At 70.2% G+C, this 56,515-nt stretch carries 56 protein-coding genes and 2 pseudogenes (1 of these 58 cut by a window edge); 37 read left to right on the top strand and 21 right to left on the bottom strand.

Features of this window, described 5'->3' with window-relative positions:
• Positions 1–81 carry the 3' end of an aldo/keto reductase family protein gene (locus B8W67_RS07275; protein ID WP_234806692.1) on the top strand. Its footprint begins 954 nt before the window's first position, so the window shows 81 of its 1,035 coding nt (coding positions 955–1,035); the start codon falls outside the window, past its left edge; it ends in the stop codon at positions 79–81.
• A gap of 3 nt (positions 82–84) precedes the next feature.
• Here B8W67_RS07275 and B8W67_RS07270 read toward each other — a convergent pair whose 3' ends face one another.
• Positions 85–930 (bottom strand): class I SAM-dependent methyltransferase, encoded by an 846-nt coding sequence (locus tag B8W67_RS07270; RefSeq protein ID WP_085303211.1) that lies wholly within the window; start codon positions 928–930, stop codon positions 85–87.
• Between the two features lie 153 nt (positions 931–1,083).
• Here B8W67_RS07270 and B8W67_RS07265 point away from each other — a divergent pair, with 153 nt between their 5' ends.
• Positions 1,084–1,956, top strand: a complete 873-nt coding sequence (locus tag B8W67_RS07265; RefSeq protein WP_085303209.1) for a type IV toxin-antitoxin system AbiEi family antitoxin — start codon at positions 1,084–1,086, stop codon at positions 1,954–1,956.
• A gap of 174 nt (positions 1,957–2,130) precedes the next feature.
• On the opposite strand, the gene B8W67_RS07260 is transcribed toward B8W67_RS07265, so the two are convergent.
• A complete protein-coding gene (locus tag B8W67_RS07260; RefSeq protein WP_234806690.1) occupies positions 2,131–3,093 on the bottom strand; it encodes a DUF8017 domain-containing protein in 963 nt (320 codons plus the stop codon).
• A 38-nt stretch (positions 3,094–3,131) separates the two neighbouring features.
• On the bottom strand, positions 3,132–4,844 hold the full coding sequence (locus tag B8W67_RS07255; RefSeq protein ID WP_069390534.1) for an N-acyl-D-amino-acid deacylase family protein: 1,713 nt from the start codon (positions 4,842–4,844) through the stop codon (positions 3,132–3,134).
• A 43-nt stretch (positions 4,845–4,887) separates the two neighbouring features.
• Here B8W67_RS07255 and B8W67_RS07250 point away from each other — a divergent pair, with 43 nt between their 5' ends.
• Complete coding sequence (locus tag B8W67_RS07250) at positions 4,888–6,027, top strand: site-2 protease family protein (protein WP_085303208.1); 1,140 nt, start codon at positions 4,888–4,890, stop codon at positions 6,025–6,027.
• A 136-nt stretch (positions 6,028–6,163) separates the two neighbouring features.
• Entirely contained in the window at positions 6,164–6,865 is a 702-nt protein-coding gene (locus B8W67_RS07245) for a GAF and ANTAR domain-containing protein (protein ID WP_085303206.1), read from the top strand.
• Positions 6,866–6,871: 6 nt separating this feature from the next.
• Here the strand turns inward: B8W67_RS07245 and B8W67_RS07240 are convergent, their stop codons facing one another.
• Together B8W67_RS07240 and B8W67_RS07235 are read right to left on the bottom strand one after the other, a co-directional pair.
• Complete coding sequence (locus tag B8W67_RS07240) at positions 6,872–7,246, bottom strand: nitroreductase/quinone reductase family protein (protein ID WP_085303204.1); 375 nt, start codon at positions 7,244–7,246, stop codon at positions 6,872–6,874.
• Between the two features lie 37 nt (positions 7,247–7,283).
• Complete coding sequence (locus tag B8W67_RS07235) at positions 7,284–7,757, bottom strand: DUF1772 domain-containing protein (RefSeq protein ID WP_085303202.1); 474 nt, start codon at positions 7,755–7,757, stop codon at positions 7,284–7,286.
• A 102-nt stretch (positions 7,758–7,859) separates the two neighbouring features.
• On the opposite strand from B8W67_RS07235, the gene B8W67_RS07230 reads away from it, so the two are divergent.
• From B8W67_RS07230 to nirD, 7 genes are all read left to right on the top strand, one after another.
• Entirely contained in the window at positions 7,860–8,438 is a 579-nt protein-coding gene (locus B8W67_RS07230) for a TetR/AcrR family transcriptional regulator (RefSeq protein WP_085303200.1), read from the top strand.
• A gap of 36 nt (positions 8,439–8,474) precedes the next feature.
• Entirely contained in the window at positions 8,475–8,870 is a 396-nt protein-coding gene (locus B8W67_RS07225; protein WP_085303267.1) for a tautomerase family protein, read from the top strand.
• 29 nt (positions 8,871–8,899) lie between these two features.
• Positions 8,900–9,430, top strand: coding sequence for a mycothiol transferase (locus B8W67_RS07220; protein ID WP_085303198.1), 531 nt, complete (start codon positions 8,900–8,902; stop codon positions 9,428–9,430).
• Positions 9,431–9,492: 62 nt separating this feature from the next.
• Complete coding sequence (locus B8W67_RS07215) at positions 9,493–11,010, top strand: aldehyde dehydrogenase family protein (RefSeq protein WP_085303196.1); 1,518 nt, start codon at positions 9,493–9,495, stop codon at positions 11,008–11,010.
• Positions 11,010–11,852 carry a hypothetical protein gene (locus B8W67_RS07210; protein ID WP_085303195.1) on the top strand — a complete coding sequence of 281 codons (843 nt, stop codon included), beginning with the start codon at positions 11,010–11,012 and terminating at the stop codon, positions 11,850–11,852. Before B8W67_RS07215 ends, B8W67_RS07210 begins: the two co-directional genes overlap by 1 nt.
• A gap of 179 nt (positions 11,853–12,031) precedes the next feature.
• Entirely contained in the window at positions 12,032–14,626 is a 2,595-nt protein-coding gene (gene nirB, locus B8W67_RS07205) for a nitrite reductase large subunit NirB (RefSeq protein ID WP_085303193.1), read from the top strand.
• Positions 14,626–15,000 carry a nitrite reductase small subunit NirD gene (nirD, locus tag B8W67_RS07200; RefSeq protein ID WP_085303192.1) on the top strand — a complete coding sequence of 125 codons (375 nt, stop codon included), beginning with the start codon at positions 14,626–14,628 and terminating at the stop codon, positions 14,998–15,000. The genes nirB and nirD overlap by 1 nt, the downstream gene beginning before the upstream one ends.
• 24 nt (positions 15,001–15,024) lie before the next feature.
• Here the strand turns inward: nirD and B8W67_RS07195 are convergent.
• Positions 15,025–17,058, bottom strand: a pseudogene (locus B8W67_RS07195) (prolyl oligopeptidase family serine peptidase).
• A gap of 57 nt (positions 17,059–17,115) precedes the next feature.
• On the opposite strand from B8W67_RS07195, the gene exaC reads away from it, so the two are divergent.
• From exaC to B8W67_RS07180, 3 genes are all read left to right on the top strand, one after another.
• Positions 17,116–18,639, top strand: coding sequence for an acetaldehyde dehydrogenase ExaC (gene exaC / locus B8W67_RS07190; RefSeq protein ID WP_085303190.1), 1,524 nt, complete (start codon positions 17,116–17,118; stop codon positions 18,637–18,639).
• A gap of 72 nt (positions 18,640–18,711) precedes the next feature.
• Entirely contained in the window at positions 18,712–18,990 is a 279-nt protein-coding gene (locus tag B8W67_RS07185) for a putative holin (RefSeq protein ID WP_085303265.1), read from the top strand.
• Positions 18,983–19,642, top strand: coding sequence for a hypothetical protein (locus B8W67_RS07180; RefSeq protein WP_234806689.1), 660 nt, complete (start codon positions 18,983–18,985; stop codon positions 19,640–19,642). The genes B8W67_RS07185 and B8W67_RS07180 overlap by 8 nt, the downstream gene beginning before the upstream one ends.
• Positions 19,643–19,660: 18 nt before the next feature.
• Here the strand turns inward: B8W67_RS07180 and B8W67_RS07175 are convergent, their stop codons facing one another.
• A complete protein-coding gene (locus tag B8W67_RS07175; RefSeq protein WP_085303188.1) occupies positions 19,661–20,575 on the bottom strand; it encodes a cyclopropane mycolic acid synthase family methyltransferase in 915 nt (304 codons plus the stop codon).
• 410 nt (positions 20,576–20,985) lie between these two features.
• Between B8W67_RS07175 and lpdA the strand changes: the two genes are divergently transcribed.
• The 3 genes from lpdA to B8W67_RS07160 all read left to right on the top strand — a co-directional run bounded on the left by lpdA (position 20,986) and on the right by B8W67_RS07160 (position 25,174).
• On the top strand, positions 20,986–22,383 hold the full coding sequence (gene lpdA, locus B8W67_RS07170; RefSeq protein ID WP_085303186.1) for a dihydrolipoyl dehydrogenase: 1,398 nt from the start codon (positions 20,986–20,988) through the stop codon (positions 22,381–22,383).
• Between the two features lie 4 nt (positions 22,384–22,387).
• A complete protein-coding gene (locus B8W67_RS07165; RefSeq protein WP_085303184.1) occupies positions 22,388–23,605 on the top strand; it encodes a cupin domain-containing protein in 1,218 nt (405 codons plus the stop codon).
• Between the two features lie 120 nt (positions 23,606–23,725).
• The gene (locus tag B8W67_RS07160; protein ID WP_234806688.1) at positions 23,726–25,174 is read left to right on the top strand and encodes a PPE family protein; all 1,449 of its coding nucleotides are present in this window, start codon (positions 23,726–23,728) and stop codon (positions 25,172–25,174) included.
• Here B8W67_RS07160 and B8W67_RS07155 read toward each other — a convergent pair.
• On the bottom strand, positions 25,159–25,614 hold the full coding sequence (locus B8W67_RS07155; RefSeq protein WP_085303182.1) for a DUF6636 domain-containing protein: 456 nt from the start codon (positions 25,612–25,614) through the stop codon (positions 25,159–25,161). The genes B8W67_RS07160 and B8W67_RS07155 overlap by 16 nt on opposite strands.
• Before the next feature lie 43 nt (positions 25,615–25,657).
• Here B8W67_RS07155 and B8W67_RS07150 point away from each other — a divergent pair, with 43 nt between their 5' ends.
• Complete coding sequence (locus tag B8W67_RS07150; protein WP_085303180.1) at positions 25,658–27,013, top strand: TIGR01777 family oxidoreductase; 1,356 nt, start codon at positions 25,658–25,660, stop codon at positions 27,011–27,013.
• On the opposite strand, the gene B8W67_RS07145 is transcribed toward B8W67_RS07150, so the two are convergent.
• Genes B8W67_RS07145 through ramB form a run of 4 tightly spaced genes read right to left on the bottom strand, consistent with a single transcriptional unit; the run spans position 27,010 to position 31,630 of the window.
• Positions 27,010–27,504 (bottom strand): TspO/MBR family protein, encoded by a 495-nt coding sequence (locus B8W67_RS07145; protein WP_085303179.1) that lies wholly within the window; start codon positions 27,502–27,504, stop codon positions 27,010–27,012. The two genes, B8W67_RS07150 and B8W67_RS07145, sit on opposite strands and share 4 nt — an antisense overlap.
• Complete coding sequence (locus B8W67_RS07140; protein WP_085303177.1) at positions 27,504–29,600, bottom strand: MMPL family transporter; 2,097 nt, start codon at positions 29,598–29,600, stop codon at positions 27,504–27,506. Before B8W67_RS07140 ends, B8W67_RS07145 begins: the two co-directional genes overlap by 1 nt.
• A 3-nt stretch (positions 29,601–29,603) precedes the next feature.
• Positions 29,604–30,152 (bottom strand): carboxymuconolactone decarboxylase family protein, encoded by a 549-nt coding sequence (locus B8W67_RS07135; RefSeq protein WP_085303175.1) that lies wholly within the window; start codon positions 30,150–30,152, stop codon positions 29,604–29,606.
• 50 nt (positions 30,153–30,202) lie between these two features.
• Entirely contained in the window at positions 30,203–31,630 is a 1,428-nt protein-coding gene (gene ramB / locus B8W67_RS07130) for an acetate metabolism transcriptional regulator RamB (RefSeq protein ID WP_085303173.1), read from the bottom strand.
• Between the two features lie 164 nt (positions 31,631–31,794).
• On the opposite strand from ramB, the gene B8W67_RS07125 reads away from it, so the two are divergent.
• From B8W67_RS07125 to B8W67_RS07115, 3 genes are all read left to right on the top strand, one after another.
• Entirely contained in the window at positions 31,795–32,616 is an 822-nt protein-coding gene (locus tag B8W67_RS07125; RefSeq protein WP_085303171.1) for an acyl-[acyl-carrier-protein] thioesterase, read from the top strand.
• Between the two features lie 258 nt (positions 32,617–32,874).
• Entirely contained in the window at positions 32,875–34,161 is a 1,287-nt protein-coding gene (gene aceA, locus B8W67_RS07120; protein ID WP_085303170.1) for an isocitrate lyase, read from the top strand.
• A 94-nt stretch (positions 34,162–34,255) separates the two neighbouring features.
• Positions 34,256–35,110 (top strand): 3-hydroxybutyryl-CoA dehydrogenase, encoded by an 855-nt coding sequence (locus B8W67_RS07115; RefSeq protein ID WP_085303168.1) that lies wholly within the window; start codon positions 34,256–34,258, stop codon positions 35,108–35,110.
• 61 nt (positions 35,111–35,171) lie between these two features.
• Here the strand turns inward: B8W67_RS07115 and B8W67_RS07110 are convergent, their stop codons facing one another.
• On the bottom strand, positions 35,172–35,897 hold the full coding sequence (locus B8W67_RS07110) for a TetR/AcrR family transcriptional regulator (RefSeq protein ID WP_085303260.1): 726 nt from the start codon (positions 35,895–35,897) through the stop codon (positions 35,172–35,174).
• A 128-nt stretch (positions 35,898–36,025) separates the two neighbouring features.
• Here B8W67_RS07110 and B8W67_RS07105 point away from each other — a divergent pair, with 128 nt between their 5' ends.
• From B8W67_RS07105 to deoC, 6 genes are all read left to right on the top strand, one after another.
• Positions 36,026–37,354 (top strand): DUF445 domain-containing protein, encoded by a 1,329-nt coding sequence (locus B8W67_RS07105; protein ID WP_085303162.1) that lies wholly within the window; start codon positions 36,026–36,028, stop codon positions 37,352–37,354.
• A gap of 96 nt (positions 37,355–37,450) precedes the next feature.
• Positions 37,451–37,843 (top strand): helix-turn-helix domain-containing protein, encoded by a 393-nt coding sequence (locus B8W67_RS07100; protein ID WP_085303161.1) that lies wholly within the window; start codon positions 37,451–37,453, stop codon positions 37,841–37,843.
• Between the two features lie 56 nt (positions 37,844–37,899).
• Positions 37,900–38,502 carry a heparin-binding hemagglutinin gene (locus B8W67_RS07095; protein WP_085303160.1) on the top strand — a complete coding sequence of 201 codons (603 nt, stop codon included), beginning with the start codon at positions 37,900–37,902 and terminating at the stop codon, positions 38,500–38,502.
• A gap of 89 nt (positions 38,503–38,591) precedes the next feature.
• Positions 38,592–38,876, top strand: coding sequence for a DUF2516 family protein (locus tag B8W67_RS07090; RefSeq protein ID WP_372507450.1), 285 nt, complete (start codon positions 38,592–38,594; stop codon positions 38,874–38,876).
• Between the two features lie 10 nt (positions 38,877–38,886).
• Positions 38,887–39,285 carry a DUF2599 domain-containing protein gene (locus B8W67_RS07085; RefSeq protein ID WP_085303159.1) on the top strand — a complete coding sequence of 133 codons (399 nt, stop codon included), beginning with the start codon at positions 38,887–38,889 and terminating at the stop codon, positions 39,283–39,285.
• Complete coding sequence (deoC, locus tag B8W67_RS07080) at positions 39,282–39,968, top strand: deoxyribose-phosphate aldolase (RefSeq protein WP_372507449.1); 687 nt, start codon at positions 39,282–39,284, stop codon at positions 39,966–39,968. The genes B8W67_RS07085 and deoC overlap by 4 nt, the downstream gene beginning before the upstream one ends.
• A gap of 9 nt (positions 39,969–39,977) precedes the next feature.
• On the opposite strand, the gene B8W67_RS07075 is transcribed toward deoC, so the two are convergent.
• The 3 genes from B8W67_RS07075 to B8W67_RS07065 are packed head-to-tail and all read right to left on the bottom strand — an operon-like array spanning position 39,978 to position 42,434.
• Positions 39,978–41,081 carry an LmeA family phospholipid-binding protein gene (locus B8W67_RS07075; protein ID WP_085303157.1) on the bottom strand — a complete coding sequence of 368 codons (1,104 nt, stop codon included), beginning with the start codon at positions 41,079–41,081 and terminating at the stop codon, positions 39,978–39,980.
• Positions 41,078–41,896, bottom strand: a complete 819-nt coding sequence (locus tag B8W67_RS07070; RefSeq protein ID WP_085303155.1) for a carbon-nitrogen hydrolase family protein — start codon at positions 41,894–41,896, stop codon at positions 41,078–41,080. Before B8W67_RS07070 ends, B8W67_RS07075 begins: the two co-directional genes overlap by 4 nt.
• Positions 41,897–41,921: 25 nt before the next feature.
• Positions 41,922–42,434: a DUF2505 domain-containing protein gene (locus B8W67_RS07065; protein ID WP_085303154.1), complete on the bottom strand. Its 513-nt coding sequence runs from the start codon at positions 42,432–42,434 to the stop codon at positions 41,922–41,924.
• 25 nt (positions 42,435–42,459) lie between these two features.
• On the opposite strand from B8W67_RS07065, the gene B8W67_RS07060 reads away from it, so the two are divergent.
• Both B8W67_RS07060 and B8W67_RS07055 read left to right on the top strand, forming a co-directional pair.
• Positions 42,460–43,518, top strand: a complete 1,059-nt coding sequence (locus B8W67_RS07060; protein WP_085303153.1) for a UDP-N-acetylmuramate dehydrogenase — start codon at positions 42,460–42,462, stop codon at positions 43,516–43,518.
• A gap of 64 nt (positions 43,519–43,582) precedes the next feature.
• Entirely contained in the window at positions 43,583–44,941 is a 1,359-nt protein-coding gene (locus B8W67_RS07055) for a L,D-transpeptidase (RefSeq protein ID WP_085303152.1), read from the top strand.
• Here B8W67_RS07055 and B8W67_RS07050 read toward each other — a convergent pair.
• Positions 44,919–45,683, bottom strand: coding sequence for an SDR family NAD(P)-dependent oxidoreductase (locus tag B8W67_RS07050; RefSeq protein ID WP_109561730.1), 765 nt, complete (start codon positions 45,681–45,683; stop codon positions 44,919–44,921). The two genes, B8W67_RS07055 and B8W67_RS07050, sit on opposite strands and share 23 nt — an antisense overlap.
• Before the next feature lie 266 nt (positions 45,684–45,949).
• Between B8W67_RS07050 and B8W67_RS07045 the strand changes: the two genes are divergently transcribed.
• The 8 genes from B8W67_RS07045 (at position 45,950) to B8W67_RS07010 (ending at position 54,232) form a co-directional block, all read left to right on the top strand.
• Positions 45,950–47,215, top strand: a complete 1,266-nt coding sequence (locus B8W67_RS07045) for an ROK family protein (RefSeq protein WP_234806687.1) — start codon at positions 45,950–45,952, stop codon at positions 47,213–47,215.
• Between the two features lie 51 nt (positions 47,216–47,266).
• Entirely contained in the window at positions 47,267–48,601 is a 1,335-nt protein-coding gene (mshA, locus tag B8W67_RS07040) for a D-inositol-3-phosphate glycosyltransferase (RefSeq protein ID WP_234806686.1), read from the top strand.
• Complete coding sequence (locus B8W67_RS07035; protein WP_085303149.1) at positions 48,598–49,149, top strand: type III secretion system chaperone family protein; 552 nt, start codon at positions 48,598–48,600, stop codon at positions 49,147–49,149. The genes mshA and B8W67_RS07035 overlap by 4 nt, the downstream gene beginning before the upstream one ends.
• Before the next feature lie 13 nt (positions 49,150–49,162).
• Positions 49,163–49,912 carry a phosphoglyceromutase gene (locus B8W67_RS07030; RefSeq protein ID WP_085303148.1) on the top strand — a complete coding sequence of 250 codons (750 nt, stop codon included), beginning with the start codon at positions 49,163–49,165 and terminating at the stop codon, positions 49,910–49,912.
• 308 nt (positions 49,913–50,220) lie between these two features.
• Positions 50,221–51,429, top strand: coding sequence for a sensor histidine kinase (locus B8W67_RS07025; protein ID WP_085303255.1), 1,209 nt, complete (start codon positions 50,221–50,223; stop codon positions 51,427–51,429).
• A gap of 49 nt (positions 51,430–51,478) precedes the next feature.
• Positions 51,479–52,162 carry a winged helix-turn-helix domain-containing protein gene (locus tag B8W67_RS07020; protein WP_085303147.1) on the top strand — a complete coding sequence of 228 codons (684 nt, stop codon included), beginning with the start codon at positions 51,479–51,481 and terminating at the stop codon, positions 52,160–52,162.
• 340 nt (positions 52,163–52,502) lie between these two features.
• Positions 52,503–52,976 carry an LppA family lipoprotein gene (locus tag B8W67_RS07015; protein ID WP_163797194.1) on the top strand — a complete coding sequence of 158 codons (474 nt, stop codon included), beginning with the start codon at positions 52,503–52,505 and terminating at the stop codon, positions 52,974–52,976.
• Between the two features lie 239 nt (positions 52,977–53,215).
• Positions 53,216–54,232 carry an oxygenase MpaB family protein gene (locus B8W67_RS07010; RefSeq protein ID WP_085303145.1) on the top strand — a complete coding sequence of 339 codons (1,017 nt, stop codon included), beginning with the start codon at positions 53,216–53,218 and terminating at the stop codon, positions 54,230–54,232.
• Between the two features lie 75 nt (positions 54,233–54,307).
• On the opposite strand, the gene B8W67_RS07005 is transcribed toward B8W67_RS07010, so the two are convergent.
• The 4 genes and pseudogenes from B8W67_RS07005 to B8W67_RS21620 form a co-directional block, all read right to left on the bottom strand.
• Complete coding sequence (locus tag B8W67_RS07005; RefSeq protein WP_069391870.1) at positions 54,308–55,111, bottom strand: RsiV family protein; 804 nt, start codon at positions 55,109–55,111, stop codon at positions 54,308–54,310.
• Positions 55,108–55,686: an Rv1363c family protein gene (locus tag B8W67_RS07000; RefSeq protein ID WP_069391869.1), complete on the bottom strand. Its 579-nt coding sequence runs from the start codon at positions 55,684–55,686 to the stop codon at positions 55,108–55,110. Before B8W67_RS07000 ends, B8W67_RS07005 begins: the two co-directional genes overlap by 4 nt.
• Positions 55,687–55,700: 14 nt before the next feature.
• A complete protein-coding gene (locus B8W67_RS06995) occupies positions 55,701–56,366 on the bottom strand; it encodes an Rv1363c family protein (RefSeq protein WP_069391868.1) in 666 nt (221 codons plus the stop codon).
• Positions 56,367–56,388: 22 nt separating this feature from the next.
• Positions 56,389–56,515: pseudogene (locus tag B8W67_RS21620) on the bottom strand (MlaD family protein); the annotation flags it as partial.

Here is a 56,515-nt window from a genome sequence, read left to right as displayed (position 1 = left end):
ATCGACGAGGTGCTCGGCGACGCGGTCAACGCCGACGGCAAACAGGTGGCCCGCTCCACGCCGGCCAAACGGCTGCTGTAGCGCTCAGGCGCGGCAGAGCACCTCGGCGTGCAGCACCGCCAGCCAGCCGTCGGGATGGTCGGCCCAGCGGCGCCAGGCGGTGGAGATCGCTTGCAGCTTGGTGTGATCGGCGGTGCCGTCGGCCAGCAGCTGGTCGGCCAGCGCCGAATGCAGGATCCGGTCGGCCCACATGCCGCCCCAGTACTCCCGGTCGTCGACGGTGGCGAAACACCAGCTGTCGGTGGAGGCGGTGACGTCGACGAACCCGGCGGCGTGCGCCCAGGCCAGCAGGTGCCGTCCCGCGTCCGGTTCGCCGTGGTTGGCGCGGGCGGCCGCGCTGTAGAGCCGCAGCCAGTCGTCGAGCTCCGGGTCGGCCGGATACCAGGTGAAGGTGGCGTAGTCGCTGTCGCGCACCGCGACCAGTCCGCCGGGGGCGCAGACCCGCCGCATCTCGGTCAGCGCGGTGACGGGGTCGGCGACGTGCTGCAGCACCTGGTGGGCGTGCACCACGTCGAAGGTGTCGTCGGCGAACGGCAGCGCGTGCACGTCGGCGGTGGTGAACGTCAGGTTGTGCTGCCGGCAGCTGCGGGCATGGTCGCGGGCCAGCTCCAGCGCCGCTGTGGTCGGTTCCACGGCGTCGACGTGGCCGACGCGGCCCGCGAGGTCCACGGTGATCGTGCCCGGGCCGCATCCGACGTCGAGCAGACGCTGATCGGGGCGCAGCCACGGCAGCAGATACGCCGCCGAGTTCTCCGCGGTGCGCCAGCGGTGCCCGCGCAGCACCGACTCGTGGTGACCGTGGGTGTATCTCGGCGCGCTCACCGCGATGACCCTACGCCGGGCGTGCGCCGGGCGCGCCGCGCCGGGCATAGGCGCCTCAGCCGGCTTCCGTGTGCCGTTTCGTCCGCGACACGCCGCGATGAGCGGACCATTTCGCACACGGACCGCATCTGCCGGCGCAAGTCTGTGGATAACTGCCGCCACCTGACGGCGATGTCGCTGCGAGGCGGTCATTCTGCCGGTATGGAGCTGGTGGAGTGGCCGTTTCGAGCCGACGAGGCGCTGCGCGCCCAGCGCCTCACTCGCCGGGAACTGCGCCGTTTCTTCACCGGCGTCTACCCCGGGGTGTGGATACCGCGGGGCGTCGAGCTGACCCCACGCCAGCGGGCCTGCGCCGCCTGGCTGTGGTCGCGGCGCTGCGGCGTTCTCGCGGGGTTGTCGGCGGCGGCGATGTTGGACACCAAATGGATCGACGCCGGCCTGCCGGCTGAGCTGATCCACACCAACCGCCGACCACCGCCGCTGCTCACCGTGCACACCGACCGGCTCACCCCGGAGGAGACTCGGGAGGTCGCGGGCATCCCGGTGACGACACCGGCCCGCACGGCCTTCGATCTGGGCCGACGCCTGCCGCTGATCGACGGGGTGCAACGCCTTGACGCGTTGATCAACGCCACCGACCTGAAGGTGCCTGACGTCGCCGCGCTCGCGACCGTCCATCCCCGCGTGCCGGGGCTGCGCCGGCTGGCGGCCACGTTGGCGCTGGTCGACGGCGGAGCCGAGTCACCGTATGAGTCGATGACCCGACTGATGTTGGTGCGTGCCGGGTTTCCCCGGCCGCAGACTCAGATCAAGGTGTGCGACGCCTTCGGGCAGGTGATCGCCCGCATCGACCTGGGCTGGCGCGAATGGCAGGTCGGCGTCGACTTCGACGGCCGCCACCACTGGACGAGTGCCAGGCAGCGAGCGTGGGACGCCGAACGTTATTCGCTGCTGGGCGAATTCGGCTGGACGGATATCCGACTGACCAGTTGGACGCTGCACCGCGCACCGGAGGTGTTTCTGCGCCGGGTGGGCGAGGCGCTGATCGCCCGCGGCTGCCCGAAAACCTGGTAGCGCAAGCACCGACCGTGTGCGAAATGGTCCGCCCGCAGCGGCGTGTCGCGGACGACACCGCACACGGCTGCGGCGACCCGGGGGCGGCCCGGCCCGGCCCGGCGGCGGCCCAGCCCCCGCGGCGGCCCGGCCCGCGGCGGCCACACCCCCGCGGCGGCCCGGCGCGACGATCGCTCAGCCGGCGAAGCGCAGCGTGGCGACCAACTGCTCCCCGAGGCCCGGGTCGGGGTCGCCCTGCCCGCCCTGCATGATCGACGCGACGAACATCACCGGGCCCTCCTCGCTGGGCACCGTGGTGGCGACCATGACGTGCAGCGCGCTCGGCGAACCGGCGCAGCCGGGGGCGATTCCGGTGACGGTCGCATCGATCTCCACCGCCGGGGTGTCGCCGATGGTGAAGTGTCGCGGCTCGCTCAACGACACCGTCGGCACGACGTCCTCGTCGGTGTAGATGTCGGCGACCAGAGCGGTCTCCTTGCGCACCGCGTCGTCGATGTCACTGGCGTTGGCCGCGCCCGGAACGCCGGTCACCGCGTGGCTTTCGGACTCGCAACGGTCATCCTCGAGTTCGGCCGCACCACTCATCATCCGGATCGGGCAGTAGCCGAACGGGCCGTCATCGCACTCCTTCTCCCAGCCGACCAGGGTGCTGCACGACAACACCCGCCACTGCGGGGGCACGTCGTAGACGATCTTCCGCGGCGAGGTCACCGTCGACCAGCCCGCCGGGGTCGCCGGTCCCGGACCGTTGGCCGACTCGTTGCAGGTGTCCGACAACGGGGTCGGGGCCGTGGTGCTGGTCGGGGCGGTGCTGGTGGTCGTCGGGGTGCTCGACGTCGTTGTGGCCGGGGGAGCCGCCGACGCGGGCGTCGTCGAGGTCGGCGCGGCGGTGGTGGTGTGCGAGTCCGACAGCGACGACCAGGCCAAAATGCCGACGAACGCCACAGCGGCGACCAGCACCACGACGCCGGAGACGATCAGCGCGGTGTGGCTGCCGGGCCGGCGCGGCGGGGGCGGCGGCTGCGCCGGGCCGTAGCCGCCGATGTAGGGCACCGACTGATACTCCGGATACGGCTGCACGGGCCCGTCGGAGTACTCCGGGTACGGCAACTCCGGGGGGTAGGGCGGGTAGGACATGGGTGCTCCTGACGTCGGCCCACATCCTAGAACGGGGCTCAGCGCCGGCCGCGCACCAATCGCCCGGGCCGCGCGGCGGTGGGCACGCCGTTCTCGGCGATCACCTCACCGGCGACGATCGTGGCGACGTAGCCGTCGGCGGTCTGGTCGAGACGGCGACCGCCGCCGGGCAGGTCGTAGGTGATCACCGGTTTGTGCAGCCGCAGCCCCGCGTGGTCGATGACGTTGAGATCGGCCTTGTAGCCGACGGCGATCCGTCCCCGGTCACCCAGCCCGGCCACGCCCGCGGGCACCGAAGTGAGCTCCCGGATCGCTTGGGGCACACCGATACGTCCCGACGCCCGGTCCCGTGCCCAGTGGGTGAGCAGATAGGTGGGGAAGCTGGAGTCGCAGATCATGCCGTAGTGGGCCCCGCCGTCGCCGAGGCCGAGGACGACGTCGTCGCGGCGCAGCAACTCGCCCACGGTGTCCAGTGATCCGCCCTCGAAATTCGCCAACGCGCCCAACAGGATCGCGTGCCCGTCGTCGTCGAGGACCCGGTCGTAGGCCTCCTCCACCGGGGAGACGCCACGGGCGGCGGCGCGCGCGGCGATGCTGTTGGCGGGGTCCGGCTCGTAGTTCGCATCCTCGCCCAGCGGGAAGATCCAGTCCCAGGCCTGCGCCATGTACAGGATCGGGTTGGCCGGCACCGTGGTCGCAGAGTCGGACAGAATGCGTTGGCGCACCTCGGGTTTGCGCATCTCGGCGACCCGCTGGTCCAGCGGCAGGTCCGCGATCTGCTGATAGCTCGGGTACAGAACGAACGGGTTGGCGGTCAACTCCAGCCCGATCATCAACCCGATCGGACGGGGGAACACCTGGGCGGTCACCTGCCCGCCGGCGGAGTTGGCCTGCTCGATCATCTCGACCGCCTCCGGCCACAGCGGTTCTCCGCTGTTCAACGCGATCAGCGTGAACGTCACCGGCAGGCTCGCATCCGCGGCCGCGTTGAACACCTGCTGCAGCACCGGCTGGAAACCGCCGGCCGGCAGATCCGGCACGAACTGGATCAACCCGCCTCCGCCGGCGGCGACCCCGCGGGCGATCTCGGTCAGCTCCCGCTCGGCCGCGGCGAAGCTGGGGATCTGCTCACCGCCCTCGGTGCGGTGGGTGGCCAGCCGCGACGACGCGAACCCCAGCGCCCCGGCGCGCACCGCCTCGGTGGCCAGCGCCCGCATCCGGGCCAGGTCCTCGGCGGTGGCCGGTTCGCGCTCGACTCCGCGGCGGCCCATCACGTAGACCCGCAACGGCGAATGCGGCAGGTACACGCCCACGTCGATGTCGCGGCGCCCGGCGTCGAGGGCGTCGAGGTACTGCGGGAACGTCTCCCACGTCCACGGCAGCCCGTCGGTCATCACCACCCCGGGGATGTCCTCCACCCCGGCCATCACGTCGACGAGCACGTCGTGGTCCTCGGTGCGGCACGGCGCGAAGCCCACACCGCAGTTGCCCATCACTGCGGTGGTCACCCCGTGCGCCGACGACGGGTTGAGCCGATCCGACCAGATCGCCTGCCCGTCGTAATGCGTGTGCAGGTCGACGAAGCCCGGGGTGACCAGCAATCCGGTCGCGTCGATCTCGCGGACCCCCGAGCCGCCCACCGCGCCGACCGCGGCGATCACCCCGTCACGCACCGCCACATCCCCGACATACGGGTCCCCGCCCAGCCCGTCGACGATGGTGCCGTTGCGCAGAATCAGGTCGTAGCTCATGGTTCTAACCTACGGTTGGGGTGCGGGTCCGGAAAGGGCGCTGATGAAAACGACGGTGAAGCTCGGCCGGGTCGCCGGGGTGGCGGTCGGGGTGCACTGGAGTGTGCTGGCGATCGTGGTGCTGCTGGTCGCCGGGCTCACGGCCCAACTGCCCGACATCGCCCCCGGCTATCCGGCCGCGGCGTATGTGTCCGCCGCCGTGCTGGCCGCGCTGTTGTTCGTCGCGTCGCTTCTGGGCCACGAATTGGCGCACGCGGTGGTGGCGCGGCGCAACGGCGTCGCGGTCGACGGGATCACGCTGTGGCTGCTCGGCGGGGTGGCCCGGTTGCGCGGTGAGGCACCCACCCCCGGGGCGGACTTCCGGATCTCGGCGGTGGGTCCGGCGAGCAGCCTGCTGATCGCCGCCGGCTGCTACGGGCTGGCCCGGTTGGCGGCGCTCACCGACGCGGGCTCGCTGGTGGTGGCCGTGCCCACCTACCTCGCGGTGATCAACGTGGTGCTGGCGGTGTTCAACACCATCCCGGCGGCCCCGCTCGACGGCGGCCGGATCCTGCGCTCGGCGATCTGGGCGTGGCGCGGCGACCGTTCCACCGCGACCGTGGTGGCCGCGCGCGCCGGACGCATCTTCGGGTTCACGCTGATCGCGCTGGGGATCCTGCAGGCGCTCGGCGGGGCCGGGCTCAACGGGCTGTGGTGGGTGCTGCTGGGGCTGTTCGTGGTGACGATGGCCAACGCCGAGGAGCAGCAGGCCCGCACCACCACCGCGCTGGCCGGGGTGCGGGTGCGCGACGTGATGACCGCCGACCCCGAAACCCTCGACGAGGGAAACGTCAGCGTCGCCGAGTTCGTGCAGTACACCGCGCTGGGGCGGCGGCACTCCAGCTTCCCGCTGCTCGACCACGGCCGGCTGGCCGGCCTGGTCACGTTCAACCGTGTCCGGGCGGTCCCCGCCGACCGGCGCGCCACCACCACGTTGCGCGACATCGCCTGCCCACCGGAGCAGATCCCCACCGCGCACCCCGACGAGGCGCTCACCGCGCTGCTGGGAAGGCTGTCGTCGGCCACCGACGGGCGCGCCCTGGTGCTGGCCGACGGTGTGCTGGTCGGCATCGTTTCGCCCAGCGACATCAGCCGCGCGGTGGCCCTCGGCGGACTCGGCGCCCGCTTCGACGACGGAGCGTGAGGCATGAACTCCGCACACGGCGGGTACGCACGGGGCAGGCGGGGCGGAAGTCCGGGCTTGCGCGTCGCCTAGCCCTTGGCCGTCAAGACGCTGGCGGTCGGGGGCGCCCCAGGGCGGCAGGGATTACCGTTGAGCGATGAACGCGACGCCCTCGCGGTCGGATCTGGCTGCCGTCCTGGGGAATTTCGCCATCGAGATGCAGGGCCGCAGTGACACCGAGACCACCCTGCAGGCCATCGTCGCCGGGGCGCTGTCGATCGTGCCCGGCGCGCGATGGTCGGGGATCTCGATGATCGAGGGCCGCACCGTCACCTCCCGGGTGCCCAGCGCCGACCTGGTCGCCGAACTCGACCAGGCGCAGACCCGGCTCGGCGAGGGCCCGTGCCTGAGCGCGTTGGGCGAGCAGCGCACCGTGCTGATCGCCGACACCGCCACCGAGACCCGCTGGCCGCGGTTCACCCGGCTGGCCGCCCGGCGCGGCGTGGGCAGCGTGCTGTCGTTTCAGCTGCGGGTACGCCACGAGAACCTCGGCGCGTTGAATCTCTACGGCGCCGTGGCGGGGGCGTTCACCGACGAGTCGATCGCGGCGGGGGAGATCGTGGCCCAGCACGCCTCGGTCGCGCTCTGCGGGGCGGTGTCGGAATCACAGTTGCAGACCGCGCTGGCCAGCCGTGACGTGATCGGCCAGGCCAAGGGCATCCTGATGGCCCGCGAACGGCTGTCGGGTCTGCAGGCCTTCCAGTTGCTGCTGCGCACCTCCCAGCACACCAACATCAAACTCGTCGACATCGCGCGGTGGATCGTCGATGACCACGAAACGCGACTGCCCGACCGCTGAGGACCGTCATCCCGTCGCGCTGAGGGTCACCACCACCTGCACCCGGCCGTCGGCGTAGCGCTCGGCCACCCCATGACCGGGGTGGTCGACACCGTCGAGACGCAGGCTCAGCGGCGCCCCGGGGCCGGTGAAATTGCGCCACCACGTCTTCGCCTCCGGAAGATTCACCCCGACCACGACGGTGTCCCCGGTGCGCCGGTAGGCCACCGGGATCGTGACCGTGCGCCCGGAGCGCCGGCCGGTGTAGGTCAACCGGGTGATGGTGCGATCAAGCACGCCGCCGAACCGGGAGTTGCCCACGGCCATCACCGGGGCGTTGAGCAGCGGGGCCGCGCGCATCAGGGCGCGGCCGAGGGCGTGCGGGCGTCGTGGGGTACTCATCGTGGTCCTCTCCTCAGGGTGTCAGGGTGTCAGGGGGTCAGGGCAGTGTCAGGGCCAGGCACAGCGCCGCCAGCGCCACACCCTGCAGGCTTGCCCGCAGGGCGATGACCCGATCCCAGGCGGTCTGGAGTTGCCGCGCCCGCCCGGGGCGACATCCCCGGGTGGCGGCCGCGATCAGGTCCCGATTGATCGGCGCGCTGACGCGCTGGTACACCAGCAGCCACCCCAGCAGCACCGCCAGCGCGATCCCGGCGGCCGCTGCCGGTGCCCACCGCCCGGCACCGCCGGCCAAGGCGGCGGCGGTGCCCGCGCCCACCCCGCCGAGGATCCCGAAGACCGGCATCCGTCGATCGCCGTAGGCGTGCATGAACCCGGTGGCCGCGGCCAGTGGCCCGTCGTCGAGGTGAGCCCAGGCCGGTCGCATCACCACCGCGCAGAACATGTCGGTGCCGAAGAGCACCGATACCCCGAGGATCGCCACCAGGGCGGCGATCTGCGCCGGTTCGACCATCGACCACCTCCAAGCGTCGCTAGAATTTCTAGCAATGCTAGACGCTGGTGGGGGCGGTGGCAATAGCGCCGCTATCGTTTCTAGCGCCGCTATAGTCCGGGGGTGGCCGAGGACCGTCGAACCCGCGAGCGGCGAGCCCGGCGACGGTTGATCGTCGCCGCGGCGCGCCGCCTCGCCGAGTGCGACGGCTGGGACGCGGTCACCACCCGGCGGCTCTCGACGGCGGTGGAGTACAGCCAACCGGTGCTGTACACGCATTTCGCCGGCATGGACGAGGTGGTGGCGGCCGTCGCCGTCGACGGGTTCGCCGAGCTCACCGCCGCGTTGCGCGCCGCGCGTCGCGGCCCGGGCGGCGCCGGTGCGGCGCTGCGCCGGCTCGCCCACGCCTACTGCGACTTCGCCCGGCAGAACGCGGCGCTGTACGAGGCGATGTTCATCCGCTCGTCGCTGTTGCGCTTCGCCGCCGCCGAGACGCCCGAACCGGTCACGTCCGCCTACGCGGAACTGCGCGCGGTGGTCGCCGCGGTCGCCGACGGCCGCGACGTCGACACCTTCGCCGAGGTGGTGTGGGCGGGTCTGCACGGGCTGGTCACGCTCGACCGGGACCAACGGTTGCGTCCGCAGTACCGCGCCGCGCGCCTCGAGATGTTGCTCGGCGTGCTCGGCGGCGCCGACGGGTGAGCGGCGCCGCGGGCGCCGGTGTGTGAGGATCGCACCATGCCGAACACCGTGATCGAGGTCCGCCGCACCTACAGCCGAGACGACGAGATCGCCCTCATCGACGCCGTGCACGACGCGCTGGTCGACGCGTTCGAGATCCCGGCCGACAACCGTTGCCTGCGCCTGATCGTGCATGAACCGCACCGGTTCGCCACCGCGCCGAACCTCACCGACCCGGAGCGCTACACGCTGGTGACGATCGACTGTTTCGCCGGCCGCTCGGTGCAGGCCAAACGCAACCTCTATCGCGGCATCGTCGAACGCCTTGGCGCGCTGGGCATCCCCGCCGATCACGTCGCAATCGTGGTGCGGGAGAACACCACCGAGAATTTCGGGATCCGGGGTGGTCAGGCGGCCTGCGACGTCGACCTGGAATATCCGGTCACGATCTGAGCGGCGCGCCACCGGCGTAGATTCGGACTATGACCCAAACCGCCAGCGACCGCGACACCCTGCGCGCCCTGCTGCGCGACGCCTTCACCCGGCTCATCGAGCACGCCGAGGCCCTCACCGACGGCCTGAGTGCACCGGTGGCCGCCTACCGGCCCACCGCCGAGGCCAACAGCATCGCCTGGCTGCTGTGGCACTCCGCGCGTGTCCAGGACATCCAGGTCGCCGACATCGCCGGCGTGGACCAGGCCTGGGGCCGATGGGTGGGGCGCTTCGGGCTGGACCTCGACGCCAACGACACCGGCTACGGCCACACCCCCGAGCAGGTCGCCAAGGTGCACCCGCCGGCCGAGCTGCTCGTCGGCTACTACCGCGACGTCCACGAGCTCACCGTCGACTACCTGCGCCGGCTCGACGCCGAGGAGTTGAACCGGGTGGTCGACACCGGCTGGGATCCGCCGGTGACCGCCGCGGTGCGCCTGGTCAGCGTCATCGACGACTGCGCCCAGCACCTGGGGCAGGCCGCCTATCTGCGCGGCATCGCCCCCGACGCGACCACCTGATCGATTTGACAGGTGTCGAGGGTGTGGTTACCCGGATCACACTTGGTGACTAGCATGGGCCTATGACTGCGACTTCCGACGTTCAGACGCCCAACACCGGCACCATCCTCAACCCGGCCACCGGCGATGTTGCCGGTCAGGTGCAGTGGACCGATCCCACCCAGGTTCCCGCGATCGCCGACGGGCTGCGCAGCGCGCAACGCGAATGGGAGCAGCGCGGCGCCAAGGGCCGCGCCAAAGCCCTGGCGCGCTTCGCGGTGTGGCTCGGCGACCACCGCGACGAGATCGAAGACCTGCTGATCGCCGAGACCGGCAAGAGCAAAACCGACGCGGTGCAAGAGGTGCCGCTGCTGATCCTGATCCTGTCGTACGTCATCAAGACCATGGAGAAGGCGCTGGCCCCGGAGCGCCGTCCGGCACCGATGGCGATGCTGGCGATCAAGAAGATCAGCGTGCACTACCGGCCGCGGCCGGTCGTGGGCATCATCGCCCCGTGGAACTACCCGGTCGCCAACGCGATGATGGACGCCATCGGCGCGCTGGCGGCCGGTTGTGCGGTGCTGCTCAAACCGTCCGAGCGCACCCCGCTGACCGCCGAGTTGCTGCGCCGCGGCTGGCTGGAGTCCGGTGGCCCCGACGTGCTGGCACTGGCCCAGGGGGCCCGGGAGGTCTCCGAGGCGGTCATCGACAACGCCGACTACGTGCAGTTCACCGGCTCCAGCGCCACCGGTGTCAAGGTGATGGAGCGCGCCGCCCGCCGGCTGACCCCGGTCAGCCTGGAGCTGGGCGGCAAGGACCCGATGATCGTGTTGGAGGACGCCGACATCGACCTGGCCGCGCACGCCGCGGTGTGGGGCGCGATGTTCAACGCCGGGCAGACGTGCGTGTCGGTGGAGCGCGTCTACGTGCTCGAACCGGTCTACGACCAGTTCGTCGAGGCCGTCGTGCGCGACGTCAAGGAGCTGCAGGTCGGCGCCGGGGAGGGCAAGCACTTCGGCGCGCTGATCAACGAGGACCAACTGGCGATCACCGAACGCCACGTCCGCGACGCGCTCGCGGCCGGGGCCCGCGCGCTGACCGGCGGCAAGCGCACCGAGGGGAAGGGCAGCTTCTACCCGCCGACCGTGCTCGTCGACGTCGACCACTCGATGGCCTGCATGACCGAGGAGACCTTCGGTCCCACCCTGCCGATCATGAAGGTCGCCACCGTGGAGGAGGCGATCCGGCTGGCCAACGCCAGCACCTACGGCCTGAGTGCCTCGGTGTTCTCCCGCGACACCGCGCGGGCCCGCGACATCGCCCTGCAACTGGAGTGCGGCGCGGTCAACATCAACGACGTCATCTCCAACCTGATGTGCACCACCGCCCCGATGGGCGGCTGGAAGACCTCCGGGATCGGCGCCCGCTTCGGCGGCGCCGACGGCATCCGCAAGTTCTGCCGGCAGGAGACCGTCGTCACCCCGCGCACCAACGTCGGGGCGGGCGGCAACTACTACCACAACTCGATGAAGGCGCTGGCCCGGATGAACCGGATGATGACCAAGTCGGCATTGTCCCGCCCGCGCCGCACCGCCAAATAGTGCGGCTTGCCGCGACCCTGCTGTTGTGGCTGATCGCCACCGCCGCCCTGGCGGTGGCCGTGCCCGCCGGCTGGGCGCAGCGCCACCTCGTCGACGCCGGCGGCTACGCCGACCTCGCGCAGCGCGCCGCCACCGATCCGGCGCTGCAGGACGCGGTCGCCTCGCAGCTGAGCACCCAGGCGATGGTGCTGATCACCGAGAACGGCGGCAGTGCCGACAGCGCGCTGGTGGAGGGTGTGGCCGCCGGGTACACCCGCGGGCCGCAGTTCCCCGCCCAGTTCGCCCACCTCAACTCCGAGGCGCACCGCTGGGCGTTCACCGACACCGCCGAGGGCGACGAGTTCACCGTCGACCTCGCCCCGATGCTCAACGACGCCGGCTTCCGGCACTTCCTCGACCAGCACGACGTCACGGTGCCCGACACCGTGACGGTGCCGGTCGCCGCCGTACCCGCCGAGGCCCAGTGGCTGCGAGCCGGCCGACTGCACCCGCTGACGCTGTGGGGTCCGGTAGTCAGCCTCGGCGCGGCGGTGCTCGCCGCGGCCGGAGCCCTCGGGGCACTGGCGGTGGCGCGACGGCGCGGCAAGGCCCTGGCCGCCCTCGGGGTGTCGGCGCTGCTGGTGGGAGCGGCCGGCTGGGCCGGCATCGAAGTGGGCCGCCGGTTCGTCGCCACCGCGCTGAACACCACCGCCGGTGACGTGCGGCGCATCGCCGACGTGCTGGTCGACACGGCCGTCACCGGGCTGCATCAGTGGCTGAACCTGACCCTGGCCGCCGGTGGCGCACTGGTGATCATCGGGGTGTTCGCCGCCATCCTCGGCGGGATGCGCCATCGCGGCTGACCCGATACGGAGTGGCTCACATCCCGGTGACGGAATCGGTTACGTCACAACCCGAGTCGGTCCGAATGCCCGAAGATGTGCCGTGAGTCACTCGTGGGCGCGGGTTTTCGCCCGTTTTCACAGCGCATCACCAAGTTGACGTTACGTGGCGGAAACGTGGCCTTCCTAGCGTTGATCGCATGGCCGCGACCGCAGCACACGACCGCACCGGGACCACCGGTGCGCCCCGTGACGTCGTGGTGGTCGGTCACGGCATGGTCGGGCACCGTTTCGTCGAAGCGCTGCGGGCCCGCGACACCGAAGCGCGGTGGCGCATCACCGTACTCGCCGAGGAATCCAACGCCGCCTACGACCGGGTGGCGCTGACCTCCTACACCGAGGGCTGGGATCGCGACCGGCTGGCCTTGCCCGGCAACGATTACGCCGGCGACGAGCGGGTGCGGCTGCTGCTGAGCACCCGGGTCTCGGCCATCGACCGCGTCGCCAAGACCGTCACCGCCGCCGACGGCGCCTGCCACCGCTACGACACCCTCGTGCTGGCCACCGGTTCCTCCGCGTTCGTCCCGCCGGTGCCGGGCCACGACCTGCCCGGCTGCCACGTCTACCGCACCCTCGATGACCTCGACGCCATCCGCGCCGACACCGAGGCCACCCTCGCGGGCGGTCACACCACCGCCGGGGTGGTGATCGGCGGCGGGCTGCTCGGCCTGGAGGCCGCCAACGCGCTGCGCGGGTTCGGGCTGCACACCCACATCGTGGAGAAGTCGCCGCGGCTGATGGCCGCCCAACTCGACGACGCCGGTGGGTCACTGTTGGGCAGCCTCATCGCCGACCTGGGCATCGAGGTGCACACCGGGGTGGGCACCGAGGCGATCACCGAGAAGACCTACCCCGACGGCGCCACCGCGTTGCAGGTCCGGCTGTCGGATTCGGAGACCATCGACGCCGGGCTGGTGATCTTCGCCGCCGGGGTGCGCCCCCGCGACGAACTGGCCGCCGCGGCAGGGGTGCAACTCGCCGAGCGCGGCGGCGTGCTCACCGACCTGTCCTGTGTCACCAACGACCCCGACATCTACGCGATCGGGGAGGTCGCGGCGATCGAGGGCCGTTGCTACGGGCTGGTCGGGCCGGGCTACGCCACCGCCGAAGTGGTGGTCGACCGGCTGCTCGAGGGGGCGGCGGAGTTCCCCGGCGCGGACATGTCGACCAAACTCAAGCTGCTCGGGGTCGACGTCGCCAGCTTCGGCGACGCACTCGGCTCCACCCCGAACTGTCTGCAGGTCGTCGTCAACGACCCGGTGAAACGCACCTACGCCAAACTGGTGCTCTCCGACGATGCCGCCACCCTGCTCGGCGGCATCCTGGTCGGTGACGCCTCGGCCTACGGGATGCTGCGCCCGATGATCGGCTCGACGCTGCCCGGCGACCCGATGAGCCTGATCACCCCGGCGGCCGCCGACGGTACGCCGGCACTCGGGGTTGGGGCACTGCCCGACGCCGCGCAGATCTGCTCCTGCAACAACGTCAGCAAGGGCGATCTGAAGTGCGCGATCGCCGACGGCTGCACCGACGTGGCGATGCTCAAAGACCGCACCAAGGCCGGAACCTCCTGCGGATCGTGCATCCCGCTGCTGAAGCAGATCCTGGAAGCCGAAGGGGTCGAGCAGTCGAAATCGTTGTGCGAGCACTTCCCCCAGTCGCGCGCGGAACTGTTCGAGATCATCTCGGCCACCGAGATCCGGACCTTCTCCGGGATGATCGAGCGCTTTGGCACCGGAAAGGGTTGCGACATATGCAAACCCACCGTCGCTTCTATCCTGGCGTCGACCGGAAGCGAGCACATCCTCGACGGTGAGCAGGCCTCGCTGCAGGATTCCAACGACCACTTTTTGGCCAACATCCAGCGCAACGGCACCTACTCGGTGGTGCCTCGTGTCCCGGGCGGGGACATCAAACCCGAACACCTCATCCTGATCGGCCAGATCGCCCAGGACTTCGGGCTCTACACCAAGATCACCGGTGGCCAGCGCATCGACCTGTTCGGTGCCCGAGTCGACCAGTTGCCCGCCATCTGGAAACGGTTGGTCGACGCCGGCATGGAATCCGGCCAGGCCTACGGCAAGTCGCTGCGCACCGTGAAAAGTTGTGTCGGCAGCGACTGGTGCCGCTACGGCCAGCAGGACTCGGTGCAGATGGCCATCGACCTGGAGTTGCGCTACCGAGGGCTGCGGGCCCCGCACAAGATCAAGATGGGCGTCTCCGGGTGCGCGCGCGAATGCGCCGAGGCGCGCGGCAAGGACGTCGGGGTGATCGCCACCGAGATCGGTTGGAACCTCTACGTCTGCGGCAACGGCGGCATGACACCCCGGCACGCCCAACTGTTGGCCAGTGATCTCGACGACGAGACGCTGGTTCGCTACATCGACCGGTTCCTGATGTTCTACATCCGCACCGCCGACCGGTTGCAGCGCACCGCGCCGTGGCTGGAAGAACTCGACGGTGGGCTGGAGCATCTGCGCGACGTCGTCTGCGACGACTCGCTGGGACTGGCCGCCGAATTCGAGGCCGCGATGGAGCGGCACGTCGAGGGCTACCAGTGCGAATGGAAAGGCGTGCTGGACGACCCCGACAAACTCTCCCGGTTCGTCTCGTTCGTCAACGCTCCTGACGCCGAGGACGAGACGGTGAGCTTCGTCGACCACAACGGGCGCAAGGTGCCCGCCCCGGTGGCCATCGGCATGCCGGGATTGCGATCTGAAAAGGAGGATCTGTGATGACTCTGCTGGACGACCGGACCGACCTGATCACCGACGCCGCCACGTGGACCCCGGCGTGCGCCTACGACCACCTGATTCCCGGCCGCGGGGTGGGCGTGTTGCTCGACGACGGCTCGCAGGCCGCCCTGTTCCGCCTCGACGACGGCACGCTGCGCGCCCTGGGCAACATCGACCCGTTCTCCGGGGCGGCGGTGCTCTCCCGCGGCCTGACCGGTGACCGCGGCGGGCGCGCCGTCGTGCTCTCCCCGATCAAAAAGCAGGCGTTCGCCCTCGACGACGGCGCCTGCCTCGACGACCCGGCTGTGGCCGTGCCGGTGTATGCCACCCGGATCGGCGCCGACGGCCAGGTGCTGGTGGGCCGCATCGGCTGAGCACTGCGGCCCGGCGCGGCGGGCTCAGTCGCTGCCGGTCAACGCCGCCCACAAAAACGAGTAACTCAACGCCACCTTGAACGCCGTCTGGGCGTTGTCGGCCGCCCCGGCGTGCCCGCCCTCGATGTTCTCGTAGTAGCGCACCCGGTGGCCGGCCGCCTCCAGCGCGGCGGTCATCTTGCGCGCATGCCCGGGATGTACCCGGTCATCGCGGGTGGAGCTGGTCATCAACAGCGCCGGGTAGTCCACGTCAGCTGAGATGTTGTGGTACGGCGAGTATCTCTTGATGAACTCCCAGTCGCTGGGGTTGTCGGGGTCGCCGTATTAGGCGACCCAGGACGCGCCCGCCAGCAGCCGGTGATAGCGGCTCATGTCCAGCAGCGGGACACTGCACACCAGCGCGCCGAACAGCTGTGGGTAGGCAGTCAACATGATGCCCATCAGCAGTCCGCCGTTGCTGCCGCCCTGGGCGCCGAGATGTTCGGCGGTGGTGATGCCGCGATCGGCGAGGTCGGCGGCGACCGCGGCGAAATCCTCGGCCACCCTGTGCCGGTTCTCCCGCATCGCCTGGGTGTGCCACAGCGGACCGTATTCGCCGCCGCCACGGATGTTGGCCAGCACATAGGTGCCGCCGCGTGCCAACCACAGCCGCCCCAGCACCCCGTCGTAGTCGGGGGTGCGGGCCACCTCGAAACCGCCGTATCCGCCGAGCAGGGTCGGCCCGCTCGCATCGGCCGGGCGCACCACGAAGTAGGGGACCGCGGTGCCGTCGGGCGAGGTGGCGAAGTGCTGGGTGACGCTGATGTCGTCGGCGTCGAAGAACGCCGGGGCGGACTTGATCTCGGTCAGCGGACCGCCGGCCGATCCGTGCAGAAGCCGCGACGGGCTGGTGAAACCTCTGTAGTCGAGGAAGATCTCGTTGTCGCTGGCGTCGGTGGCGTCGGCGGCGACGATCGACGCGGTGACGTTCGCCGGGATTTCCGAGACTGGAGTGGCAGTCCAGTCGCCGGGGGTGACGATCTGCACCCGGCTGGTCACGTCGTGCAACGTCACCAGGACCAGCGAATCGCGGGTCCACGCATAGTGGTGCAGCGCGGTGTGGTCGTCGGGGGTGAACACCACCTGCAATTCGGCCGTACCCGCAAGGAACTGATCGTAATCGGCCGCCAACAGCGACCCGGCGCGGTAACCCGCTGTGCCGGTGAGCCACTCGCTGCGCAATTCGATCAACAGCCACTGCCGGTGCACCGACACGGTGGCGTCGGTGGGGGCGTCGATGCGGATCAGCTCCGCGTCGCCGTTGTCCTCCTCCCGCAACTGGTAGACCTCGTCGTTGAAGAAGTCGATGGCGCGGCTGATGAAGGTGCGCTGGAAACCCGGTGTGCGATCTACCCGGGCGGCGACGGTGACATCGCCGGATGCACCGCTGAACACGGTTTGCGCCTCGGCCAACGGCTGACCCCGGCGCCAGCGCTTGACTATCCGCGGGTATCCCGAATCGGTCAGCGAGTCCGGTCCGAAATCGGTACCGACCAACACGGTATCCCGGTCGAGCCAGCTGAGATGACTTTTGGCCTCCGGCAGACGAAACCCGTCCGCGACGAACTCGCCGGTGGTCATGTCGAATTCGCGCACGATCGCCGCGTCCGATCCGCCGGCGGACAACGCCACCAAGGCCCGGGTGTGCTCCGGGGCGATCACGTCTGCGCCGGCCCACACCCAGTTGGTGTCGTCGCGTCGGCCCAACTCGTCGACGTCGATGAGCACCTCCCAGACGGGGTTGTCGCTGCGGTAGCTCTCCAACGTGGTGCGCCGCCACAGCCCCCGTGGGTTGGCGGCGTCGCGCCAGAAGTTGTACAGATGATCGCCGCGGCGCCGGACATACGGGATGCGGGCGTCGGTGTCGAGGACCTCCAGGGCGGCCGCCCGGCGGGCCTCGAACTCCTCGCCGGCGAACTCCGCGACCGTCGGCGCGTTGCGGGCGCGCACCCAGTCCAGGGCGTCCTCGCCGGTGATGTCTTCCAGCCACAGATACGGGTCGGTGCTCACAGGCCCCATTGTGACCGCAGCGGTAGTGTGAGGTGGATAACACCGTGAGACGAGGAGTGTGCGCTGATGACGGTCTATGCACGGCCCGGAACCCCGGATGCGTTGATGAGCTTCGAGTCGCGGTACGGCAACTTCATCGGCGGGCAGTGGGAGCCGCCGGTGGCCGGCCGGTACTTCGAGAACATCTCCCCGGTGACCGGCCAGGTGTTCTGCGAGGTGCCCCGCTCCGACGGCGCCGACATCGACAAAGCCCTCGACGCCGCGCACGCCGCCGCCCCCGCCTGGGGCAAGACCGCCCCGGCCGAGCGCGCCGGGGTGCTGCTGGCGATCGCCGACCGTATCGAGGCGAACCTCGACGCGCTGGCGGTCGCCGAGTCCTGGGACAACGGCAAACCGATCCGGGAGTGTCTGGCCGCCGACCTGCCGTTGGCCGCCGACCATTTCCGCTATTTCGCCGGGGTGATCCGCGCCCAGGAGGGCAGCTTGTCCCAGATCGACGAGGACACGATCGCCTACCACTTCCACGAACCGCTCGGGGTGGTCGGCCAGATCATCCCGTGGAACTTCCCGCTGCTGATGGCGGTGTGGAAGCTGGCGCCGGCACTGGCCGCCGGGAACACGGTGGTGCTCAAACCCGCCGAGCAGACCCCGGCGTCGATCCTGTACCTGATGGGCCTCATCGGCGATCTGCTCCCGCCCGGGGTGGTCAACGTGGTCAACGGGTTCGGCGAGGAGGCCGGTAAGCCGCTGGCGTCGAGCAACCGGATCGCCAAGATCGCGTTCACCGGCGAGACCTCCACCGGCCGGCTGATCATGCAGTACGCCAGCGCCAACCTCATCCCGGTCACCCTGGAACTCGGCGGCAAGAGCCCCAACATCTTCTTCTCCGACGTGCTCGACGCGCCCGACGCCTACCAGGACAAGGCCCTGGAGGGATTCGTCGGCTTCGCGCTGAACCAGGGGGAGGTGTGCACCTGCCCGTCGCGGTCGCTGGTCCAGGCCGACATCTACGACGAGTTCGTGGAGTTGGCCGCCATCCGCACCAAGGCGATCCGTCAGGGCGATCCGCTGGACACCACCACCATGGTCGGCAGCCAGGCCTCCAAACAACAGTTGGAGAAGGTGCTGTCCTACATCGCGATCGGGCGTGAGGAGGGCGCGACGGTGATCTCCGGCGGTGAACGCGCCGATCTGGGCGGGGACCTCGCCGGGGGCTACTACGTGCAACCCACCATCTTCGGCGGGAACAACAGGATGCGGGTCTTCCAGGAGGAGATCTTCGGCCCCGTCGTCACCGTCACCTCGTTCACCGACTACGACGAGGCCATCGCGATCGCCAACGACACCCTCTACGGACTCGGTGCCGGGGTGTGGAGCCGCGACATCAACACCGCCTACCGGGCGGGCCGCGACATCAAGGCCGGCCGGGTGTGGACCAACTGCTATCACGTCTACCCCGCCCACGCGGCGTTCGGCGGCTACAAGCAGTCCGGGATCGGCCGGGAGAACCACAAGATGGCCCTCGAGCACTATCAGCAGACGAAAAACCTGCTGGTTTCCTACAATGACCAGGCGTTGGGCCTGTTCTGAGGACCGTTGCCGGCGGTGGCCCGGCGAGTCGGTCCCCCCGCGGTGGGGGCCATCGGCAGTAAAGTTGTCGGCGTGATTCCTCTGCCGCGCCCCTGGGTGCTGGCCAGCGCCATGCTGGTCGGCGTCGCGGTCGGGATCGTCGCCGCGATCGGGGCCAGCCTGCTCATCGACGCCCGGGTACGCCCCGACGTGGTGATCGCGGTGGTACTCGGGGTGCCCACCGTGCTGGGGTTGGCGACGATGCTGTTCGCGGGCCGGCGCTGGCTGACCGCGGCCGGGGCGTTCGTGGTGGCCATCGCGCCCGGTTGGTTCGCGACGCTGGCCGCGATCGAGGTGGTCTCCAGTGGCTGATTCCCGCGACGAAGCCGACGTCCCCGACACGTCCGACACCCCCGACGGTGACGTCCCGACCGAGACGTCCGACGCGCCAGAGTCGGCGGCCGAGCAGCGGGTGGACACCGCGGCGCTGCCGCTGACCGAGCCGACGTCGGCACCGCTGTTCGACTCCGGGCCGTTCCCGGAACCGCTGCAGGTCGTCGACCCGGACCTCGACTCGCGCCTCGATCTCGATTCCGGCGACGTCGCCCCGGCCGGCTACGCCTACGCCGACATCACCGACGAGGCCGCCGAGCAGTCGGCGCCGCGGTCGGTGGTCGTCCCCGGCCAGTACACCGCCGTGAAGTGGTGGAAGCTGGTGCTGGTGCTCGCCGCGGTGTGGATCCCCGCCGGCGCGCTCGGGGTGGGCCTGTACTACTGGTGGGTGGCGCTGGGGGTCAAGACCCCGGCGGTGTTCGTGGTGCTGATCTACACGGTGGTCACCATCGTGATGGGCCTGATCCTGGCGATGGCCAGCAACAAACCGCTGGTCGCGGCGTTATCGGTCGGGGTGATGACCGCGGTGTTCGCCTCGGTGGCCGCCGCCGCGCCGCTCTACGGCCACTACTACTGCGAGGTCACCGTCCCGATGGGCGGGCGCTGCCTGGCCGGCATCATCCCGTACTAAAGCGAACCCCCCGGCGGCTCAGTCGGTGGCGCTCGTCGCCGCCGACTTGTGGTAGCTGACCAGGCTGACGTCGAGAACCTCGTCGCGGAAGTAGTACTCGCAGCCGGTCAGATACCGCATGTAACGCTGGTAGACCTCCTCGGAGGTCACCTCGATGGCACGGTCCCGGTTGGCTTTGAGCGCCTCGGACCACAGGTGCAGCGTCTTGATGTAGTGCGGGCGCAGCGACAGCGCCTCCTCCACGGCGAACCCGGCCTTCTCACCGTGGTCGATCATCATCTGCGTGCTCGGCAGACGCCCCTTCGGGAAGATCTCGGTGACGATGAACTTGATGAACCGGGCGGTCTCGAAGGTCAGCTTCTTGCCGCGGGCGTTCAACTCGTACGGGTGGTAGCTGGCGCTGCTTTGAATGGTCATCCGGCCGTCGTCGGGCAGGATGTCGAAGCAGCGCGCAAAGAAATCGTCGTAGCGTTCATGGCCGAAGTGCTCGAATGCCTCGATCGACACGATCCGGTCGACGGGGGTGCGGAACTGCTCCCACCCCTGCAACAGCACCAGGCGGTCGCGGTTGCCGCCGACGCTGTTGAGCAGTCGCTGCGAGTAGGCCCGCTGGTTCTTCGACAGGGTCAACCCGATGACGTTGACGTCGTACTTCTCGATCGCGCGACGCATCGTCGCGCCCCAGCCGCAGCCGATGTCGAGCAGGGTCATCCCGGGTTGCAGATCCAGCTTGTCGAGGTTGAGGTCGACCTTGGCGACCTGGGCCTGCTCCAGGGTCAGCTCCGGTGGCTCGAAATAGGCGCAGCTGTAGGTGCGGCTCGGGTCCTGGAAGAGGGCGAAGAAGTCATCGGAGAGGTCGTAGTGGGCCTGCACGTCATCGAAACGGGGACGCAGGCGCGGGGCCTCGGAAGATGAGGTGGGCGGGGTGTACATGATCCTTGGCGTCTTTCGTCGTCGTCCTGTCGCGTGTCGTCCTGCGTCGGTGAAGTCGTTGCTGCGGCGCCTGGCGGAGAACCTCCGCACACCTCGTAACATAACGTATGTTTTGGGTGAAATGGTCGCGACGGCCGGTGACGGCGAGCGCGTTTCGCGACATCGGCTGTTGTCGATTTCTGCCCCGGGGATTGAGGTGCGGCACGCCCCGCCCGCCGGGGGCGACCGGCGTGTCGGCGGATCTGTGCTCATGTGCTGGATGCCTCTCGCGGGAACGTCGGTCCGGTCACCGCATCGATAAGCGGTGTTATGGTCCGGTACCCCGGGGAGCGACGCCGTTAAACACGGGGGGCCGCGTGTGTCGCCGGTCGCGCCGCTGACGGCAAACCGGCGAGGTTTATGGTGAACGGGTGACTAGCCACTATGACGTCGTCGTCCTCGGAGCCGGCCCCGGCGGGTATGTCGCCGCGATCCGCGCCGCCCAACTCGGGTTGACCACCGCGATCGTCGAACCCAAATATTGGGGCGGGGTCTGCCTGAACGTCGGGTGCATCCCCTCGAAGGCGCTGCTGCGCAACGCCGAATTGGCCCACATCTTCACCAAGGACGCCGAGATGTTCGGCATCAGTGGGCAGGCCACGTTCGACTACGGCGTCGCCTTCGACCGCAGCCGCAAGATCGCCGACGGGCGCGTCGCCGGTGTGCATTACCTGATGAAGAAGAACAAGATCACCGAGATCCACGGCTACGGCCGGTTCACCGACGCGCGCACCATCGCGGTGGAGCTCAACGAGGGCGGCACCGAAGAGGTCACCTTCGACAACGCCATCATCGCCACCGGGTCCAGCACCCGGCTGGTGCCGGGCACCAGCCTCTCGGAGAACGTGGTCACCTACGAGAAGCTGATCCTGACCCGCGAGCTGCCCGACTCGATCGTCATCGCCGGCGCCGGGGCGATCGGCATGGAGTTCGGCTACGTGCTGGCCAACTACGGCGTCGACGTGACGATCGTGGAGTTCCTGCCGCGGGTGCTGCCCAACGAGGACCCCGACGTCTCCAAGGAGATCGAGAAACAGTTCAAGAAGCTGGGCGTGACGATCCGCACCGGCACCAAGGTGGAGAGCATCGACGACCGCGGCGATCAGGTCGGCGTCACCGTCAGCAAGGACGGCAACGCCGAGACCCTCACCGCCGACAAGGTGCTGCAGGCGATCGGGTTCGCCCCCAACGTCGAGGGCTACGGCCTGGACGACGCCGGGGTGGCGCTGACCGACCGCAACGCGATCGGCGTCAACGAGTACCTACGCACCAGCGTCGACCACATCTACGCGATCGGCGACGTGACCGGGCTGCTGCAGTTGGCGCACGTGGCCGAGGCGCAGGGCGTGGTGGCCGCCGAGACCATCGGCGGGGCAGAGACGATGCCCCTCGGTGACTACCGGATGATGCCGCGGGCCACGTTCTGCCAGCCGCAGGTCGCCAGCTTCGGGCTCACCGAGCAGCAGGCCCGCGACGAGGGCTACGACGTCAAGGTCGCCAAGTTCCCGTTCACCGCCAACGCCAAGGCGCACGGGGCCGGCGACCCCAGCGGTTTCGTCAAGCTGATCGCCGACGCGACCTACGGCGAGCTGCTCGGCGGGCACATGGTCGGCCACGACGTCTCCGAGCTGCTGCCCGAGCTGACCCTGGCGCAGAAGTGGGACCTGACCGCCGCCGAGTTGGCCCGCAACGTGCACACCCACCCGACCATGTCCGAGGCGTTGCAGGAGTGCTTCCACGGGCTGATCGGGCACATGATCAACATGTGACCCGGTGGTTGCGGCGACGGCCGGGTCGGCCGAGGACGAAGGGGGAGGGGCCACGGCGGAGTCGACGCTGGCGTGGCTGCTCACGCCGCTGCCGGTGCAGACGTTTCTCGACGACGTCTGGACCGTGGCGCGCCACCACGTCCACCGCGACGACCCCGACTATTTCGCGGGCCTGGTGCCGCCGTCGACCGCCGAGCTCCTGGAGTGCGTGCGGCCGGACCCGTCCACGCTGCGGCTGGTTCGCGGCGAGGAGCAGCGCGAGGCCGACCACTACCGCGCCGCAGACGGCACCTTGGATGTGGCGCGGGTGCAGCAGGACTTCGCCGCCGGCTACACGATCGTCATCAACAAGCTGGAACGCTATCTGCGCTCCGTCGCCGACCTCGCGCACTCCCTGGAGGTCGAACTGAACTTCCCCGCCCAGGTCAACGCCTACCTCACACCACCGTCGGCGACCGGTTTCGTCCCGCACTACGACCCCCACGACGTGATGGTCCTGCAGATCGGCGGCACCAAACACTGGCACCTCTACGGCGACGCGCCGGTGCCCGCCGCGTTCATGGCACGCCACGAGCAGCTGGATGTCACCGGGCTGCCGGCGCCGACCGTGCTGCGGTTGGCCCCCGGGGACGTGCTGTATCTGCCGCGGGGGGCGCCGCACGCCGCGGCGACCGGGCCGGAAGCGTCACTGCACCTGACGGTCGGGCTGCATGCGCCGACCCTGCTCACGTTGCTCACCCATGTGGTGCACGCGTTGAGCCTCACCGACGAGCGTCTCCACGAGCGACTCCCGGCACGCTACCTCGATGATCCGGCGGTGCGCGCCGAGCTGGGGCGCCGGCTCGCCCCGACGGTCGAGGCGGTCGGCGAGCCCGCGGCGATCGACGCCGGGCTGGCCGCCTTGGCGAACATCGTGTCGCGCCGGGGGCGCTGCCCACCGGTTCAGCCCGCGGCGGTCACCGGCGACGTCGACGCCGAGACGGTGCTGCGTCGGTATCAGCCGCTGTATGCCCGGGTGATCCCGCTGCCCGACGGTGTCGGGCTGCAGTTCGCGCAGGTGCTGCTGCGCCGCGGCGCCGAGCACGAGCCGGCGCTGCGGTTCCTGGCCGCGCGCACCGAGCCGTTTCGGGTGCGGGACGTGCCGGGGCTGAGCCGCGGGGCCCAAACCCACCTGGTGCGCAGCCTGCTCGCTGCCGGCTTCCTCGTCCCCGAAGCCCAATAGCATCCGCATATGCAGAAAAAATTCAGGTAATTACTCTTAAATACGGATTTTCGACCGTTAGTGTCGCTGCCGAACGGGTCGCGCGAGCCCGGTGCGACGCCAGACGGGAGGCAGCGATCGGTGACCGCCCCGCTGTGGACCCCGCTGTGGATCGCCGCTCCGCCGGAGGTGCATTCGGCGGCGTTGAGCAGCGGTCCCGGACCCGGCCCGCTGTTGGCCGCCGCAGCCGCCTGGCGAGCGCTGAGCGTCCAGTACGCCGAGACCGCGGCGGCCCTCAGCACGGTCGTGACCGGGGTGCAGACCGGCGCATGGCAGGGTCCGAGCGCGGAATCCTATGTGGCGGCGCATGTTCCCTATCTGGTGTGGCTCACCGAGATGGGAGAGGCGGCCGCCCGGACCGCTTCGGCCCAGGAGGCGTCGGCCGCGGCCTACACCGCAGCGCTCGCGGCGATGCCCACCCTGGCCGAACTCGCCCTCAATCACGCCACCCACGCCGTACTGGAGGCGACGAACTTCTTCGGCATCAACCTGATCCCGATCGCGATCAACGAAGCCGACTACACCCGGATGTGGATCCAGGCGGCCACCACCATGACCACCTACCAGGCCGCGTCGACCGCAGCGGTCGCCGCCGCCCCGCACGCCGCGGCGGCCCCGCAGATCCTCAAAGCCGCAACGCCGGGCAAAAGCCAGGACGACGACGGCGGCCCGACCAAGCTCAGCTGGTGGCAGACCCGCATCGGTGACATCACCACCGCCATCGGCAAGGACCTGTCGGGGGCCGGCCTGAACCCGGTCGGGGCGCTGGAGAACCTGCTCAGCGACCCGGTGCTGATCACCGAGGTGCCGCACTGGGCGGGCGAGGTGGCGCTCACGTTCGCCCCGCAGATCACCGAATTGACCGAGACGATGTTCGCGCTGATCCCGCCGGCGGGCATCCTGCCCGGCTTCGCCGGCACCGCCGGGCTGGCCGGGCTGGCCGGACTCGCCCACGTCGGCGGCCCTCCGGCGGTGCCGGCCGGGCAGCTCGCCCCGGCCCCGGCCGACCTCCCCGCGACGACGAGCGGAGCGCCGTCGTCGGTCGCCCCCGCACCCAGCGGCGTCGCCCCGGCTCCGGCGCCGGGTGCGGCGGCGCCGGTGGCCGCACCGGTTGCGACGCCGGGGGCGCCCCCGGCGGCCGGGCCCCCCGGTGTCGCCGGCTACGTCGTCGGGGCCGCGCCGCCGCCGTCGGATGCCGTCGTCCTGCGGCGCCGTGCGGTGCGATCGGCGCAGCGGACGGCCGGGGCCGCCGCGCCCGGGGACACCGAGTCCGCGACGCCGACGACCGCGGCGCGCCACAGCCGGCCGCGGATACTCGCCCGCGGCTACCGCTACGAATACCGCGAGGGCGCCGGGCCCGCTGCCTCGACGCGGGGCGCCGGACCGATCGGTTTCGCCGGCACCGTCGGCGCAGCGGCCGTCGCCGGCGGGCTGGCCACCCGGGCCGGCGAGGAGACCGGCCCGATGGTGCCCCGGAGCTGGGCCACGCCGAGCGGCCCCGCCGAGGCTCCCGATCAGAAGAACTCGTAGGAGTCGGCGGCGAGCCGGAAGCCGCGGCCGGTGGTGGTGTCGGTGCAGCGGATGCCGTCGCGTCCGCTGAGGCAGTCGAAGCCCTGGGCGGCGAGGTGCCGGCCGTAGTCGAGGACCACCGCCTCGTCGCTGACCGTCGAGTCGGAGATGCAGGTGAACCGCGGCGGGGCCCCGCGCGCCAGGCGCACACTCTTCGCCCACGGCCCCATGCCGCAGTCCGGGGGGCGCGGCGGCGGGGTGAAGGTGCGTTCCCGCAGATCGCAGCGCACCGCCGCCGGGCGCGCCGGGGTGGCTGTGGAGGCCGCGCTGATGACGCAGTCGATGTTTCGCGACGGGCTGGTGAAGAAGTCACCGTAGGGCCCGGCGTGCGCGCTCGGCGCGGCGGCGAAAGCCGCCACCGCGATGATCACCGCACCGAGCATGGGCATGGGCATGCGCATGGGCAAAGCGTAACCGCGCCGGCGGCAGCCTATGGTAGCCACTATGGGACTGAGCTATTCGACTGTGTTGGAGGCCCCGCGCGACGAGGTGTTCGCCTGGCACGCCCGGCCGGGGGCGATCCACCGGCTCTCCCCGCCGTGGCAGTCGATGCGGGTGATCGCCGAGGCCGGTTCGCTGGCCGACGGCCGCGCGCAGTTGCGGCTGCCCGGCGGGCTGCGCTGGGTGGCCGACCACCAGCCCGACGGCTACGACCCGCCGGCGCGGTTCGTCGACCGGATCGGGCGCGACGGGCTGGCCTCGCTGCCGGCCTGGGCGCTGGTGCGCTGGCAGCACACCCACGACTTCGCCGAGGTCGGACCCGACCGCACCCGGCTCACCGACCGCATCGACGCCCCGGTCCCCGCGTTCGCGCTGCGGCCGATGTTCGCCTACCGGCATCGCCAACTCGCCGCCGACCTGGCCGCCCACGGCCGGGCCGCCGCGGCGGGGCTGTCGCCGCGCACGATCGCGGTGACCGGAGCCTCCGGTCTGGTCGGCTCGGCGTTGACCGCGTTTCTGTCCACCGGGGGGCACCGGGTCATCCGGCTGGTGCGCCGGGCGGCCGCCAATCCCGGTGAGCGGCAGTGGAATCCGGCTGATCCGCATCCGGATCTGCTCGACGGCGTCGATGCGGTGATCCACCTGGCCGGTGAGTCGGTGGCCGGGCGCTTCACCGAGGCGCACCGCCGCGAGCTGCGGGACTCGCGCGTCGTGCCGACCCGTCGGCTGGCTGACCTGGTGGCCGCCGCCGACACACCGGTCACGCTGCTCTCGGCGTCGGGCATCGGCTACTACGGTGCGCACCGCGGCGATGAGGTGCTCACCGAAGACAGCGAACGCGGCGACGATTTCCTGGCGCAGCTGGCCGTCGACTGGGAGGCGGCGACCGCACCGGCCACCGCCGCCGGGCAGCGGGTGGTGACGGTGCGCATCGGGATCGTGCAATCCCCCCGCGGCGGCACCCTGGGACTGCAGCTGCCGCTGTTCCGCGCCGGGCTGGGCGGGCGCCTCGGCGACGGCCGCCAATGGCTGTCGTGGATCGGCATCGACGACCTGGTCGACATCTTCCACCGCGGCCTGTGGGACACCGCCCTGGCCGGGCCGGTCAACGCGGTCGCCCCGAACCCGGTGCGCAACCTCGACTACACCCGCACCCTCGGACGCGTGCTGCGCCGCCCCACGGTGCTTCCGGTGCCGGCGCTGGGGCCGCGGCTGCTCCTCGGTGCCCAGGGGGCCCGGGAGATGGCGCAGGCCAGCCAGCGGGTGGCCCCCGACCGGCTGATGCGCGACGGGCACGTGTTCCGCCACACCACGCTGGAACCGGCGCTGCGGCACCTGCTCGGCCGGGTCCGGGACTAAAGCACCCGGCCCCGGTTCGTCACCCACAGGTGAGTGGATAACGCGGTCGCGAACGCGCACCAACTCGGGTAGGCGGCGAGCAGCGCACCGCGGCGCGCGTCCACCACGGCGGCGCGGCGGGTCAGGTCGGCGCTGCTGAGCGTGAGGGCCGCGGCGGTCACCGCCGCCCCGCGGAGGCGGCGGCGGCCGAAGAACAGCCACGACCAGCCTGCATTGAGCACCAGGTTCACCGCCAGTGCCAACCGGTAGCGGCGGGCGGCGCCGCGGGCGCCACGGCGGTGCAGCTCGTCGATCGTGGCGGCCGAGACCGCTGCGAGGTCGACGTAGAGCACCGGCCACACCACCGGAAAGACCTGCCGCGGTGGTTGATAGGGAGGTTTGTGGAGTCGGGCGTACCAGCGGGACTGCACCGCCGGGGCGGTGACCGCGCCGCCGATCGTCGCGGTCACCGCGACCGCGACGGTGGTGGCCACCAGCGTTGTCGCGCGCATCAGGTCTCCCTTCGGTAGGAGCTGTGGTGCGGGTCGTCGCCGACCGGCACCCACGGTCGTTGCGGCCACCAGATCCGGTCGCCGATGAGCGTGAACAACGCCGGGATCACCAGGGTGCGCACCACAAAGGTGTCCAGCAGGATGCCCACACCGACGATGATCCCCAGCTGGGTGAGCACCATCAGCGGCAGCACCCCGAGCACGGCGAAGACCGCCGCCAGCACCACACCGGCACTGGTGATCACCGCCCCGGTGGCCGACACCGCCCGGATCATTCCCGCGGCGGTGTCGCGTCCACGGGTCTCTTCGCGGGCCCGGACCACCAGGAAGATCGTGTAGTCCACCCCGAGGGCGGCCAGGAACAAAAACGCGTACAGCGGGGTGGAGTTGTCCAGGGCGGGGAAGCCGAACAGGTGCACCGCGGCCCAGCCGCCGACCCCGAGGGCGGCCAGCGCCGACAGCGCGGTGGCCGCCAGCAGCACCGGCGGGGCCGGCACCGCTCGCAGCAACACGAACAGCACCACCACGATCACCGCCAGGATCGCCGGTATCACCACCCGCCGGTCGTGCACCGACCCGTCGCGCACATCGAGGGCTTCGGCGTCGGGGCCGCCGACCAGCGCGGCCGGATCGGCGGCGGCGGTGGCCGCCCGCAGCGCGGTGATCGTGGCGAACGCCTCCGCGGAGGCCGGTGGCGCGTCGGTGATCACCGACCAGCGGGTCAGCCCGCTCGCCGAAGCCCCGGTGGCGCGCGCCGACACCACCCCCGCGGTGGCCTCGATCGCGTCGTGCACCGCCGCCGCCCGGGAGGTCGGGGCGATGACCACGGTGGGGCTGACCAGGCCGGCAGGAAAATGGCGAGCCAGGGTGTCGAACCCGCTCACCGATTCCGCGCTGACCCGGAACTGTTCTGTCTGCGACAGCCCGGTGTGCAGTCCCGCCAGCCCGCCGGTGAGGGCCACCAGCACCGCGGTGGTCCCGACGGCGACCAGCACCGGACGTGCGGCGACCGTCTCACCGACGCGATGCCACCAGCCGCGGTCGTGCTCGCCGTCGGCGCCCGGACGCGGAATGAACGGCCAGAACAGCCGCCGTCCGCAGAGCGCCAACAGCGGTGGCAACACCACCAGCACCGCGAGTGCGGCCACCACCAGCGCGCATGCGGCGAGCGCGCCGAGGCTGCGGGTGCTCGGGATCACCGCCAGCAGCAGCGTCACCAAGGCCAGCACCACCGTGGCGTTGCTCGCCACGATCGCCGGGCCGGCGGTGCGCACCGCCTCCGCCAGCGCCGCCCGATGATCGCGGTGGCACCGCAACTCGTGGCGGTACCGCGAGATCAGCAGCAACGCGTAGTTGGTTCCGGCACCGAACACCAGCACACTGGTGATCCCGGCGGTGGAGCCGTCGAAGCTCAGCCCGGTCGCCGAGGCCACCGCGGTCCCGACGGCGGTGGCCACCCGGTCGGCGACACCGATCACCGCCAGCGGCACCAGCCACAGCAGCGGTGAGCGGTAGGTGACGATCAGCAACACCGCCACGACCGCCGCGGTCACCGCCAGCAGCGTGATGTTGGCGCCGGTGAACGCGTCGGCGATGTCGGCGCCGAAGGCGGGGCCGCCGGTGACCGCCGCGGTCAGCCGCGCGGGCAGCCCGTCGCGGGCGGCGTCGCGCAGGGCGGCCACCGTGTCGTCGAGGTCGAATCCCGACAGCGCGGCGGAGACCCTCACCAGCCCGACCGCCGCGCGCCCGTCGGCAGAGACCATCGGGGGCGGGGCCGGGCCGTCGGCGTCGGGCAGGGCGGCGCGCATCCGGTCGGTGGCGGCAGCGACGGCCGCCACGTCGGTCTCGCCGAGGGGCTGGTCGTCGGTGCGGGTTACCACCAGCAGGACCGGGGCCCGGTCGCCGCCGTCGAATTCGGTGCTCACAGCGTTGACCCGGGCGGCGTCGGCGTCGGCGGGAACCAGCTGCGGGGCCTGGCCGCCGGCGTCGTTGCCTCCCGCCGCCAGCAGAACCAGCACCCCGATGCTGATCAGCAGCGCCGCCGGCAAGTAGCCGTGCCGACCGGTCACCGTTTCGGCGATGCGTCGCCAGATCACGGCTCAGTCGTCGAAATCCAGCGGAACACGCAGCGCGCTCAACGTCGCCGCCAGCGCATCGTATTGTCCGGCGAGCGTGACGAATTCGATCAGCTGCTGGCGGGTGAGGTGGGCGGAGAGCCGCTTCCACGCGTCGTCGGAGAGCGTGCGGGTGCCCACCAACTCGTCGACCCCGGCCACCAGGGCGCGCTGCCGTTCGGTGAGCCCGTCGGCGTCAGCGCCGGCGAAGATCGCCGTCTGGGTGGCCTCGTCGAGGCCGCGCTGGCGCCCGATGCGGCGGTGGTGCTGCAGTTCGTATTCGGCGTGACGCAGGTGCCCGACACGCAGGATCACCAACTCGGTGTCGGTTTTGGGCAGCTTTCCCGCTCCGAGCAACATGCCGGCGAACGGCAGCCACGCCCACATCAGCCGGCGGTGCTGGCCGAGGGTGGTGAACAAGTGAGCCTGCGGCACCTGTTGCTTGCGGGCGGTGAGTTTGCAAAACACCCAATTGAACAGCCCCAGGTCGCGCAGACCGGGGGCAACGGGGATGCGGGCCGGGAAATTACTCATCTAACGCCATCCGTCGAGTGTTCGCGTCGAGCCGGAGATCTCGCTGAACACTACACCCGGGTCCGGTCCGCGGGGTGTTTCACCAGATAGGGGGAGACGGTGGAGCGATGCTCGTCGAGATCGAGGTCGCTGCCCAGCGCCGGGAACGCCCGCTGCGGGCAATTGTCGCGCTCGCAGACCCGGCAGCCCGCCCCGATCGGGGTGGCGTTCTCGCCGGTGAGGTTCAAGCCGTCGGAGTAGACCAGCCGATGTGCTTGGCGCAGTTCACAACCGAGGCCGATGGCGAACATCTTGCCGGGTTGCCCGTAACGGGCCGCGCGGCGCTCCACCGTACGCGCCACCCACAGGTAGTTGCGCCCGTCAGGCATCTGCGCGATCTGTACCAGGATCTTGCCCGGGTGCGAAAACGTCTCGTAGACATTCCACAAAGGGCAGGTTCCACCGCTGGAGGAGAAGTGAAAACCAGTGGCCGACTGTCGTTTTGACATGTTTCCGGCGCGGTCGACGCGGACGAACGAGAACGGCACCCCGCGCATCGAGGGGCGCTGCAAGGTGGAGAGCCGGTGGGCGACCGTCTCGTAGGAGACCCGGTAGAACGCCGAGAGCCGTTCGATGTCGTAGCGGAACGTCTCGGCGCTGTCGTGGAATTGCCGGTAGGGCAACACCAGTGCAGCGGCGAAATAGTTGGCCAGGCCCAGCCGTGCCAGGGTGCGTGAATCCTTGGAGGTGAACTTGCCCTCGTCGACCATGCCCGAGATCAGCTCATCGAACTCCAGATAGGCCAGTTCGGCGGCCATTTTGAACACCCGTTGGCCCCAGGACAGATGGTTGCTGATGTCCAGGGTGCGGTTGCGGGCGTCGTAGCGGTGCAGCACCGTCTCCCCGAGGTCGATGCGACGGTTGATGTGCACACCGTGCCGGTCGGTGAGCCGGGTGGCCAACTCCACCGCGAGCTCACCTTGGTGTCGGCGCATCTGGGTGGCCAGATCCTCAGCGGCGGTGTCCAAGTCGTGCAGGTAGTTCTGTCGTTGGTAGAAGAAGTCGCGGACCTCCTCGTGCGGCATGGTGATCGTGCCGCTGCCGTCGGCGTAGCGTTCCTCGGTCGCCGCGGCCAGTTGGGTGGTGGTGATCCGGTGGCGCCGGTGCAGGTTGACCATCGCGCGGGCCAACTCCGGGTGGGTGTTGACCGCCTCGACGATCTCCGACATCTCCACCCGCACGTCCAGGTCGCGATCCAGGAGCACCTCGCGCAACTCGGCGACCAGCCGGGTGTCGTCGTTGGAGGCGAAGAACGTGGCGTCGACCCCGAACACCTCGGTGATCCGCAGCAGCACCGCCACCGTCAACGGGCGCACGTCATGCTCGATCTGGTTGAGATAGCTCGGCGAGATCTCCAAGATCTGGGCCAGCGCCGCCTGGCTGAATCCCCGCTCGTTACGCAGTTGGCGAACCCGCGATCCGACGAATGTTTTGGCCACACGACCAGGTTACCGACGTGCAAAGTCCTCCTTTGCAGGATTGGCAATGCCGCGGGCGTGTTCACGGGCTCGGTTGGGTGAGGGCGGGCCGCTTTGGCATGATCACCGCGGGAGGCGGGTACGGGGGTGCCGGCCCGGGTACGACACGGCAGACAGGACACGCGATGGCAGGCACGGAGTCGGCGCCGCCGACCGGGTTGGGCAAGCAGATGATGCCGGTGCCCGACCCACACCCCGACGTGTTCGACCGGCAGTGGCCGCTGCGGGTGGCCGACATCGACCGCACCGGGCGGTTGCGGTTCGACGCCGCCGCCCGCCACATCCAGGACATCGGCTCCGACCAGCTGCGCGAGATGGGCCACGAGGAGACCCATCCGCTGTGGATCGTGCGGCGCACCATGATCGACCTGATCCGCCCGATCGAGTTCCAGGACATGCTGCGGGTGCGGCGCTGGTGCTCGGGAACCTCCAATCGCTGGTGTGAGATGCGGGTCCGCATCGACGGGCGCAAAGGCGGGCTGATGGAATCCGAGGCGTTCTGGATCAACATCAACCGCGAGACCCAAGGCCCCGCACGGATGTCGGAGGACTTCCTGGCCGGGCTGCGGCGCACCACCGACGTCACCCGATTGCGGTGGAAGCCCTATCTGACGGCGGGGCAGCGCGACGACGCCACCGAGATCCGTGAGTACCCGATCCGGTTCACCGACATCGACCTGTTCGACCACGTCAACAACTCGGTGTACTGGGGAGTGGTGGAGGACTACCTGTCCGGGCACCCCGAGCTGCTGGCCGCGCCGTTGCGGGTCACCATCGAGCACGACGCGCCGGTCGCCCTCGGCGACAAATTGGAGATCATCGCCCACGTTCACCCGGCCGGCTCGACCGACCGGTTCGGTCCCGAACTGGGCGGGCGCGCTGTTACAACGCTCACATACGCCGTCGGCGACGAGATCAAAGCTGTCGCCGCGCTCACACCGCGGTGAGTCCGGCAAAACCCCGGTTGACCTGCGCACCGGTGCTACCCGCCAGTAGCTAATTACTGGTAGAACCCGTTCTAGTTCTTCGCAGAATTAGCAAAACGGTCGCGGCCCGTGGACAAAATTAGCATAAAAATCGTTTGACCTGCGATTTTTTCCGTGCCAATCTCGCGTTAGCAATCTAATGACGTCATTGCGGTGTTAGCAGCCTGGGGGTCCCGGGCAAACCCGCCGCCGTGATCGACCGACAGCAAGGAGCAACCGATGTCGACTGTTGGCACGCCCAAGAGCCCCGAGCAGATCCAGCACGACTGGGACCACAACCCGCGCTGGAAGGGGGTCACCCGCACCTACAGCCCCGCCGACGTGGTCGCGCTGCAGGGTCACGTCGTCGAGGAGAGCACCCTGGCGCGGCGCGGCGCGGAGGTCCTCTGGGAGCAGCTGCACAGCATGGACTACGTCAACGCCCTCGGGGCGCTGACCGGCAACATGGCCGTGCAGCAGGTCCGGGCCGGCCTGAAGGCCATCTACCTGTCCGGGTGGCAGGTCGCCGGGGACGCGAACCTCTCCGGGCACACCTACCCCGACCAGAGCCTGTACCCGGCCAACTCCGTGCCGCAGGTGGTGCGCCGGATCAACAACGCGCTGCTGCGCGCCGACCAGATCGCCAAGATCGAGGGCGACACCTCGGTGGACAACTGGCTGGCTCCGATCGTCGCCGACGGTGAGGCCGGTTTCGGTGGTGCGCTCAACGTCTTCGAACTGCAGAAGGCGATGATCGCCGCCGGTGTCGCCGGCTCGCACTGGGAGGACCAGCTGGCCTCGGAGAAGAAGTGCGGCCACCTCGGCGGCAAGGTGCTCATCCCGACCCAGCAGCACATCCGCACGTTGACCTCGGCGCGGCTCGCCGCGGACGTGGCCGACGTTCCGACCGTGGTGATCGCGCGCACCGACGCCGAGGCGGCCACCCTGATCACCTCCGACGTCGACGAGCGGGACCAGCCGTTCATCACCGGCGAGCGCACCGCCGAGGGCTTCTACCACGTGACCAACGGCATCGAGCCGTGCATCGCGCGGGCCAAGGCCTACGCGCCGTACGCCGACCTGATCTGGATGGAGACCGGCACCCCCGACCTGGAGCTGGCGAAGAAGTTCGCCGAGTCGGTCAAGGCGGAGTACCCCGACCAGATGCTGGCCTACAACTGCTCGCCGTCGTTCAACTGGCGCAAGCACCTCGACGACGCGACCATCGCCAAGTTCCAAAACGAGCTCGGCGCGATGGGCTTCAAATTCCAGTTCATCACGCTGGCCGGCTTCCACGCGCTGAACTACTCGATGTTCGATCTGGCCCACGGCTACGCCCGCAACCAGATGAGCGCCTACGTGGAGCTGCAGGAGCGCGAGTTCGCCGCCGAGGAGCGTGGCTACACCGCCACCCGTCACCAGCGCGAGGTCGGCGCCGGGTACTTCGACCGGATCGCCACGACCGTGGACCCCAACTCCTCGACGACCGCGCTGACCGGCTCCACCGAGGAGGGCCAGTTCCACTGAGCGCAGAGAACACCGCGAGAAGTTGACAGCACGGGCCCTGCCCAGCGATGTTGGGCAGGGCTTGTTGCTGCCCCCGAAACCTAAAAGGAGAACCGTGGCAATCGAACGAGTAGGTGTGGTGGGCGCCGGGCAGATGGGTGCCGGCATCGCCGAGGTCTCCGCGCGCGCCGGGGTGGCGGTCACGGTCTTCGAGACCACCGATGCGTTGGTCACCGCGGGGCGCACCCGCATCACCAAGTCGCTGGAGCGGGGGGTGAGCTCGGGCAAGATCACCGAGCGCGAACGCGACCAGGCGCTGGACAAGGTCACCTTCACCACCGACCTGGCCGACATGGCCGACCGGCAGTTGGTGATGGAGGCGGTGATCGAGGACGACACCGTCAAGGCCTCGATCTTCGCCGAACTGGACCGGGTGATCACCGACCCCGACGCGGTGCTGGCGTCGAACACCTCCTCGATCCCGATCATGAAGATCGCCGCCGCCACCGAGAACCCGCAACGGGTGCTGGGCCTGCACTTTTTCAACCCGGTCCCGGTGCTGCCGCTGGTCGAGCTGGTCAGCACCCTGGTCACCAGTGAGCAGGCCGCCGCGCGCACCGAACAGTTCGCCAGCGACGTGCTCGGCAAGCAGGTGGTGCGCTGCTCGGACCGCTCCGGCTTCGTGGTCAACGCGCTGCTGGTGCCCTACCTGCTCGCCGCGATCCGCATGGTCGAGGGCGGGTTCGCCACCATCGAGGACGTCGACAAGGCCGTGGTGGCCGGGCTGTCGCACCCGATGGGCCCGCTGCGGCTGTCCGACCTGGTGGGCCTGGACACCCTGAAGCTCATCGCCGACAAGATGTTCGACGAGTTCAAGGAGCCGCTCTACAGCGCGCCGCCGCTGCTGCTGCGCATGGTGGAGGCCGGCCGGCTGGGCAAAAAGACCGGTCAGGGCTTCTACAGCTACTGACCCCGAGGAGCCACCGACTCCGAGGAGCTACCGACCCGGAGGAGCCACCGACCCCGAGGAGCTACCGACCCGGAGGGGCCTCGGGGATGTCGGACATCGGCGGCACGATCGGCGACGGATGCGGCTGGGCGTTGAACTTCTCCAGCGACCCGCCGATCTCGACGATGCCGACCATCGCGCTCCAGCTCAGCATCGTCAGATAGTCGATGAGCTCATCGGCGCTCATCCGCGGATTCGACATCCACGAGTGCGTGGCCAGTTGCACCCCGCCGACGGTGTGGTAGGCCCACGGCTCCACCCCGCGGGTGTCCATCCCGGCCTCCTGCATGCGCCGGCGCAGCATCACCGCGAGCATCCCGGCGATGATCCGCTCGCTGTCGGCGATCGCCTTGCTCTTCGACGCCGAACTGTTGGCCATCACGAACGGGTAGATCTCCGGTTCGGCGGCCACCGTCTCGACATAGACCCGGATGATCTCGCGCACCAGGCTGAAGCCGTCGAGCTGCGCCGAGAGCGCCTCGGCCATATTCGGGATGAGCGTGGTCTGCGCGAAGCGCAGCATCACCGCGGTGGTCAGATCGTTCTTGTCGACGAAGTAGCGGTAGAGCACCGTCTTGGAGACCCCGATCTCCGCGGCGATCTCGTCCATGCTCACATCGCGACCCCGGTGCCGGATCGCGTCAAGGGTGCCGTCGACCAATTCGGTGCGGCGTTCCACTTTGTGCCGGTGCCAACGCCGTTTACGGCCATCAGCCTTGGCGGTTCTGGTCGGGATGTCGGGGTCCACCTTCACCGATTCTCACTCGTTCGTCACCGTAGATACTACGGACCGTCATCGGCGGCGGCGTGGGTGCGGTCGCCTCGTGTCGAGGAGTCCCGCCCACGCGGGGCCGGAGAAATGTGGATGATGGTGCCGTGGCGCATCGACCTGACCCCGCCGGCGCCCGCGCGGGGTTGACCGCATCGTTCGCCGAATCCTTTGCCGGGGCCGACCCGGTCGCCGACGCCGCCCGGCTCGCCTCGCTGCGGCGGATGAAGCTGGTGGCGCTGAGTTTCCTGCTCGGCGCGACGGTGGTGTTCCTGCTCTGCCGGGCGGCGCAAGCCGACGGCACCGCCGCCACCTGGGTCGGCTACGTCGGCGCGGCCGCCGAGGCCGGCATGGTCGGCGCCCTCGCCGACTGGTTTGCCGTCACCGCGCTGTTCAAGCGCCCGTTGGGGCTGCCGATCCCGCACACCGCGATCATCAAACGCAAAAAGGACCAGCTCGGCGAGGGCCTGGGCACGTTCGTGCGGGAGAACTTCCTGTCCCCGGAGGTGGTGGCCACCAAGTTGCGCGACGCCCAGGTGGGCAGCCGGGTGGGCACCTGGCTGGCCGACCCCGGCCACGCCGAGCGGGTGGCCGCCGAGGTCGCCACCGTGCTGCGGGTGCTGGTGGAGATGCTGCGCGACGACGATGTGCAGGCGGTCATCGACCGGATGATCGTGCGGCGCATCGCCGAGCCGCGCTGGGGGCCGCCGGTGGGCCGGATGCTGGCCACGCTGCTGGCCGAGAACCGGCAGGAGGCGTTGATCCAGCTGCTGGCCGACCGGGCGTTCCAGTGGTCGTTGAACGCCGGTGAGACCATCGAACGGGTGGTCACCCGCGACTCGCCGACCTGGACGCCGCGCTTCGTCGACCAGCTGGTCGGTGACCGGATCCACCGGGAGCTGATGGACTTCACCGACAAGGTGCGCCGCGACCCGCAGCACGAGCTGCGCCGGTCGGCCACCCGGTTTCTGTTCGACTTCGCCGAGGATCTGCAAAACGACCCCGACACCATCGCGCGCGCCGACAAGGTCAAGGACCAGCTGATGGCCCGCGACGAGGTCACCGCCGCCGCCGAGACCGCCTGGAAGACGCTGAAGCGGCTGGTGCTCGAGGGGGTCGACGACCCGGCGAGCACGCTGCGCACCCGGGTCGGTGAAACCGTGGTACGCCTCGGTGAATCGCTGCGCGACGACGCCGACCTGCGCGCCAAGGTCGACAACTGGATCGTGCGCGCCGCCCAGCACCTGGTCGCCCAGTACGGGGTGGAGATCACCGCGATCATCACCGAGACCATCGAGCGGTGGGACGCCGCCGAGGCGAGCCGACGCATCGAACTGCACGTCGGCCGCGACCTGCAATTCATCCGGATCAACGGCACCGTGGTCGGTTCCCTCGCCGGCCTGGTGATCTACACAATCGCCCAATTGGCCTTCTGACCTGCGCTAGCTAGTGCTTGCAAAAGTTAGCACTCGTTGTTACGCTGGGGTTCGTCGGCATTGACCCGACGACCCGGACGGCGCTAGGGAGGGCAGATGTCGCAAGACGAGAAGCTTGCTACCGTGGTGTCCACCGCAGCGTCGGACATCGGCAGCTTCATCCGCTCCCAGCGGGAGGCCGCCCAGGTGTCAATGCGGCAGTTGGCCGACAAGGCCGGCGTGAGCAACCCCTATCTCAGCCAGATCGAGCGGGGGTTGCGCAAGCCGTCTGCTGACGTGCTCAGCCAGATCGCCAAGGCGCTGCGGATGTCGGCGGAGGTCCTCTACGTGCGGGCCGGGATCTTGGAGCCGAGCCCCAACAGCGAGGTGCGCGACGCCATCATCACCGACGCGGCGATCACCGAACGGCAGAAACAGGTTCTGCTGGACATCTACATGTCGTTCATCCAGCAGAACACCACCGACCGTGAGGAGTTGCCGTCTGACTGACTCCGCACGATTGGATATAAGCACAACAAATCGACCATCTGTAGAAAGGATCAACCATGGCTGAGAACCCGAACATCGACGAGCTGAAGGCCCCGCTGCTGGCCGCGCTCGGGGCTGCCGACCTGGCCCTGGCCACCGTGAGCGACCTGGTCGCCAACATGCGGGAGCGCGCCGACGAGGCCCGCGCGAACACCAGCACCCGCGTCGAGGAGAGCCGCGCGCGGCTGACCAAGCTGCAGGAGGACCTGCCCGAGCAGTTCGAGGAGCTGCGCGAGAAGTTCACCTCCGACGAGCTGCGCAAGGCCGCCGAGGGCTACGTGGAGGCCGCCACCACCCGCTACAACGACCTGGTCGCCCGTGGCGAGGCCGCGCTGGAGCGGCTGCGTCACCAGCCGGCGTTCGAGGACGCCGCCGAGCGCGCCGAGGGCTATGTCGACCAGGCCGTCGAGCTGACCCAGGAGGCCCTGGGCAACGTCGCCGAGCAGACCCGCGCCGTGGGTGAGCGCGCCGCCAAGCTGGTCGGTGTCGAGCTGCCCAAGAAGGACGAGGGTGCGGCGCCGGCGAAGAAGGCCCCGGCCAAGAAGGCCCCGGCCAAGAAGGCTGCGGCCAAGAAGGCCCCGGCGAAGAAGGCCCCCGCCAAGAAGGTGACCCAGAAGTAGTTTTCGGGTTCCCCTGCTCTGCCCGGCTCCCCCCGTCGCCCACCGGTGACGGGGGGAGCCGGCGTTGGGGCACCGTCTAAACTGGCACGGTGATCTTCGCCAACGCGGTGAACCTGGTGCTGCTGGCCCTGCAGATCGGTGTGTTCGGCGCCGCCCTGTACGGGCTGGTCCACGCCGCCCTGCAGCGCCCGGACGCCTACACCGCCACCGACAAGCTGACCAAGCCGGTCTGGCTGGTGATCCTGGGCGCCTCGGTGCTGCTGTCGGCGCTGCCGCAGTTCATCCTCGGCTGGGTGATCGCGGCCTGCGCCGTCGGCGTCTACCTCGTCGACGTGCGGCCCCGGCTGCTCGAGGTTCAGGGCAAGTCCCGGTAGCGCCGTGCCCATGCTCGCGGCCCTGCTGGCCATCCCCGCGCTGCTGCTCGGTGCCCCGGCCCACGCCGACGTCGACCCCGACCCGGCGCAGCTGATCGAGCGGGTGCAGTGGGCCCGCATCGACGGCCAGCCCAGCCTGCGGGTCTATCCGACCGCCGCGGGGCGCGCGGCCGCGGTGCGCATCGGGGGGCCGTCGGCGGTCGAGGAGGCCTGGTCGCAGGTGCTGGCCCAGGCGGCCGATGCCGTCACCCCCGGTATGTACGAGCAGTTCCGCTGCCACTGGGAGTACGCGGAGCTGGCCCGCCCGGGCAAACCCAGCTGGAACCTGGAGCCGTGGCGTCCGGTGGTCTCCGAGGTCGACATGCTCGACGCGGAATGCAACCCCGGCGGCCCGGAGGAGTCCCCGTGAGCCCGGAACGGTCGACGCGCGATCGCATCGCCGGTGTCGTCGACCACACCCTGCTCAAACCGGAGGCCACCGTCGCCGATGTGGAGGCCGTCGTCGCCGAGGCGATCGAGCTGGGGGTGTACGCGGTGTGCGTCTCGGCGTCGATGGTGCCCGACGCGGTGCGCGCCCGCGACGGCGCCGAGCTGCCGGTCGCGGCGGTCGCCGGGTTCCCCTCGGGCAAGCACCACAGCGCCATCAAGGCCGCCGAGGCCGCCCGCGCGGTGACCGACGGCGCCGCCGAGGTCGACATGGTCATCGACGTCGGCGCGGTGCTCGCCGGTGATCTGGCCGCGGTCGCCGCCGACATCGGGGTGGTGCGCGCCGCGGTGCCCGACGCGGTGCTCAAGGTGATCGTTGAATCGGCGGTGCTGCTGGGTCAGGCCGGCGAGGAGGCGCTGATCGGGGCGTGCCGCGCCGCGGAGAACGCCGGTGCGGACTTCGTCAAGACCTCCACCGGGTTCCATCCGGCCGGCGGGGCGTCGGTGCGCGCCGTCGAGGTGATGGCGCACACGGTCGGCGGCCGGCTCGGGATCAAGGCCAGCGGCGGCATCCGCACCGGACCCGACGCGACCGCCATGCTCGGCGCCGGGGCGACCCGGCTGGGCCTGTCGGGCACCCGAGTGGTGCTCGACGGCCTCCGCTGAGCACGCCCGTCAGAGGTTCTTGAAGCAGGGGTTGTCGGTCTTGGGGATCGGCGCATTCTGGGTGGACATGTGCGCGATGACCCCGCTGTCGGTGACGTTGACGCTGTCCGCGCGGATCCCCAGCGGGTAGTCCTTGGTGAGGCCGCTGGTGAAGTCGTCGAGCATCGACTGGATGCTCTCGCGCGGCAGGGTGAAGCCCAGCCCGGAGAATTTCACCACCTCCAAGGCGAACCCGCCGTCGACCACCTTCGGTTTGGCGATGATGTGGCTGAACGTGCCCTTGAGTTCGATCGTGCCGTCGTTGGGGTTGGTGGTGACGGTGTTGACCGCCAGCCCGCCGATCATCGGGATCTCCGATTTCACGGTCTCGGCGATCCCGCTGGACTCCCAGGTGATCGCCGCGTTCAGCGAGCCGATGGTGCCCTTGGAGTCACCGACCGGGGTGAGGTCGACGTTGCGGATGTTGATGTCGACGGTCATGCCCTTGGCATGGCGGACCTGGTTGCCGTCGCTGTGGATGCCGATGTTGGTGTAGTCGCCGGTGAAGTGCTGCCACAGCACCGGCGGGGTCACCCCGAACGACACCTTCACGCTGTCCTGGATCTCACAGCTGGCCGCGTCGGCGACCTTGCCGTTGGCGATCCGGCGGGCCACCACCTCCGAGCCGATCACCCCGACCGCCACCAGTGCGAGCACGGTGATGAGGATCAACAGGATCGACAGCGGGTCGCTGACCAGGCTGCGCAGCGTGCGCCGGCGCTTACCGGCACCCCCGGAGGAGCCCGTCGCTGCCGGCGGCGGTTCCACCGGCGGGGGCGCCCCCGCCTCGGTGGCCGGACGGGCGGCGGGCTGCCCGGCGACCGGCGGGGACGGCTGCTGCGGGGATTGGCCGGACGGCTGCTGGCCGTGCGGCGGCGGGGTGAGCTGGCCGGTCGGCGGTTCGCCGCGGCGCCCGCCGAGGTTCATCCGGCGGGTCTTCGACCGCGACGGCGGCTCGACCGGGCGGGCCGGCGGCGGTGTCGGGGTGTGGGGAGGTGCTGCCGGCGGCGGGGTCGGGGCGCCCGGACGGGCCCAGGGCGAATCACCGGGCGGCGGGCCTGACGGAGTGCTCACCCGCGCGATTCTGCCTTATCGGCGTGAACAATGTCTGAGCGGTTTGCCAGCACCGCCAATGTGCGGCGGGCCTCGGCCACCGCCGCGACGTCGATGTCGACGGTGAGCAGCCGCGGCGCGGTCTGCGCCTCGGCGAGCACCGCGCCGAACGGGGAGACCATCATGGTGTGCCCGGCCCCGGTCGGCGCGGGGGTCGGCGCAATGGTGTCGCCGGGGTCGGCCTGCCCGACCGCGGCCACAAAACAGGTGGAGTCCAGCGCGCGGGCGCGGGCCAGCACCGACCACTGGTCGACTTTGCCCGGCCCGGCCCCCCAGGAGGCGCAGACCGCGATCAGCTCGGCGCCCCGGTCGGCCAGGGTGGTGAACAACGGCGGGAACCGGATGTCATAGCAGGTCGCCAACCCGACCTGCACCCCGTCGACCGGCACCACCACACACCGGCGCCCGGGGGCGACGGTGCGCGACTCGGTGAACCCGAACGCGTCGAAGAGGTGGATCTTGTCGTAGTGGGTGTCCACACCCGGGCCGACCGCCAGCAGGGTGTTGGCCACCCGGCCGGCGTCGGCGGGAGTGAACATCCCGGCGATCACGGTGATCCCGGCGTCGGCGGCCAGGGCGCGGACCCGATCGGCCCACGGGCCGTCCACCGGCTCGGCGACCGGGCCCAGCGGCACCCCGAACCGGCACATGGTGGCCTCCGGGAACACCACCAGCGACGCCCCCTGCTCGGCGGCCCGCCCGACACCGTCGGCGACCACCGCGAGGTTGGCTTCCGGGTCGGTGCCGCTGAGAATCTGGGCCAGCGCAATCCGCATGCCACCAGCCTAATCGCGCAGCGGGCTACCGGCTGTTGTCGCCGGTGAGCCAGACGGTGGTGAAGCGCTGCTCGGCGGCCATCAACTCGCCGAGCGCCCCGGCGATCACCCCTTCGATCTTGCCGCCGACCAGCGGGACGTTCACCCGCACCGCCGCGGCGACCGTCAGCCGCGACCCGCCGGCCCGCGGCGTCAGCCGGGCGTTGCTCGACAGCGACGCCGGCGCGGAGGTGACCTCGGCGCGGACCTCGCCGTCACTGGCGCCCTCACGCACCGGGTGCCACAGTTCGTGGCGCACCACCTCGAGGTTGCCGTGCAGGAACTGGGCGGCCAGCGCGGGCAGCCGCCGCCGGTACAGGCTCTGGGTGGTGGTCACGGTGATCGTGCCGTCGGTGCCGACGCTCATCGAGTTTAACGTGGCGATGTCGGCACCGGAGTCGGCCAGCCGGGCCTGCCAATAGCGCTCGTCGCCGAAGGCGGCGAACACCCGCTCAACGGCAGCCGGATAGTCCGCCGACAAGTCCAGTGAACGCGGCATAGCTGGTCACGCTACCGTTTCCGGGGTGGAGACACGGTTCGGCGACGCGCGGGTCAGCGAAGCGGTGCCGCTGGCCCCGCTGACCACGCTGCGGGTGGGGCCGGTGGCGCGCGAGTTCGTCGCCGCCGCCACCGTCGCACAGATCGTCGCCGCGCTCACCGAACTCGACGCCGACCCCGACCGGCGGGTGCTTGTCCTGGCCGGTGGCTCCAACGTGCTGCTCGCCGACGACCTCACCGACCTGACCGTGGTCCACCTGGGCGCCGACGCCGTCGACATCGACGGCGCCACCGTGCGGGTGCAGGCCGGCGCGGTCTGGGACGACGTGGTGGCCGCGACCGTGACGGCCGGGCTGGGCGGGCTGGAGTGCCTGTCGGGCATCCCCGGGTCGGCGGGGGCGACCCCGGTGCAAAACGTCGGCGCCTACGGCGCGGAGGTCGCCGACACCCTCAGCGCGGTGCGCCTGCTCGACCGGCGCAGCGGCACCGTCGAGTGGGTCGACCCGGCGCGGCTGGCGTTCGGCTACCGCTCCAGCATCCTCAAACACTCCGACCGCCACGTGGTGCTGGAAGCCGAGTTCACGTTGGATCCCGCCGGGCGGTCGGCCCCGCTGCGCTACGGCGAGCTGGCCACCGCGCTCGGCGCCGAACCGGGGGAACGGGCCGATCCGGCCGCCGTGCGTGCCGCGGTGCTCGCCCTGCGCGCCGGCAAGGGCATGGTGCTCGACGCCGCCGACCACGACACCTGGAGTGCGGGCTCGTTCTTCACCAACCCGGTGGTCGACCCGGCGCTCTACGAGCGGATCGTCGCCGCCAGCGCGGCGCCGGTGCCGCACTACCCGGCCCCCGACGGGGTGAAACTGGCCGCCGGCTGGCTGGTGGAGGCCGCCGGGTTCACCAAGGGCTACCCGGGGGCGGGCGCACCGGCGCGGCTGTCCACCAAACACGCGCTGGCGGTGACCAACCGCGGGGTGGCCACCAGCGCCGACGTGCTCGCGCTGGCGCGGCGGGTGCGCGACGGGGTGCGCGACAGCTTCGGGATCACCCTGGTGCCCGAGCCGGTGCTGGTCGGCTGCACGCTGTAGCGCCGCGGCCGGTGCCGCCTCGTGCACGTCCCGCCGGGGACCGACCCCGGTATCGTTATTGGCCGTGACCACCCCCCGTGACCCCTCGCCGATCACCCGGCGTGCCGCGCTGGGTGCACTCACCGTCGGGTTGGCCGGCCCGGCGGTGCTGGCGGCGTGCTCGACGACCTCGACCGGCCCGGAACCTGCGGCGCAGCCGGCGCCGACGCTGGTGTTCGGCCCCGAGGCCGACGCCACCGACGTGCTGCCCACCGCCCCGGTCAGCGTCGAGGTGCGCAACGGCTGGTTCCAGAAGGTCGCGCTGACCAACCCCGACGGCAAACCGGTCGCCGGGGTGCTCGACCGCACCCGCACCGTGTACACGATCACCGAACCGCTGGGCTATTCGGCCACCTACACCTGGTCGGGGTCGGTGGTCGGCCGCGACGGCGCGGCGGTGGACGTCGACGCGGAGTTCACCACGGTGCACCCCACCGTGGTCGTCGACGGCGGCTTCCAGCTCGCCGACGGCCAGACGGTCGGGGTGGCCGCGCCGATCATCATCCAGTTCGACGCCCCGATCGCCGACAAAGCCGCCGTGCAGCGGGCGCTGACCGTCACCACCGACCCGCCGGTGGAGGGCAGCTGGGCGTGGCTGCCCGACGAAGCCCAGGGGGCGCGGGTGCACTGGCGGACCCGCGAGTACTACCCGGCGGGCACCACCGTCGCCGTCGACGCCAAGCTCTACGGGCTGGCGTTCGGCGACGGCGCCTACGGCGCCCAGGACATGTCGCTGGAGTTCCAGATCGGGCGGCGCCAGATCGTCAAGGCGCACGCCCCGTCGCACCGCATCCAGGTGATCCGCGACGGCGGGGTGATCATGGACTTCCCGTGCAGCTACGGCGAGGGCGACCAGCCGCGCAACGTCACCCGCAGCGGCGTCCACGTGGTGACCGAGAAGTACGCCGACTTCTGGATGTCCAACCCGGCCGCCGGCTACGAGAACATCCACGAACGCTGGGCGGTGCGGATCTCCAACAACGGCGAATTCATCCACGCCAACCCGGCCAGCCTCGGCTCGCAGGGCAACACCAACGTCACCAACGGGTGCATCAACCTGTCCACCGACGACGCCGAACAGTACTTCTCCAGCGCCATCTACGGCGACCCGGTCGAGGTCACCGGCACCTCGATCCAGCTGTCCTACTCCGATGGGGATCTGTGGGACTGGGCGGTGGACTGGGACACCTGGCTGTCGATGTCGGAGTTGCCGCCGCCGGACGGGGCCACCCCGGCGCCGACGTCGATCCCCTCGACCGTGCCGGCCACCCCCACCGACGCGCCCACCCTGTCGGGCACCCCGACCACCACGACCACCACCCCGTCGGAAACCCCGTCGGAAACCCCGTCGAGCACCGCCCCTAGCGCGGCTCCGGGCGGGTGACCCGCCGCGTCGCCGAGGCCTGATCGCGCGGGCGGATCACGATCTGGTCGAGGTCCACGTGCGCCGGGCGGGAGACGACGAACCCGATGACCTCGGCGATGTCGTCCGCGGTCAGCGGCGTCAACCCGTCGTAGACGGCGTCGGCGCGGTCGCGGTCACCGTCGAAACGGACCAGGGAGAACTCGGTTTCCACCATGCCGGGGGCGATCTCGGTCAGCCGCACCGGTGTACCCAAAAGCTCACCGCGCAGGGTGCGGTGCAGGGCGCTCTGGGCGTGTTTGGCCGAGGTGTAGCCGGCCCCACCGTCGTAGATCTCGAACGCCGCGATCGAGGTGACGGTGATGACCAGCCCGTCCCCGGAGGCGATCAGCGCCGGCAGCAGTGCCCGGGTCAGCCGCAGCGTGCCCAGCACGTTGGTCTCCCACATCCACCGCCAGTGCTCCAGATCGGCCTCGGCGACCGGTTCCAGGCCCTTGGCGCCGCCGGCGTTGTTGACCAGCACCCGGATCGGTCCCAGATCCTGCAGTCGGGTGACCAGGTCGGCGACCGCGGCGTCGTCGGTGACGTCGGCGGGCACGGCGGTGCCACCGATCTGCTCGGCCAACGCCGCGATCCGCTCACCGCGCCGCGCCACCGCCACCACGTGAAAACCCTGGTCAGCCAGGGCAACGGCGGTTGCGGCGCCGATACCGGAGCTGGCGCCGGTCACCACCGCGACCGGTGCGTCCGACGGACGGGAGATGCTCGCTGCCACGACGAGTCATGCTAGTCGCCGCCCGGGCCGGGGGGATTATCTGCGCCGCCCACTTGGAGACCGGCCGTCGGCGCGGTAAATTCCTGGCATGTTCTGCAGTGCCCCGATGCCCCGGATGTCCGCGTGTCGTGCCGCGGACCGCGCGTGTTGTCGCCGCGCACCCGACCGCATCTGATTCGGCACCCCTCGAGCCTTTCTGGATGCGGACGGATCCCCCCGCCCCGCCCGGACACATCCAGAGCAAGGATCTCGCCGTGACCCCCACCATCACGACCCCCGCACCGGCCACCCCGTCGACCCGGCGCGCACCGCGCGCGCGGCGCCATCACCGGGTGCTCGACCCGACCCTGGCGGTCAGCGACGGCGCCGCCGCCGCGGTCTTCCGGGTGGTGCGCCACCACGGCCCGATCACCCGGGATGCGATCACCGCGGCCACGGCGCTGAGCACCGCCACCGTCAACCGTCAGGTCACCGCGCTGCTGCAGGCGAGCCTGCTGCGTGAACGCACCGATCTGGTGACCGCCGGGGCGATCGGGCGCCCGCGGGTGCCGGTCGAGGTCAACGACAGCCCGTTTCTCACCCTCGGGGTGCACATCGGTGCCACCACCACCGCCATCGTGGCCACCGACCTGCTCGGGCGCACCCTCGACGCGGTGGAGATCGCCACGCCGCACGGGCCGCAGGGCGCGGCGCTGGGCACGCTGTCCGAGCGGGCCCGCCACTACCTGACCCGGTGGCGCCGGCGTCGCCCCCTGGGGGTGGGCGTGGCGATCGGTGGCGCGGTCGACGGGCCTACCGGGCGGGTCGACCACGCCCGGCTGGGCTGGACCCACGCCCCGGTCGGGGCCACCTTCGCCGACGCCCTGGGGCTGCCGGTGGCGGTGGCCTCCCACGTCGACGCGATGGCCGGGGCCGAACTGCTGCTGGGCCGGCGCCCGGCCGGCGCGGCCAGCACACCCGGCGCCACCAGCCTCTACGTCTACGCCCGTGAAACCGTCGGGTACGCGTTGATGATCGGCGGGCGGGTGCACACCCCGGCCGCCGGTCCCGGCACCATCGCCACCCTGCCGGCCTCCTCGGAGTTGCTCGGCGGCTCCGGGCAGCTGGAATCCACCGTCAGCGACGCCGCCGTGCTCGCCGCCGCCCGCCGCCTGCGGATCCTGCCCGACGGGGGCGCCCCGGCGGCGCTGCTGCGTGCGGCGCGCGCCGGCGACGGCCCGGCCCGCGACCTGCTGGCCGAACGTGCCCGGGTGCTCGGGGAGGCGGTGGCGCTGCTGCGGGATCTGCTCAACCCCGACGATCTGGTGGTCGGCGGTCAGGCGTTCACCGAATACCCCGAGGGCATGACGCTGGTGGCCGAGGCGTTCACGCGGCGCTCGGTGCTGCCGCCGCGCGGCATCCGGGTCACCGCGTTCGGCAACAAGGTGCAGGAGGCCGGGGCCGGGGTGGTGTCGCTGAGCGGGCTGTACGCCGACCCGATCACGGCGATGCGCCGCATCGAGGCCGCCACCCAGGTGTGAGATCGGTCCCGCCGCGGGAATGCCCCCACCATGGCCTGTCAAGATGGCAGGGTGCGTAACGGCGAACCCCTGCCCCCACCCGATGCGGCGTCGAGCCCACAGCGGGTGGCGGTGCTGGCCGTGCACACCTCCCCGCTGGCGCAGCCGGGCACCGGCGATGCCGGGGGAATGAACGTCTACGTGCTGCAGAGCGCGCTGCATTTGGCGCGACGCGGCGTCGAGGTGGAGATCTTCACCCGCGCCACCTCCTCCGCCGACCCGGCCGTGGTGCCGGTGGCCTCCGGGGTGCTGGTGCGCAACATCGTGGCCGGCCCGTTCGAGGGGCTGAACAAATACGACCTGCCGACCCAGCTGTGCGCGTTCGCCGCCGGGGTGCTGCGCGCCGAGGCGATGCACGAACCCGGCTACTACGACATCGTGCACTCCCACTACTGGCTGTCCGGGCAGGTGGGGTGGCTTGCCCGCGATCGCTGGGCGGTGCCGCTGGTGCACACCGCCCACACCCTCGCCGCGGTGAAGAACGCCGCGCTGGCCGACGGTGATGTCCCCGAGCCGCGGCTGCGCACCATCGGTGAGCAGCAGGTGGTCGACGAGGCCGACCGGCTGATCGTCAACACCGACAGCGAAGCCCGGCAGCTGATCACCCACCACCACGCCGACCCGGACCGCATCGACGTGGTGCACCCCGGCGTCGACCTGGCGGTGTTCACCCCCGGCGACCGCGCCGCGGCGCGTGCGACGCTCGGGTTGGCGCCCGACGAGGCGGTGGTGGCGTTCGTGGGCCGCATCCAGCCGCTGAAGGCCCCCGACGTCCTGCTGCGCGCGGCCGCCCGGCTGCCCGGGGTGCGGGTGGTGATCGCCGGCGGGCCGTCGGGAAGCGCCGGCGGTCACGGGCTCGACGCGCTGGCCGCCGAACTCGGCATCAGCGATCGGGTGACGTTTCTGCCGCCGCAGTCCCGGGAGGATCTGGTGGTGCTGCTGCGGGCCGCCGACGCCGTCGCGGTGCCCAGCTACTCCGAATCGTTCGGCCTGGTCGCCGTCGAAGCCCAGGCGTGCGGCACCCCGGTCATCGCCGCCGCAGTCGGTGGGCTGCCGGTGGCGGTGCGCGACGGGGTCAGCGGCACCCTGGTCGTCGGACACGACGTCGCGCGGTGGGCCCGCGCCCTCGATGAACTGCTGGCCCGCAGCACCGGGGGCGACGGCGCCGCACTGCGGGCCGCCGCGGTGCGCCACGCGGGGCTGTTCTCCTGGGAGCACACCGTCGATGCGCTGCTGGACAGCTACCGGCGCGCCATCGTCGACTACGGCCGGCGTCGCGCCCCGCGCGATCGGGTGTCGCTGCGGCGTCGTCGCCGGTTCACCGGCCGCCGGGGGGTGCGCTCATGACCGCGGTGCAGCAGGTCATCGAGGACACCCTCACCGCGGCGGGACTGACCTACAGCCACCACGAGGGCGCCCACGGCGGGCCGGCCGGGCTGATCGTCGAGTTGCCGGGGGAGCGCAAGCTCACCACGAACACGATCCTGACCGTCGGGGAGCACACGGTGCGGGTGGAGGCGTTCGTGTGCCGCCGCCCCGACGAGAACCACGAGGGTGTCTACCGGTTCCTGCTCAAACGCAACCGTCGGCTCTACGGGGTGTCCTACACCCTCGACCATCTCGGTGACATCTACCTGGTCGGACGGATGGCGCTGCACTCGGTGACCGGTGACGAGATCGACCGGGTGCTCGGCCAGGTCCTCGAAGCGGTCGACTTCGACTTCAACACACTGCTGGAGTTGGGGTTCCGATCCTCGATCGAGAAGGAATGGCAGTGGCGGCTCTCCCGCGGCGAGTCGGTGAAGAACCTGCGTGCCTTCGAACACCTGCGTCCCGACGGCTCCGAGCACAGCGACTCCGGCGACGATGATGGCGGGCACTCCACCCGGTCGTGAGAGACTGTCCGGCATGGCAGATTCGGGCACGTTGGTGCTGTTGCGGCACGGTGAAAGCGAATGGAACGCGGCGAACCTGTTCACCGGATGGGTGGATGTCGCGCTCACCGACAAGGGGCGCGCCGAGGCCACCCGGGCCGGGGAGCTGCTGGTGCAGCACAACCTGGCACCCGACATCCTCTACACGTCGCTGTTGCGTCGCGCGATCATCTCCGCGCAGCTGGCGTTGGAGGCCGCTGACCGGCTGTGGATCCCGGTGCGCCGCAGTTGGCGGCTGAACGAACGGCACTACGGGGCGCTGCAGGGGCTGGACAAGGCGGCCACCAAGGAGCGCTACGGCGAGGAACAGTTCATGACCTGGCGGCGCAGCTACGCCACCCCGCCGCCGCCGATCGAGCCGGGCAGCGAGTACAGCCAGGACACCGATGTGCGCTACGTCGACATCGGGGGCGGCCCGCTGAGCGAATGCCTCTCCGACGTCGTCGACCGGTTCCTGCCGTACTACACCGACGTGATCGTGCCGGACCTGCGGGTCGGTAAAACGGTGCTGATCGCCGCGCACGGCAATTCGCTGCGTGCGCTGGTCAAACATCTCGACCGGGTCTCCGACGAGGACATCGTCGGGCTCAACATCCCCACCGGGATCCCGCTGCGTTACGACCTCGACGAGAACCTGCGGCCCACCACCCCCGGCGGGGTGTACCTGGATCCGCAGGCCGCCGCCGCCGGCGCGGCCGCCGTGGCCAGCCAGGGCGCCAAGTAGGGCTCCCGCGGGGTGCCTTCGGTGGGTGCCTTGGGTGCCGGGTCTTGGGCGCGGGTCTTGGGCGCGGAGCCTTGGGTGCGGGGCCTTGGGCGCCGGGCCTTGGGCGCGGGCCTTGAGCACCGAGCGTGAACCTAGTTTCACGTTCGGTGCCGAGTGTGAACCTGTCTTCACGTTCGGTCGCCCGGGGCAGCAGAGTTGAGCGAACGGGGCGTAAACGGGAGCTAAATACCTGCTCCCCGGGCTGTGACATACGCGGGTTTGGCTGCGCGAAGAAGAAATGAGCCCCCGTGGGTGGCTACCATTCGGGCGTGTCCGTGATGTTCGCCTGCGTGCTGGCCGGAGTGCTGGCGGTTCTGGCGGGCACCATCGGGGTGGGGGTCGGGATCAAAATCGCCCCGCGCATCATCGAGCGCCGTCGTCGCGCGGTTGCCGAGCAGTCCGGGATCACCGTCTCGCAGATGCTGCAGCGGATCGTGGCGCTGGTGCCGCTGGGCACCGCGGTCGTCGACACCCACCGTGACGTGGTCTACCTCAACGACCGGGCCGAGGACTTGGGGCTGGTGCGCGACCGATTGCTCGACGACCGGGCCTGGCAGGCCGCCAAACGCACCCTGGCCAGCGGTGCGGACGTCGAATTCGACCTGTCCCCGGAGAAGCCCGCCCGAGCCGGCCGCGGACGGCTGTCGGTGCGGGGTTACGCGCGGCTGCTCGCCGAGCAGGACCGGCGGTTCGCGGTGGTCTTCGTCGACGACCAGTCCGAGCAGGCCCGCATGGAGGCCAGCCGACGTGATTTCGTGGCCAACGTCAGCCATGAGCTGAAAACCCCGGTCGGTGCGATGAGCTTGCTCGCCGAGGCGTTGCTGTCCTCGGCGGATGACCCCGAAACGGTGCGCCGGTTCGGGGAGAAGGTGCTCTTGGAGGCCAACCGGCTGGCCGCGATGGTCGGCGAGCTGATCGAGCTGTCCCGATTGCAGGGTGCCGATCCGCTGCCCGATCTGGGGCCGGTCGACGTCGACCGCGTCGTCGCCGAGGCGATCTCGCGGCACAAGGTCGCCGCCGACAACGCCGACATCGCGTTGAGCACAGACGCCCCGGCCGGCCTGCAGATGCTCGGCGACGAGACGCTGCTGATCACTGCACTGGCCAACCTGGTGTCGAATGCGATCGCCTACTCGCCCAACGGATCCCCGGTTTCGATCAGCCGACGCCGCCGTGGTGACACGATCGAGATATCGGTCACCGACCGCGGTATCGGCATCTCCCGCAAAGATCAGGCGCGGGTCTTCGAGCGGTTCTTCCGTGCCGACAAGGCCCGCTCCCGGTCCACCGGCGGCACCGGCCTGGGATTGGCGATCGTCAAACACGTCGCCGCCAACCACAACGGCAGCATCCGGCTGTGGAGCTCCCCGGGTACGGGGTCCACGTTCACCCTGACGATCCCGGCCTACCGCAGCGCGGGAGTGCCCGGCACCGACCAGCCGACCGACGGCTTGCAACGAGAGGACGACCGACAATGACCCGCATCGATGTCGATGCACAGCGCAGCGATGAGAAGGAGCGCCGCCCATGACCCGCGTGTTGATCGTGGAGGACGAGGAGTCGTTGGCCGACCCGCTGGCCTTCCTGCTACGCAAGGAGGGTTTCGAGGTGCTGGTGGTCAATGACGGCCAGACCGCGCTGGCCGAGTTCGACCGGGTGGGCGCCGACATCGTCCTGCTGGACCTGATGCTGCCCGGCATGAGCGGCACCGAGGTGTGCAAGCAGCTGCGCGCACGCTCGAGCGTGCCGGTCATCATGGTGACGGCTCGCGACAGCGAGATCGACAAGGTGGTCGGTCTCGAACTCGGCGCTGATGACTATGTGACCAAACCGTATTCGTCACGGGAGCTGATCGCACGGATTCGCGCGGTGCTGCGCCGAGGCGGCGAGGACGACGCCGGGGTCGGTGAGGGTGTGCTGGAGTCCGGCCCGGTTCGTATGGACGTGGAGCGCCACACCGTCACCGTCAACGGAGACCAGATCACCCTGCCGCTCAAGGAATTCGATTTGCTCGAATACTTGATGCGCAACAGTGGGCGGGTACTGACGCGCGGCCAGCTCATCGACCGGGTGTGGGGAGCGGACTACGTCGGGGACACCAAAACCCTTGACGTGCACGTCAAACGCCTGCGGTCGAAGATCGAGGCGGATCCGGCAAACCCGGTACATCTGCTCACGGTGCGCGGCCTGGGCTACAAGCTCGAGGGCTGATTCGCGACGGCACTCGTAGACTGCTACCGATGTTTGATCGACTACGTCAGTGTCACCGTTCTCCGGAGGGCCAAAACCTTCGCGCCGAAGCCCGACGTCGACCCCGGGCCGTCGACCCGAACAGCACGGGGTCGGGCGACAACGGCCAGCTGCGCACCACCGGCAACAACATGGCGATTGTCATAGCCGCGTTGGCGCACCCGGAGCGACCGGCGCGATGACACGCTCATCGCCACGTATTCGGTGCGCCTTGGCAGCATTGAATGTCCTGGTTGTGCTGACCGGGTGTGGAGTGACCGGGGGTGGGGCCCCTTCCTCGACTCCGAAGGGAACTCCGAGCGTGGTTGATGCTGAGGGCTTGCCGTCGATCACCGAGACGAAGGCGCAGATGTTGGCGTTGATCGATGAGGTGCAGGTTGCGGTGAGTGCGGTGGTGCCGGCGACGCGGCCGTGGCGGTGGAAGGATCATTGGGGTAGCGGTACGTGTTTGGGGGATAAGCCGTTCGGTGATGATGGTGTGTCGTTGAATTTTCCGAATTTGGTGTCGGGGTATTCGTTGAGTGAGGCGCAGTGGGATCTGGTGTTTCCGCGGGTGCGAGATATTGCGGTGGCGGCGGGTTTGACCGAGGGGTGGTCGCCCAATGATGCTGCGGGCAGCCACGACGTCCGCTTCAGCAGTCCCGATGGGCGTCAACTCATCTTCGTTGCCCGTGTCGCGACCTTGATCAGCGCCAGGATCTCCTGTCGGCATAAAGGCACGGAGTCACTGTGGATTGGTGACGAGATCCCGATGCCGCCGGATCCCCAGCCGTGATCGGATGGAACGCCGCGGTACGTAGGGGCGTGACGCGCCATACCGTGACCGGATAGCTCGCTGCGGTGACCGTCCGTCGTGACGGTCCGCGGGGAGGGCGCAGCCCTTCAACCACTCGACACCGGTCACCGACCGGCCTGCCGCCGGTACGGTCGCCGGAGGTCATCAGGTTCGCCGGACCCGGGTGGGTGGCCCGCATCCTCGCGATGGTCGTGGCACCCTAGTGAAGGAGAACGCCGATGGACCTTCTCGTGGAGAGGTTGGGCAAGCCGGGCCGGCGTGCCCTGCAGCTGGCGAACGGGCCCCGCGCCGACGCCGGCTATTTCGGGCCGGATTCGGTGAGCTGGAAAGTCTGGGGCCACCCCGTGATCTCGATCGCCGGAATCCGCGGATCCATCGTCGCGGTATTCGACCCGAAGGGCGCGGCCGGCGTCGATCAGCACTCCAGCTACCTCGCCGATCCGCTCGGCCGGGTGCGTCGCAGCAACATGTTCTTCATCCAGGCGGTCTTCGGTGATACCGCCTCGGCGCAGAAGATCGGCAAATGGCTGTTCAACCGGAACGCGTCGGTGAACGGCGTTGTCCCCGAAACCGGTGAACCCTATGTGGCCAACGTTCCGGAGACGCTGCTGTGGGTCTATGTCACCGGCTGGCACGGGTTGCTGCAGTGCTACCAACGCTTCGCTTTGCCGCGTGAACGCCTCAATGATGCGGAGATTCGGCAGTTCTACCGGGAGAGTCTGATCACCGCCGACCTGTTGGGGTTGCCGCCGCGTTACGTGCCCGCCACCCCCGAAGATGTCCAGGACTATCTCGACGAGGAGTCAGCGAAGATCATTCGGCCTACCGCCGAGATGACCAAACTGGTGCGCTTCTTCCTGCGGCCTCCCACGACCCCGAGCTGGCCGATGGCCCCGGTGAACCCGTTTCTGCGGATGGCGACCTACGCGGCGTTGTCGACCATGCCCGACGACTGGCTTGCGCTCCTCGGGGTGCGGCGTCGAAAGAAACGCTGGGCGCTCAACGACGCGGCGGTGCGAGCCGCGTTGACCACCGCCGACCGATTCCAACTCGTCGACGACTTCTTGCCTATCGCCGGTGCGGAAGCCTGGGGGTATCGTCACAACGGGCTGCGGCACCGTTCGTTGCGCACCCCGGTGCCTTATGAATTCGGGTTCGGGGAACAACTGCAGCAGGGCCGCGGCGGGACGTTGGCCGGACAGTGGGACGACACGGTTCCCGCCCGCCGGGGGTGACTCGATCCTCCCCCGGAGACCCGAGATCGGAGACGGCGGGTGCGCGCCCGGGTTGACAGAGGTGTCGAAAGACGTTCAGCGCCCGCCGTACTCCGGGCGCAGCGAGTCGGCCAGGCCGGCGAGCGGAACGTGCAACTCGACGGTGCCGCCGTCCATTGACCACACCAGCCGGTCATGTGGACTCGGGTCTTCCCGCAGCATCGGCGCATCCGGAAGGAAGAAGATGAGATCCTCACCGGTCATCGCGAAAGACCGGTACTCGCCGGTGTAGCCCGGCCCGTTGGGCCCCGGCGTGAATTCTTCGACCGTGAACGGGTAGGTGCCCGGCGCATGCGGCGGAGCCGCAACATCCAGCGCTGCAGGCAGCGTCGCCACCGTGGATGGGGGGATCACCGTCATCGGGTCCACACCCGGGCGGAACAGATCGGCCAGCAACAGCCGTCGCCCCTGCGCCATGTCGAACACGAACGACCGAAAGGCGTTGTTGGCCTGCAACCCGAACGGCTCGATCGTCTCGTGCACGATCACCGACTGCACCGCCCCGGGGCCGGAGTACAGCTGATAGGTGGCGAACGCGCTGCTCTCCCGCGGGGTGCTGGCGGCCGAATCGCGCCAGCCGTTCATCAGCCGGTGGTAGTAATTGCGCAGCGGGGGCCCCGCGGTGGGATCGTCGAGTTGGGCGCCGGGAAGATCCAACCAGATCAGTCGGGTTGCGTTGCGCTGCGAGGTGACCACCGTGGAGCAGCGTGACCCGTCGAAATCGGCGCCGAGTTCGCCGCAGAACGCCTCGGCGGAAGCCCCGGCCGGGGCGACTGCGGGGGACACGACAGTGCCGATCACCACTGCCAGCATCAGCGCGGCGCCTCTGCCGGCCCTCATGGCTGCACCCCGAACACCTCGACATCGCTGGCCAGCCAGGCCCCGTTCACCTTGGTCATCGTGATGCCGACCGGGGTCAGGTCGGTGCCCGGCCGGGAGACAGCGGAATTGCTCACGGTCTGTCGCACCACCAGCAGCACCTCGACGCGGTCGGTGGTCGCCGATTTGATCGCGGAGTCGAGCACGGTGCCGCGGGTGGTGACCTCGTTGTCGATCATCAGCTTGCGCAGCCGCGCACTGGATTTGGTGTAGCGGTCCTTGAAATCGCCGGTAGCGCCGGCGAGGATCGCGGTGATGTTCGGGTCGACACTCGACGGATCGGAGCTGGTCAGGGTGACCGCGTAGTCGCGGGCTGTCTGTAGGGCCACATTCGCGGCCTGATCACACTGACGACGCTCCCACTGTTGCCACCCCAAATAACCGAGGGCAGCCAGCACGGTGACCGCGATGGTCGCAGCGGCACAACGCCGCAGCATCGCCGGGCGGACCGACAGCCCCTTGGGCGCCGGTGTTCTCGCCGGTGGCGGTGTCTGCACGGAAGCGGTGTCCGCGATCCGATCGTGAACCTCGGTCATGATCGTTGGCTCTCCTAGAGGATCTCGACGCTGCTGGCCAGCCACCGTCCGTCGATGAGCTCCATGGTCATCTCGACGCGGTTGTGGTCGATGCGGGGGCTGGGGTTGACCACGTTGGTGATCGACTGGTCGACGAACAGCAACACCTTCACCGTCGTCGTCGTCGCGGACTTCACCGCCGCATCGATGACGGTGCCGCGGCCGGCCGCCCCGTTGTCGATGAGCACCTGACGCAGCTGCGCGGCGCCTTGGCTGTATTCGTCCTTGAAACGCCCCGTGGCGCCGTCGAGGGCGGCGGTGTAGTGCTGGTCGATGTCGGTCGAATCCAACGTGGTCAGCACCTCGGCGTACTCGGTGGCAGCGGCGACGGCTTCCTGGCTCGCATCGGCGATGTCGTGAAGTTGTTTGAACCGCCACCCCAGATATGCTGAGCTGCCCAGGGCGGCAAGCAGAACAACGCTGACCGCGACGACCAGGAGGCGTCGGCGCGGCCGCGGCGTTGCAGTGGTGGCCACATTCGCTGCCGCATCGGAGCGTTCGGCTGCCTCGGCGGGGCGTTCCGCCTCCCGGGTCGTCGACACCGCGACATCGGTTTCCGCGTCGACGACCGCGGTGTCGGCATCGCCACAGTCCTCGCCGGTGAGCTGTTCGAAAACGTCGATGGTGTTGCTGCGTTTCATGTCATCCTCCGGGATCGGCGGCTCAGTTGGGTACCCAGACCGGCATCTCGGGTCCGCCGTAGGGGGTGGGAATGGTGTATGGCGGATAGTTCGGGGTGGGGTCGGTCACCGCGTGCGGGTCGTGGTCCGGTGGGGGACCGGCGGTGTCG

The sequence above is a fragment of the Mycolicibacillus koreensis genome, assembly GCF_002104795.1.
GTDB lineage: Bacteria > Actinomycetota > Actinomycetes > Mycobacteriales > Mycobacteriaceae > Mycobacterium > Mycobacterium koreense.
The sequence above is the reverse complement of the archived record's forward strand: the minus strand, read 5'-3'. Positions and strand labels throughout refer to the sequence as shown.

Excerpts from the sequence above, each read along its gene's own strand:
- B8W67_RS07255 (WP_069390534.1), bottom strand. The coding sequence starts at position 4,844 with ATGAGCTACGACCTGATTCTGCGCAACGGCACCATCGTCGACGGGCTG.
- B8W67_RS07095 (WP_085303160.1), top strand. The coding sequence starts at position 37,900 with ATGGCTGAGAACCCGAACATCGACGAGCTGAAGGCCCCGCTGCTGGCC.
- B8W67_RS07250 (WP_085303208.1), top strand. The coding sequence starts at position 4,888 with ATGAAAACGACGGTGAAGCTCGGCCGGGTCGCCGGGGTGGCGGTCGGG.
- B8W67_RS07155 (WP_085303182.1), bottom strand. The coding sequence starts at position 25,614 with ATGCGCATGCCCATGCCCATGCTCGGTGCGGTGATCATCGCGGTGGCG.
- B8W67_RS07065 (WP_085303154.1), bottom strand. The coding sequence starts at position 42,434 with ATGCCGCGTTCACTGGACTTGTCGGCGGACTATCCGGCTGCCGTTGAG.
- B8W67_RS06995 (WP_069391868.1), bottom strand. The coding sequence starts at position 56,366 with ATGAAACGCAGCAACACCATCGACGTTTTCGAACAGCTCACCGGCGAG.
- B8W67_RS07145 (WP_085303179.1), bottom strand. The coding sequence starts at position 27,504 with ATGCGCGCGACAACGCTGGTGGCCACCACCGTCGCGGTCGCGGTGACC.
- B8W67_RS07125 (WP_085303171.1), top strand. The coding sequence starts at position 31,795 with ATGGCAGGCACGGAGTCGGCGCCGCCGACCGGGTTGGGCAAGCAGATG.
- B8W67_RS07085 (WP_085303159.1), top strand. The coding sequence starts at position 38,887 with ATGCTCGCGGCCCTGCTGGCCATCCCCGCGCTGCTGCTCGGTGCCCCG.
- B8W67_RS07240 (WP_085303204.1), bottom strand. The coding sequence starts at position 7,246 with ATGAGTACCCCACGACGCCCGCACGCCCTCGGCCGCGCCCTGATGCGC.
- B8W67_RS07260 (WP_234806690.1), bottom strand. The coding sequence starts at position 3,093 with ATGTCCTACCCGCCCTACCCCCCGGAGTTGCCGTACCCGGAGTACTCC.
- nirD (WP_085303192.1), top strand. The coding sequence starts at position 14,626 with ATGACTCTGCTGGACGACCGGACCGACCTGATCACCGACGCCGCCACG.
- B8W67_RS07035 (WP_085303149.1), top strand. The coding sequence starts at position 48,598 with ATGACCGCGGTGCAGCAGGTCATCGAGGACACCCTCACCGCGGCGGGA.
- B8W67_RS07225 (WP_085303267.1), top strand. The coding sequence starts at position 8,475 with ATGCCGAACACCGTGATCGAGGTCCGCCGCACCTACAGCCGAGACGAC.
- B8W67_RS07100 (WP_085303161.1), top strand. The coding sequence starts at position 37,451 with ATGTCGCAAGACGAGAAGCTTGCTACCGTGGTGTCCACCGCAGCGTCG.
- B8W67_RS07135 (WP_085303175.1), bottom strand. The coding sequence starts at position 30,152 with ATGAGTAATTTCCCGGCCCGCATCCCCGTTGCCCCCGGTCTGCGCGAC.
- B8W67_RS07215 (WP_085303196.1), top strand. The coding sequence starts at position 9,493 with ATGACTGCGACTTCCGACGTTCAGACGCCCAACACCGGCACCATCCTC.
- B8W67_RS07020 (WP_085303147.1), top strand. The coding sequence starts at position 51,479 with ATGACCCGCGTGTTGATCGTGGAGGACGAGGAGTCGTTGGCCGACCCG.
- B8W67_RS07010 (WP_085303145.1), top strand. The coding sequence starts at position 53,216 with ATGGACCTTCTCGTGGAGAGGTTGGGCAAGCCGGGCCGGCGTGCCCTG.
- B8W67_RS07270 (WP_085303211.1), bottom strand. The coding sequence starts at position 930 with ATGCCCGGCGCGGCGCGCCCGGCGCACGCCCGGCGTAGGGTCATCGCG.
- B8W67_RS07000 (WP_069391869.1), bottom strand. The coding sequence starts at position 55,686 with ATGACCGAGGTTCACGATCGGATCGCGGACACCGCTTCCGTGCAGACA.
- B8W67_RS07235 (WP_085303202.1), bottom strand. The coding sequence starts at position 7,757 with ATGGTCGAACCGGCGCAGATCGCCGCCCTGGTGGCGATCCTCGGGGTA.
- B8W67_RS07150 (WP_085303180.1), top strand. The coding sequence starts at position 25,658 with ATGGGACTGAGCTATTCGACTGTGTTGGAGGCCCCGCGCGACGAGGTG.
- B8W67_RS07030 (WP_085303148.1), top strand. The coding sequence starts at position 49,163 with ATGGCAGATTCGGGCACGTTGGTGCTGTTGCGGCACGGTGAAAGCGAA.
- B8W67_RS07175 (WP_085303188.1), bottom strand. The coding sequence starts at position 20,575 with ATGTACACCCCGCCCACCTCATCTTCCGAGGCCCCGCGCCTGCGTCCC.
- B8W67_RS07005 (WP_069391870.1), bottom strand. The coding sequence starts at position 55,111 with ATGAGGGCCGGCAGAGGCGCCGCGCTGATGCTGGCAGTGGTGATCGGC.
- nirB (WP_085303193.1), top strand. The coding sequence starts at position 12,032 with ATGGCCGCGACCGCAGCACACGACCGCACCGGGACCACCGGTGCGCCC.
- exaC (WP_085303190.1), top strand. The coding sequence starts at position 17,116 with ATGACGGTCTATGCACGGCCCGGAACCCCGGATGCGTTGATGAGCTTC.
- B8W67_RS07070 (WP_085303155.1), bottom strand. The coding sequence starts at position 41,896 with ATGCGGATTGCGCTGGCCCAGATTCTCAGCGGCACCGACCCGGAAGCC.
- B8W67_RS07220 (WP_085303198.1), top strand. The coding sequence starts at position 8,900 with ATGACCCAAACCGCCAGCGACCGCGACACCCTGCGCGCCCTGCTGCGC.
- B8W67_RS07265 (WP_085303209.1), top strand. The coding sequence starts at position 1,084 with ATGGAGCTGGTGGAGTGGCCGTTTCGAGCCGACGAGGCGCTGCGCGCC.
- B8W67_RS07245 (WP_085303206.1), top strand. The coding sequence starts at position 6,164 with ATGAACGCGACGCCCTCGCGGTCGGATCTGGCTGCCGTCCTGGGGAAT.
- aceA (WP_085303170.1), top strand. The coding sequence starts at position 32,875 with ATGTCGACTGTTGGCACGCCCAAGAGCCCCGAGCAGATCCAGCACGAC.